Source organism: Microbispora sp. NPDC049125 (genome assembly GCF_040802045.1).
In the GTDB taxonomy this organism is placed as follows: Bacteria; Actinomycetota; Actinomycetes; order Streptosporangiales; family Streptosporangiaceae; genus Microbispora.
In genome coordinates this window covers 1-55,372 of record NZ_JBEZDW010000022.1, presented here as the reverse complement: position 1 = coordinate 55,372, position 55,372 = coordinate 1, and the positions used below count along the sequence as shown (strand labels likewise).

52 protein-coding genes (1 of these 52 cut by a window edge) are annotated in these 55,372 nt (G+C 71.2%); 23 read left to right on the top strand and 29 right to left on the bottom strand.

The genetic code is table 11. The annotated features are described in order from the left end of the window. Positions 1-928, bottom strand: the 5' portion of a protein-coding gene (locus AB0B72_RS24255) for an FAD-dependent monooxygenase (protein ID WP_367741206.1). It extends 752 nt beyond the left edge of the window; the window shows 928 of its 1,680 coding nt (coding positions 1-928); it begins with the start codon at positions 926-928; its stop codon lies beyond the left edge, outside the window. A gap of 73 nt (positions 929-1,001) precedes the next feature. On the opposite strand from AB0B72_RS24255, the gene AB0B72_RS24250 reads away from it, so the two are divergent. Genes AB0B72_RS24250 through AB0B72_RS24240 form a run of 3 tightly spaced genes read left to right on the top strand, consistent with a single transcriptional unit; the run spans position 1,002 to position 3,493 of the window. Beyond that, positions 1,002-1,643 (top strand): TetR/AcrR family transcriptional regulator, encoded by a 642-nt coding sequence (locus AB0B72_RS24250; RefSeq protein ID WP_367741205.1) that lies wholly within the window; start codon positions 1,002-1,004, stop codon positions 1,641-1,643. A gap of 60 nt (positions 1,644-1,703) precedes the next feature. Then, positions 1,704-2,462 carry a beta-ketoacyl-ACP reductase gene (locus tag AB0B72_RS24245; RefSeq protein WP_367741204.1) on the top strand — a complete coding sequence of 253 codons (759 nt, stop codon included), beginning with the start codon at positions 1,704-1,706 and terminating at the stop codon, positions 2,460-2,462. 17 nt (positions 2,463-2,479) lie between these two features. Beyond that, positions 2,480-3,493 carry an LLM class flavin-dependent oxidoreductase gene (locus AB0B72_RS24240; protein ID WP_367741277.1) on the top strand — a complete coding sequence of 338 codons (1,014 nt, stop codon included), beginning with the start codon at positions 2,480-2,482 and terminating at the stop codon, positions 3,491-3,493. 19 nt (positions 3,494-3,512) lie between these two features. On the opposite strand, the gene AB0B72_RS24235 is transcribed toward AB0B72_RS24240, so the two are convergent. The 4 genes from AB0B72_RS24235 to AB0B72_RS24220 form a co-directional block, all read right to left on the bottom strand. Continuing rightward, positions 3,513-4,235: a VOC family protein gene (locus tag AB0B72_RS24235; RefSeq protein WP_367741203.1), complete on the bottom strand. Its 723-nt coding sequence runs from the start codon at positions 4,233-4,235 to the stop codon at positions 3,513-3,515. 207 nt (positions 4,236-4,442) lie between these two features. After that, complete coding sequence (locus tag AB0B72_RS24230) at positions 4,443-4,829, bottom strand: SCO5389 family protein (RefSeq protein ID WP_367741202.1); 387 nt, start codon at positions 4,827-4,829, stop codon at positions 4,443-4,445. A gap of 83 nt (positions 4,830-4,912) precedes the next feature. Continuing rightward, a complete protein-coding gene (locus tag AB0B72_RS24225; RefSeq protein WP_367741201.1) occupies positions 4,913-5,845 on the bottom strand; it encodes an ATP-binding protein in 933 nt (310 codons plus the stop codon). A gap of 155 nt (positions 5,846-6,000) precedes the next feature. After that, entirely contained in the window at positions 6,001-6,891 is an 891-nt protein-coding gene (locus AB0B72_RS24220; RefSeq protein WP_367741200.1) for an SAM-dependent methyltransferase, read from the bottom strand. 85 nt (positions 6,892-6,976) lie between these two features. Here AB0B72_RS24220 and AB0B72_RS24215 point away from each other — a divergent pair, with 85 nt between their 5' ends. Next, positions 6,977-7,387 (top strand): MarR family winged helix-turn-helix transcriptional regulator, encoded by a 411-nt coding sequence (locus tag AB0B72_RS24215; protein WP_367741198.1) that lies wholly within the window; start codon positions 6,977-6,979, stop codon positions 7,385-7,387. Positions 7,388-7,408: 21 nt separating this feature from the next. Here the strand turns inward: AB0B72_RS24215 and AB0B72_RS24210 are convergent, their stop codons facing one another. Genes AB0B72_RS24210 through AB0B72_RS24185 form a run of 6 tightly spaced genes read right to left on the bottom strand, consistent with a single transcriptional unit; the run spans position 7,409 to position 12,967 of the window. Then, the gene (locus tag AB0B72_RS24210) at positions 7,409-8,902 is read right to left on the bottom strand and encodes a serine/threonine-protein kinase (protein ID WP_367741196.1); all 1,494 of its coding nucleotides are present in this window, start codon (positions 8,900-8,902) and stop codon (positions 7,409-7,411) included. A gap of 52 nt (positions 8,903-8,954) precedes the next feature. Beyond that, a complete protein-coding gene (locus AB0B72_RS24205; protein ID WP_367741195.1) occupies positions 8,955-9,347 on the bottom strand; it encodes an Rrf2 family transcriptional regulator in 393 nt (130 codons plus the stop codon). 3 nt (positions 9,348-9,350) lie between these two features. After that, positions 9,351-10,316: a sulfate/molybdate ABC transporter ATP-binding protein gene (locus AB0B72_RS24200; protein WP_367741194.1), complete on the bottom strand. Its 966-nt coding sequence runs from the start codon at positions 10,314-10,316 to the stop codon at positions 9,351-9,353. Positions 10,317-10,321: 5 nt separating this feature from the next. Then, a complete protein-coding gene (locus AB0B72_RS24195; protein ID WP_367741193.1) occupies positions 10,322-11,104 on the bottom strand; it encodes a sulfate ABC transporter permease subunit in 783 nt (260 codons plus the stop codon). Then, entirely contained in the window at positions 11,097-11,951 is an 855-nt protein-coding gene (gene cysT, locus AB0B72_RS24190; protein WP_367741192.1) for a sulfate ABC transporter permease subunit CysT, read from the bottom strand. The genes AB0B72_RS24195 and cysT overlap by 8 nt, the downstream gene beginning before the upstream one ends. 5 nt (positions 11,952-11,956) lie before the next feature. Further along, positions 11,957-12,967, bottom strand: a complete 1,011-nt coding sequence (locus tag AB0B72_RS24185) for a sulfate ABC transporter substrate-binding protein (RefSeq protein WP_367741191.1) — start codon at positions 12,965-12,967, stop codon at positions 11,957-11,959. 213 nt (positions 12,968-13,180) lie between these two features. Between AB0B72_RS24185 and AB0B72_RS24180 the strand changes: the two genes are divergently transcribed. Next, positions 13,181-14,179, top strand: a complete 999-nt coding sequence (locus AB0B72_RS24180) for a hypothetical protein (RefSeq protein ID WP_367741190.1) — start codon at positions 13,181-13,183, stop codon at positions 14,177-14,179. A gap of 33 nt (positions 14,180-14,212) precedes the next feature. On the opposite strand, the gene AB0B72_RS24175 is transcribed toward AB0B72_RS24180, so the two are convergent. Next, on the bottom strand, positions 14,213-15,619 hold the full coding sequence (locus tag AB0B72_RS24175) for an LCP family protein (RefSeq protein WP_367741189.1): 1,407 nt from the start codon (positions 15,617-15,619) through the stop codon (positions 14,213-14,215). 189 nt (positions 15,620-15,808) lie between these two features. On the opposite strand from AB0B72_RS24175, the gene AB0B72_RS24170 reads away from it, so the two are divergent. After that, positions 15,809-16,306 (top strand): hypothetical protein, encoded by a 498-nt coding sequence (locus AB0B72_RS24170; RefSeq protein WP_367741188.1) that lies wholly within the window; start codon positions 15,809-15,811, stop codon positions 16,304-16,306. Between the two features lie 17 nt (positions 16,307-16,323). Here the strand turns inward: AB0B72_RS24170 and AB0B72_RS24165 are convergent, their stop codons facing one another. Next, positions 16,324-17,340, bottom strand: a complete 1,017-nt coding sequence (locus tag AB0B72_RS24165) for a LacI family DNA-binding transcriptional regulator (RefSeq protein ID WP_367741187.1) — start codon at positions 17,338-17,340, stop codon at positions 16,324-16,326. Between the two features lie 278 nt (positions 17,341-17,618). Between AB0B72_RS24165 and AB0B72_RS24160 the strand changes: the two genes are divergently transcribed. After that, complete coding sequence (locus AB0B72_RS24160; RefSeq protein WP_367741186.1) at positions 17,619-19,376, top strand: ABC transporter substrate-binding protein; 1,758 nt, start codon at positions 17,619-17,621, stop codon at positions 19,374-19,376. A 23-nt stretch (positions 19,377-19,399) separates the two neighbouring features. Beyond that, the gene (locus AB0B72_RS24155; protein ID WP_367741185.1) at positions 19,400-21,799 is read left to right on the top strand and encodes a glycoside hydrolase family 2 protein; all 2,400 of its coding nucleotides are present in this window, start codon (positions 19,400-19,402) and stop codon (positions 21,797-21,799) included. 39 nt (positions 21,800-21,838) lie between these two features. Here AB0B72_RS24155 and AB0B72_RS24150 read toward each other — a convergent pair whose 3' ends face one another. Further along, on the bottom strand, positions 21,839-22,282 hold the full coding sequence (locus AB0B72_RS24150; protein WP_367741184.1) for a MarR family winged helix-turn-helix transcriptional regulator: 444 nt from the start codon (positions 22,280-22,282) through the stop codon (positions 21,839-21,841). 130 nt (positions 22,283-22,412) lie between these two features. Here AB0B72_RS24150 and AB0B72_RS24145 point away from each other — a divergent pair, with 130 nt between their 5' ends. The 4 genes from AB0B72_RS24145 (at position 22,413) to AB0B72_RS24130 (ending at position 26,079) form a co-directional block, all read left to right on the top strand. Continuing rightward, complete coding sequence (locus AB0B72_RS24145; protein ID WP_367741183.1) at positions 22,413-22,871, top strand: MarR family winged helix-turn-helix transcriptional regulator; 459 nt, start codon at positions 22,413-22,415, stop codon at positions 22,869-22,871. A 37-nt stretch (positions 22,872-22,908) separates the two neighbouring features. Next, the gene (locus AB0B72_RS24140) at positions 22,909-23,889 is read left to right on the top strand and encodes a hypothetical protein (protein ID WP_367741182.1); all 981 of its coding nucleotides are present in this window, start codon (positions 22,909-22,911) and stop codon (positions 23,887-23,889) included. 199 nt (positions 23,890-24,088) lie between these two features. Next, a complete protein-coding gene (gene manA / locus AB0B72_RS24135; RefSeq protein ID WP_367741181.1) occupies positions 24,089-25,198 on the top strand; it encodes a mannose-6-phosphate isomerase, class I in 1,110 nt (369 codons plus the stop codon). A 143-nt stretch (positions 25,199-25,341) separates the two neighbouring features. Then, on the top strand, positions 25,342-26,079 hold the full coding sequence (locus AB0B72_RS24130) for a MerR family transcriptional regulator (RefSeq protein ID WP_367741180.1): 738 nt from the start codon (positions 25,342-25,344) through the stop codon (positions 26,077-26,079). A gap of 60 nt (positions 26,080-26,139) precedes the next feature. Here AB0B72_RS24130 and crcB read toward each other — a convergent pair whose 3' ends face one another. Genes crcB through AB0B72_RS24115 form a run of 3 tightly spaced genes read right to left on the bottom strand, consistent with a single transcriptional unit; the run spans position 26,140 to position 27,319 of the window. Then, complete coding sequence (gene crcB, locus AB0B72_RS24125; protein ID WP_367741179.1) at positions 26,140-26,511, bottom strand: fluoride efflux transporter CrcB; 372 nt, start codon at positions 26,509-26,511, stop codon at positions 26,140-26,142. Then, complete coding sequence (locus AB0B72_RS24120; protein WP_367741178.1) at positions 26,508-26,858, bottom strand: DUF190 domain-containing protein; 351 nt, start codon at positions 26,856-26,858, stop codon at positions 26,508-26,510. Before AB0B72_RS24120 ends, crcB begins: the two co-directional genes overlap by 4 nt. Further along, on the bottom strand, positions 26,855-27,319 hold the full coding sequence (locus tag AB0B72_RS24115; RefSeq protein ID WP_367741177.1) for a CrcB family protein: 465 nt from the start codon (positions 27,317-27,319) through the stop codon (positions 26,855-26,857). The genes AB0B72_RS24120 and AB0B72_RS24115 overlap by 4 nt, the downstream gene beginning before the upstream one ends. 174 nt (positions 27,320-27,493) lie before the next feature. Between AB0B72_RS24115 and AB0B72_RS24110 the strand changes: the two genes are divergently transcribed. The 3 genes from AB0B72_RS24110 (at position 27,494) to AB0B72_RS24100 (ending at position 32,057) form a co-directional block, all read left to right on the top strand. Beyond that, on the top strand, positions 27,494-28,549 hold the full coding sequence (locus AB0B72_RS24110; RefSeq protein WP_367741176.1) for a polysaccharide deacetylase family protein: 1,056 nt from the start codon (positions 27,494-27,496) through the stop codon (positions 28,547-28,549). A 38-nt stretch (positions 28,550-28,587) separates the two neighbouring features. Beyond that, entirely contained in the window at positions 28,588-29,370 is a 783-nt protein-coding gene (locus tag AB0B72_RS24105; protein ID WP_367741175.1) for a CPBP family intramembrane glutamic endopeptidase, read from the top strand. Between the two features lie 92 nt (positions 29,371-29,462). Further along, positions 29,463-32,057, top strand: coding sequence for a DUF4118 domain-containing protein (locus AB0B72_RS24100; protein ID WP_367741174.1), 2,595 nt, complete (start codon positions 29,463-29,465; stop codon positions 32,055-32,057). A 769-nt stretch (positions 32,058-32,826) separates the two neighbouring features. Here AB0B72_RS24100 and AB0B72_RS24095 read toward each other — a convergent pair. Then, a complete protein-coding gene (locus tag AB0B72_RS24095; RefSeq protein WP_367741173.1) occupies positions 32,827-33,540 on the bottom strand; it encodes a maleylpyruvate isomerase family mycothiol-dependent enzyme in 714 nt (237 codons plus the stop codon). 415 nt (positions 33,541-33,955) lie between these two features. Between AB0B72_RS24095 and AB0B72_RS24090 the strand changes: the two genes are divergently transcribed. From AB0B72_RS24090 to AB0B72_RS24080, 3 genes are all read left to right on the top strand, one after another. Next, the gene (locus AB0B72_RS24090) at positions 33,956-34,402 is read left to right on the top strand and encodes a hypothetical protein (protein WP_367741172.1); all 447 of its coding nucleotides are present in this window, start codon (positions 33,956-33,958) and stop codon (positions 34,400-34,402) included. Between the two features lie 553 nt (positions 34,403-34,955). Further along, positions 34,956-35,636: a hypothetical protein gene (locus AB0B72_RS24085; RefSeq protein ID WP_367741171.1), complete on the top strand. Its 681-nt coding sequence runs from the start codon at positions 34,956-34,958 to the stop codon at positions 35,634-35,636. Between the two features lie 126 nt (positions 35,637-35,762). Next, a complete protein-coding gene (locus AB0B72_RS24080; protein WP_367741170.1) occupies positions 35,763-37,175 on the top strand; it encodes an NAD(P)/FAD-dependent oxidoreductase in 1,413 nt (470 codons plus the stop codon). Between the two features lie 36 nt (positions 37,176-37,211). On the opposite strand, the gene AB0B72_RS24075 is transcribed toward AB0B72_RS24080, so the two are convergent. After that, positions 37,212-37,838, bottom strand: a complete 627-nt coding sequence (locus AB0B72_RS24075) for a TetR/AcrR family transcriptional regulator (protein WP_367741169.1) — start codon at positions 37,836-37,838, stop codon at positions 37,212-37,214. Between the two features lie 102 nt (positions 37,839-37,940). On the opposite strand from AB0B72_RS24075, the gene AB0B72_RS24070 reads away from it, so the two are divergent. Then, the gene (locus AB0B72_RS24070; protein WP_367741168.1) at positions 37,941-38,681 is read left to right on the top strand and encodes an SDR family oxidoreductase; all 741 of its coding nucleotides are present in this window, start codon (positions 37,941-37,943) and stop codon (positions 38,679-38,681) included. A 36-nt stretch (positions 38,682-38,717) separates the two neighbouring features. Here the strand turns inward: AB0B72_RS24070 and AB0B72_RS24065 are convergent, their stop codons facing one another. The 3 genes from AB0B72_RS24065 to AB0B72_RS24055 are packed head-to-tail and all read right to left on the bottom strand — an operon-like array spanning position 38,718 to position 40,505. Next, positions 38,718-39,344, bottom strand: a complete 627-nt coding sequence (locus AB0B72_RS24065; protein ID WP_367741167.1) for a uridine kinase — start codon at positions 39,342-39,344, stop codon at positions 38,718-38,720. A 32-nt stretch (positions 39,345-39,376) separates the two neighbouring features. Further along, positions 39,377-39,811: a pyridoxamine 5'-phosphate oxidase family protein gene (locus AB0B72_RS24060; protein ID WP_367741166.1), complete on the bottom strand. Its 435-nt coding sequence runs from the start codon at positions 39,809-39,811 to the stop codon at positions 39,377-39,379. A 34-nt stretch (positions 39,812-39,845) separates the two neighbouring features. Further along, entirely contained in the window at positions 39,846-40,505 is a 660-nt protein-coding gene (locus AB0B72_RS24055) for a response regulator (protein ID WP_367741165.1), read from the bottom strand. 86 nt (positions 40,506-40,591) lie between these two features. Between AB0B72_RS24055 and AB0B72_RS24050 the strand changes: the two genes are divergently transcribed. After that, the gene (locus tag AB0B72_RS24050; RefSeq protein ID WP_367741164.1) at positions 40,592-42,925 is read left to right on the top strand and encodes a phosphoketolase; all 2,334 of its coding nucleotides are present in this window, start codon (positions 40,592-40,594) and stop codon (positions 42,923-42,925) included. Here the strand turns inward: AB0B72_RS24050 and AB0B72_RS24045 are convergent. Then, positions 42,922-44,328, bottom strand: coding sequence for an NERD domain-containing protein kinase family protein (locus AB0B72_RS24045; RefSeq protein ID WP_367741163.1), 1,407 nt, complete (start codon positions 44,326-44,328; stop codon positions 42,922-42,924). The genes AB0B72_RS24050 and AB0B72_RS24045 overlap by 4 nt on opposite strands. 323 nt (positions 44,329-44,651) lie before the next feature. On the opposite strand from AB0B72_RS24045, the gene AB0B72_RS24040 reads away from it, so the two are divergent. Then, positions 44,652-45,698 carry an NAD-dependent epimerase/dehydratase family protein gene (locus AB0B72_RS24040; RefSeq protein WP_367741162.1) on the top strand — a complete coding sequence of 349 codons (1,047 nt, stop codon included), beginning with the start codon at positions 44,652-44,654 and terminating at the stop codon, positions 45,696-45,698. A gap of 111 nt (positions 45,699-45,809) precedes the next feature. Here the strand turns inward: AB0B72_RS24040 and AB0B72_RS24035 are convergent, their stop codons facing one another. The 3 genes from AB0B72_RS24035 to AB0B72_RS24025 form a co-directional block, all read right to left on the bottom strand. Then, positions 45,810-46,811: an endonuclease/exonuclease/phosphatase family protein gene (locus AB0B72_RS24035; RefSeq protein WP_367741161.1), complete on the bottom strand. Its 1,002-nt coding sequence runs from the start codon at positions 46,809-46,811 to the stop codon at positions 45,810-45,812. A 124-nt stretch (positions 46,812-46,935) separates the two neighbouring features. Then, positions 46,936-47,481: a hypothetical protein gene (locus AB0B72_RS24030; RefSeq protein WP_367741160.1), complete on the bottom strand. Its 546-nt coding sequence runs from the start codon at positions 47,479-47,481 to the stop codon at positions 46,936-46,938. After that, a complete protein-coding gene (locus AB0B72_RS24025) occupies positions 47,478-49,220 on the bottom strand; it encodes a PHP domain-containing protein (protein WP_367741159.1) in 1,743 nt (580 codons plus the stop codon). Before AB0B72_RS24025 ends, AB0B72_RS24030 begins: the two co-directional genes overlap by 4 nt. A 174-nt stretch (positions 49,221-49,394) precedes the next feature. Here AB0B72_RS24025 and AB0B72_RS24020 point away from each other — a divergent pair, with 174 nt between their 5' ends. Beyond that, positions 49,395-49,823 carry a DUF2243 domain-containing protein gene (locus AB0B72_RS24020; protein ID WP_367741158.1) on the top strand — a complete coding sequence of 143 codons (429 nt, stop codon included), beginning with the start codon at positions 49,395-49,397 and terminating at the stop codon, positions 49,821-49,823. 822 nt (positions 49,824-50,645) lie between these two features. Here AB0B72_RS24020 and AB0B72_RS24015 read toward each other — a convergent pair. The 3 genes from AB0B72_RS24015 to AB0B72_RS24005 form a co-directional block, all read right to left on the bottom strand. Continuing rightward, complete coding sequence (locus AB0B72_RS24015; RefSeq protein WP_367741157.1) at positions 50,646-52,088, bottom strand: collagen-binding domain-containing protein; 1,443 nt, start codon at positions 52,086-52,088, stop codon at positions 50,646-50,648. Between the two features lie 241 nt (positions 52,089-52,329). Beyond that, complete coding sequence (locus AB0B72_RS24010) at positions 52,330-52,758, bottom strand: ATP-binding protein (protein WP_367741156.1); 429 nt, start codon at positions 52,756-52,758, stop codon at positions 52,330-52,332. Positions 52,759-52,793: 35 nt separating this feature from the next. Next, positions 52,794-53,183, bottom strand: a complete 390-nt coding sequence (locus AB0B72_RS24005) for an STAS domain-containing protein (RefSeq protein ID WP_367741155.1) — start codon at positions 53,181-53,183, stop codon at positions 52,794-52,796. A 549-nt stretch (positions 53,184-53,732) separates the two neighbouring features. Between AB0B72_RS24005 and AB0B72_RS24000 the strand changes: the two genes are divergently transcribed. After that, on the top strand, positions 53,733-54,929 hold the full coding sequence (locus tag AB0B72_RS24000) for a glutamate--cysteine ligase (protein WP_367741154.1): 1,197 nt from the start codon (positions 53,733-53,735) through the stop codon (positions 54,927-54,929). The last annotated feature ends 443 nt before the right edge of the window (positions 54,930-55,372 follow it).

The window sequence follows — 55,372 nt, the reverse complement described above, 5'->3', positions numbered from 1 at the left end:
CCCCGGTCACGTGCCGCACCGACTCCTGCAGCTCCTCCGGGGTCACCGGCGTGGTCCTGTCGGCCGGGGTGCCGGAGAACTGCACGGTGAGGATCCGTCCGGGCACGGGCCCGTGGGCGTAGACGCCCGTCGGCGTGGCCTGCCAGCCGAGACCCAGCGTCTCCGTCCCCTCCATGTCGGCGATCGCCTGATAGGCCGTGATCTCCGGCTCGGTGCCCGGGAACTCGAAGCCCGCGAGCTTCCTGACCATGCTCCTGCCCCCGTCACAGCCGACCAGCCAGCGGGCGCGGACGGGATCCCCGCCGGTGGTCACGGTGACTCCGTCGTCGTCCGCCGTGAAACCGGTCAGCTCCACCCCGCGGCGCAGTTCGACGCCGAGCTCGGCGGCGCGCTCGGCGAGGATGAGTTCGAGCTGCTGCTGGGCCACCAGGCCGACGGCGTCGGCCGGGCCGTGGCCGGTGAAGTCGGGATCGTCGGCGTCGAGCCGCGCGGCGCTCAGCATGATGCCGGCGAAATGCCCGGCGAACCTCGGGGGCATCCGCGGAGCATCGCCGTCAGGCGCCGTCCCAGGGCCCGCGCCAGGGCCGGCGCCGGGCGTCGGCCGAGGCGCACCGCCGGGCTGCGCACCCGGACCCGCACCCGCACCCGGGGGCCGCGCGGGGGCGCCGCCCGCGGCGCGCTGCCGCATGAAGGCGGCCATGCGCTCCATCGTCTGGTCTTGGGCCTCCTTCAGGGCCGGCAGCATGCCGCGCCGGTAGAGGGCCTCCACGCTGGGCGTGTTCAGCGCCCCCGCCTTGATCGTTGGGTCGACCTCGGTCAGGCGTTCCAGCACCACGACCGAGACGCCCCCCAGCCGCAGCTCGCACGCCAGCATCAGGCCGACCGGCCCGCCGCCCGCCACCACCACGTCGGTGTCGTACGTCTTCATCCCGCCTCCTCGATCACTTACACTCGATAGAAACTTACTGTCACTAAAAGCTTTTAGCAACTATAGTTCTACCGTGACCGATGGCATGGGGCTGCGCGAGCGCAAGAAGCGGCAGACGGCTCAGCTGATCTCCGATGTGGCCTCCGCCCTGTTCATCCAGCGGGGCTTCGACAACGTGACGGTGGCCGAGATCGCGGAGGCGACCGGCGTGTCGACCAAGACGGTCTTCAACTACTTCCCCCGCAAGGAGGATCTCTTCCTCGACCGCTTCCCCGAGGCCGTGGACCTGATGACCAAGGCGGTCCTGGAGCGGCCGGAGGGGGAGGAGCCGGAGGCCGCGCTGCGCCGGCTCTTCCTTGGCCTCCTCGAACGGCGGCATCCGCTGGCGGGCGTCGGGCCGGGATACGAGCGCTTCTGGAGGGTCGTGGCCGAGTCGCCGGCACTGCGCGCCCGGGCGAGGGAGCTGGCCGAGGAGACGGAGGACGTGCTGGCCGGCCTGTTCGCCGAGGCGTGGGGGGCCGCGGCCGCCGACCCCCTCCCCCGTATGGCGGCGGCGCTGGTGGCCGCGGCGTACCGCACCGTCTACCTCACCGGTCTCCGCAGGCTCCTCGCGGGCGATTCTGTGGAGACCGTCCTGAGCGACCACGTGGCCCTGCTGAACCACGCCTTCGACGCTGTGGATCAGGCCCTCGCCTCGCTGAGGAACGCAACCTGAGCCCGCCGCTCGATCCGGGGAGTAAGTTGCTGTGATCGGTTCGGGGGCGAGGAGGCTGCGATGTCCAGGTTCATGGGGAGTTACGCGCTGGTGACCGGCGCCGCGCGGGGCATCGGCGCGGCCACGGCCCGCCGCCTGGCCGCCGAGGGCGCGGCCGTGGCCTGCGTCGACGTCACCGCGGACCGCTGCGCCGCCATCGTCGAAGAGATCACCGTGACCGGCGGCACGGCTGCCGCCTACGGCTGTGACGTGTCCGACGCGGCGCAGGTCGAACGGGCCGTCGCCGATGTGGCGGCCAGGTTCGGGCGGATCGACGTCCTGGTCAACAACGCCGGGATGACCCGCGACAACCTGCTGTTCAAGATGTCGGAGGACGACTGGGACAAGGTGGTCGACGTCAACCTCAAGAGCGTCTTCCTGATGACCCGGGCCGTGCAGAGGCACATGGTCGAGCAGCGGTCGGGAGCGGTCGTCAACCTGTCGAGCCGGTCCGCGCTCGGCAACCGTGGCCAGGCCAACTACGCGGCGGCCAAGGCCGGCATCCAGGGAATCACCGCGGCCCTCGCCGTCGAGCTCGGGCCGTTCGGCGTCCGCGTCAACGCCGTCGCCCCCGGCTACGTCGCCACCGCGATGACCGAGGCCACCGCTGTGCGGACGGGCGCGACGCCCGAGGAGCACCAGGCCGCCGCTGCGCAGTCCATCCCGCTGCGCCGGGTCGGCCAGCCCAACGAGATCGCCTCCGTCGTCGCCTTCCTCGCCTCCGATGACGCGTCGTACGTCACCGGCCAGACCTTGTACGTCACGGGGGGCGCCCGCTGAGCCACTCCGGACAGGGCCTGCGCGTCGGCGTCTTCCTGATCGCGGCGGGCTTCCCCGGCGCCGCCCCCGGCCGGGTGCTGCGTGACACGGTGGAGGTGATCGAGGCCGCCGAGCGTGCGGGGTTCGACGACGCGTGGATCGCGGAGCACCACTTCATGTCGTACGGCGTCTGCCCTTCGGCCGCCACGCTCGCCGCCGTGGCGCTCGGCCGTACGTCGCGGATCATCGTGGGTACGGCGGTCAGCGTCCTGCCGGCCCAGCATCCCGTCGCGCTGGCCGAACAGGCGGCGATCCTCCACCACGTCTCGGGCGGCCGGTTCCGGCTCGGCGTGGGGCGCGGGGGGCCGTGGCTTGAGCTGGAGGTCCTCGGCACCGGGGCGGACCGGTTCGACCGGGGCTTTCCCGAGTCGCTCGACCTGCTGTGCGCGGCGCTCGGCGGTGGGCCGGTGTCGGCCGACGGGGAGTTCTTCCGCTTCCGGGAGGTGCGGCTCGTGCCCGACGCTCGAATGTCGCCGATCGTCGCCTGCACCTCGCCGGCCTCCGCCCGGCTGGCGGCCGAGCGTGGACTGCCCATGCTGCTCGGCATGCATGTGGACGACGACGAGAAGGCCGCGATGATCGCGGAATACGAGGCCCATGCCGTAGCCCACGCCGTACGGCGCGAGAGCGATGCCGGGCACATCGCGGCGGCGGTCGCCCATGTGGCCGGCACCACCGAGCGGGCCGTCAGGGAGCTGACCGAGTCACTGCCGCGCTGGCTCGGGCCGGGGCTGGCCGGCTACGTTCCGGTCGACGGACGCCCTCGTCCCCAGCGTGATATCGCGAAATATGTGGAGCTGTTGTGCCGGATCCATCCGGTGGGGTCGGCTGAGCACTGCGTGGAGAAGATCCTGACGACGGCGGAGCGAACAGGGCTGCGCCACCTCATCCTCATGGTCGAGGGCACCGGTGACCACGCCCGCACTCTGGAGACCGTCGCGCGCCTCGGCTCCGACGTCCTCCCCGCCCTGCGTCGCCACCGCTCGGCCTGACGCTGGGTCTGGCCCGGCGCTATCGCGGGGTCAGCACACAGAACTCATTGCCGTCGGGGTCGGCCATGACCACCCAGCTCACCTCGCCCTGGCCGATGTCGACGCGCGTCGCCCCAAGGGAGACCAGACGCTCGACCTCCGCCTGCTGATCGCCGTCGGCGGGTGGAGCGAGGTCGAAATGCAGCCGGTTCTTCCCGGTCCTCGGCGTCAGCGGCGGACCACCCCACGTGATCTTCGGACCGCCGTGCGGCGAGCGGATCGCGGTCTCCTGGTCCTGGTCCCAGACCAACGGCCAGCCCAGCGCCTTGCTCCAGAAGTACCCGACCTCCTGCGAACCGTCGCACGAAAGCGCTCCGATGAATCCGCAGTCGGCGAGGAACTCGTTGTCCGGGCCGATCACGCAGAACTCGTTGCCCTCGGGGTCCGCGAGCACCACATGGTCTTCCTCCGGGAGCTGGCCGATGTCGATATGCCGGCCGCCGAGCCCGAGCGCCCTCGCAACCGTCTGCTGCTGGTCGTCGAGGGACGTGCTGGTCAGATCGAAGTGGATCTGGTTCTGGCCGGCCTTGCGCTCCCGCGTCGGAAGAAACCGGATCCGGAACCCGGTGTCGTCGCCCGGCAGGAGCGCGATGCCGTCCTCGGGATCGCCGGCCGTCTCCCAGCCCAGCACGCCGGCCCAGAAACGCGACAGGCGGAGCGGGTCGTTCGCGTCGAAGCAGAGCGCATGGAGGTGACAGGTCATTCCGCTCCGCACCTCCGATCTTTCCCTCAAAGCCGCGGACAAGGCACGCCGCGCGCCCATGGAGAAACCAACGCTAGGCACTCGGGGCTCCGCCACGCAAAGGGATTGATCCGGAGGGCGGCACTCGCGCGCACGGTCGCGCGTGTCCGGCCGCGGCTGCCGTTCGGCGGCCGGAGCGGGGAACCGCCCCGCCCCGGCGCCGGGCGGTCAGCAGTCGACGAGGTCCGGCCGCTGGTTGAGGATCTGGGCGCGTGGCGTCACGAACTCCTCGTACGCATCGGTGGCCGCGGGGTGGAACACGGCGACGCGGTGGCAGTTCTGGAAGGCGAGCCGTACGCCGAAGTGCCGTTCGAGCGCGCCGCGCATCGCGTCACTGGCCAGGCAGCGCAGAAGCTGGCCGCGCGCGGCCTCGTCCGGCGGCGGCACCTCGTTGCCGGCGAACTCCGCGCCCGACCGGTCGCGCAGCGCCACCAGCCCGCTGATGGTCTCCCAGGCGTACGGCAGCGAGTCGCGGACACAGGCGAGGAACGCGTCGTCGTCCACGTGACCGGCGCGGGCCTGGTCGAGCAGATCGTTCGGAACGGTCAGCGACATGAGCGGTTCTCCTTCTGGGGAGGGGACGGGTTCGACGGTAGATCGGCCGCGCGGCGCCTCCAATTGGCGCGGAGGCGACACGTTCATGGGGCCGGGACGGCCGGGCCGTACACGAATCCGGGGTCGATCTGGGTGAGCAGGTCCTCGCCGGTGGCGCGGTTGGCCCAGGCGAGCGCGTTCCTGCGGTGGAACTCGGCCGCCTGCCTGCCGAACCTCTCCCAATCCTTGGGCTGCGCGTCGACCAGGCCGAGCATCGTGGCCAGCGCGTCGTGGCCGGCGGGTTCGAGGTCGTCCAGCGTGAACGGCCTGCCCTGCTCCATCGCCCGGACGGCAGGCGAGTGCTCCAGCCAGGTGACCAGGTCGTCGCCCACCTCGGCGCGCAGGTAATCCACGTCGCCCGGCGACTGGATCTTGTTGCCCACCACGGCGACGCGTACGCCGAAGTCCGCGGCGTAGCCGCGATACTGCCGGTAGACGCCGACACCCTGGCGGGTGGGCTCGGCGACGAGGAACGTCAGGTCGAACCGGGTGAACAGGCCGGAGGCGAAGGAGTCGGCTCCGGCGGTCATGTCGACCACCACGTACTCACCCGGGCCGTCGACCAGGTGGTTGAGGTACAGCTCCACCGCGCCGACCTTCGAGTGGTAGCAGGCCACGCCGAGGTCGCCTTCGGAGAACGGCCCGGTGACCATCAGCGAGACCCCGTCGACCGGGCAGGACGGGAAGAAGGGGTCGGCCATGTCGATCAGGCGCGACCCGCTGCCCGGCGGGGTCGTCTTCACCATCGACGCGGCGTCGCGGATCCGCGGGTTGCCGCCGCGCAGGTAGTCCTTGATCTCGGTGAGCATGCCGCCCAGCGGGCGGGGGCTCTCCCGGGCCCCGAGGGCGAGGCCGAGATGCTGGTTGATGTCGGCGTCGACCGCCACGACCCGCCCGCGCCGCGCCGCGTACCTGGCGAACAGCGATGACAGCGTCGTCTTGCCGCTTCCGCCCTTGCCGACGAACGCCACCCGCACGAGGCCACCCCCGAATTAGCAATGAAAACCGTTGTCACTTTCGATGACGGCATCATTACACGGCGGAGCCATGGGCGACGAGCGTTTCCGGCGTGTCTCGCGCCGCCGGTCTCGCGAGGCCGGTTTCACGAGGCGGGTCCGACGTGGCGGGGACGTCAGCCGGTGCGTACGGCGGTGACGAACCCTCCTCCGTCCGGGCCGGGGAGCGGGCGCCCCAGGGAGGCGGCGATCGAGGTCAGGTCGTGGCGTCGTGGCCGCCAGCCGTGCCCGCCGAGCCAGTCGGCCACGTCGGCGTCCAGCCCGCCCTTCCACAGCGAGACGTACTCCTCCATGGCGGGCAGGTCCCGGACCGAGGCGAGCGATGTGCCGTGCCCGTGACCCGTGGCCCCTTGCTCCACGGCGATCCGGCTGCCGGGGGCGGACAACTCGCCGGCCCCGGACAGCAGGGCCGCCGCCTCGCCGGCCGTGAGGTAGAGCAACAGCCCTTCGGCGAGCCACGCCGTGGGGACGGCGTGGTCGAACCCCGCCTCGGTCAGTGCGCCGGGCCAGTCGTCGCGCAGGTCGACCGGCAGGGCGGCGCGCTCGCACCGGGGAGCGGCGCCGCACCCGGCCAGGACCGTGTCCTTGAAGGCCAGGACCTCGGGCAGGTCGATCTCGAAAAGCCGCACCCCCATGGGCCAGTCAAGCCGGAAGGCGCGGGTGTCCAGGCCGGCGGCGAGCAGCACGACCTGCCGGCACCCGGCTGCGGCTGCCGCGGTCAGGTGGTCGTCGAAGAACCGTGTCCGGATCACGACGTGGGAAGCGAACATCGCCCCCAGTGCCGCCCCGGGCCCACCGGCGGGGCGCGCCGTGCCCGCCCCGGCCTCCGCGGGTGTTGTGCATGCCGTGTACGCCATCGACTCGCCGGCGAACGCCTCGGGAGCGGCGTCCGCGAACGCCTGGGCGTACGGGTCGTCGAACAGCCTGTCCGCGCGCCGGCTCTCGTGCCCCCTCACCATCGCGACGCCCAAGGCCGTCTTCCCGACGCCTCGCAACGGTCCGCTCATCTCCCGCCTCCGTCTGCCGCAATCGTAAGTACATCGCCAACGATACATCTCTGGCGATGCTTCGGTGGCGATGTACCATCGCGGCATGGACGGCGGACAGCTGCACCGGCTCGGGAGACGCCTGATCGACCTGTCGGCCGCGGTCACCGGCGAGGCCGGGGATCTGGAGCTGACGCCGGGAGAGGCGGCGGTCCTCGAAGACGTGATCAAACACCCCGATGGCTCGGTCACGGAGGTCCACCAGCGAACAGGGTTCGCGCAGAGTCACGTCTCCGCGTCGGTGGCCCGGCTCAAGGAGCGCGGGCTGATCGAGACCGTCTCCGACCCGCTGGACGGACGGCGCACCCGCCTGCGCGTCACGGACGAGGCGCTGAAGGCGATCACCCGCCGGGCGTCCCGCCGCGTCGACGAGGTCATCGGCCGTACGGTGACCGAGCCCGCGGAGGCCGGCCGCGTGATCGCCCTGCTGGACGAGCTGGCCGCGCTCCTGCTGTGAGCGGCAGGCGACCGCGGCGGGTCAGGGAGTGGCGGGCGGCTGGAAGAGTGCGAACACCCGGACGAGGGTGGGCCGCAGCCGCTCCCAGTCATCTGCCATGGTGGTCCAGGTCAGCACGCTCGTCCCGGTGTCCGTCGAGATCACCCGGCGGAACTGGTGGTAGGCCACGCCCTTGGCCAGATGGTCCTCGGCGGACGCCTTGCGCTGCGTCCAGGTGAACTCCCAGTCCGCGGCGGGGCCGTGGCCGCCGGTCACCGTCTTGAGCCGCAGCTTCCGGTAGGCCTTGACGGACGGGCGGGTGATCGCCTCCGCCTCGCGGAGCGCGCCAAGCGGGTCGGTGCCGCTCTGGCCGGTGACCTCCACGGTGAGCTGTGCCCGGCCCTCGGGGTCGAGCCACCGGGTGGCGTATTCCTCCTGCTTCAGCGTCCAGCCCTTCGGCACGCCGGCCCGCCAGCCGGCGTCGGAGTCGTACCACTTGAGCTTGAGCCGCTTCGCCGGCGGGGGAGTGGGGGATCCGGCAGGCGACGCCGTGAGGGTGGGGGCCGGGGTGCTCGCCGCGAGCGGGACCTGCGCCTCGGTGGCGTCCGGCCGCAGCACGGCCCACCCTCCCACCGCCACGGCCACCAGCGCGGCCGCCGCGATGCCGGAGATCAGCCTGGTACGGCTCCCGCCCCGCTGCCGCACGGGCGGTGCCGGGGCCGCCGGCTCCAGCTCCGCGAGTATCCGGTCGGCGGCCTGCGCGTCCGTCCGCTTGCGGGGATCGCGGGCGAGCAGTCCCTCCACCAGGCCGCGCAGCTCCTCGGGGACCCCGGCGAGGGACCGGGACGGCGAGGCGCCCGGCGGTCTGCCGGTGACGGCCATGTGCAGCGTGACGCCGAGCGACCAAAGGTCGGAGGAGACGGTGAGCGGCCCGCCGTCGGCCCGTTCCGGCGCGAGGAACGCGGCCGCGCCCCGGCTGGCGCTGACCGGCTCGCCGTGGGCGGGGGAGCGCCTCGGGACGGGACGGGTGAAGGCCGGATCGGTGGCGAGCGTCGCCGTGCCGAAGTCGGCCAGCAGCACGCGCCCGTCATGTCCGATCAGCACGTTCGAGGGCCGTACGTCGCCGTGCCTGGCCCCTTCGGCGTGCGCGTGGGTGAGCGCGGAGAGGATCTTGCGCGCGATCGGCACGGCCCGCTCGACGGGGAGCGGGCCGTCGCTCGCGACGATGCCGTCGAGCGAGCGGGAGCGGACCAGCTCCATCACGATGTACGGCGTGCCGTCCTCGTCGGCGACGTCGTGGACGGCGGCGATGTGCGGGTGGCGCAGCCGCTCGGCCCGCCGCGCCTCACGCGAGACGCGCTGGGCGAGCTGGAGCCGCTGGGTCTCCGGCAGCTCAGGCGGCAGCAGCACCTCCCGGACGGCGACAGGCCGGTCGAGAAGGGTGTCGTGGCCCTCCCAGACGATGCCCGTGGCCCCCTGACCGAGGGCCCGCACCAGCCGGTATCGCTTGACGATGAGCTGCCCAGCAGTACCCATCCCGCCTGCCTCTACGCCTGGCACATATCACTGACAGCGGAGTCTTCCACAACTAAAGGGGCGGAAGGGAACCACTGGCGATATGGGCCAGGGTGATCTCCGTCAGCGTCGCGTGTTCGTACTCCCGCAGGGCGGTCCAGACGTTCGCGAGCGGCTCGGCGACCCCGGGGAACCGTTCGCTCTCCTGGGACACGCCCTCGACGACGACGATGACGTCGGCCAGCGTGATCTTCTCGGCGGGCCGGGCCAGCCAGTAGCCGCCGTCGGGCCCGCGCTGACTGTGGATCAGGCCGGCGCGGCGGAGCTGCAGCAGGATGTTGTCCAGGAACCTTCGCGGGATGTCCTGGGCCGCCGCGATCTTCTCGGCGGCCACCGGTCCCTCCGGCGCCGCCGCCAGTTCGGCGACGGCCCGCAGGGCGTACTGCGTCCTGGCCGATAGGCGCATCTGTCACACGGCGCTGAGGGCCAGGGATCGGGCGCCGGACTTCGGCCGGACGGAGATGGTGTCACCGGCGGCGAGCTGTAGCCGGTCGGCGATGTCGCGGGTGACCTGGACCCACGCCTCCCTCCCCTCGACCTCGACCTCGACGCGGACCTCGAAGCCCAGCCGTACGACGCGGGTGACGGTGGCGGGAGTCCCTCCGCCGTCCTGTGTCGTGTTGATCTCCAGGTCGTGCGGGCGCACCAGGTTGCCGCCGATTTCGGTGACCGGGCCGAGGAAGCGCATCACGAACGGGTTGGCGGGGTTGTCGTAGACCTCCGCCGGGCTGCCGACCTGCTCGACCCCGCCGTTGGCGAGCACGACGATCCGGTCGGCGACCTCGATGGCCTCCTCCTGGTCGTGGGTGACGAACACGGTCGTGACGTGGACCTCGTCGTGGAGGCGGCGCAGCCAGGCGCGCAGCTCCTTGCGCACCTGCGCGTCGAGGGCGCCGAACGGCTCGTCGAGCAGCAGCACCTCGGGCTCGACGGCGAGCGCCCTGGCGAGCGCCATCCGCTGGCGCTGTCCGCCGGACAGCTGGGAGGGGTAGCGGTCGGCCATCTTCTCCAGGTGGACGAGCTCCAGCAGCTCCATGACCCGCTTGCGGATCTCGTCCTTGGGCCGCTTGCGGATCTCCAGCCCGAACGCCACGTTCCGGAAGACCGTCAGGTGCTTGAACGCGGCGTAGTGCTGGAACACGAAGCCCACGTTGCGCCGCTGGGGGGACAGCCGGGTGGCGTCCACCCCGGAGATGCACACGGTGCCGGTGTCGGGCTCCTCAAGCCCGGCGATGACCCGCAGCAGCGTGGACTTGCCGCCGCCGCTGGGGCCGAGCAGGGCCGTGAGCGATCCCGACTCGACGTCGATGGAGACGTCCCGCAGCACGGGGGTCGCCCCGAACGACTTGTTCACGTCGCGTACTTCGATGGCCATGGGACTCAATCCTTCGGACGCAGGAGCTTGGTCAGAAGCAGGGTGACCACCGCGATCAGCGCGAGGGCGGTCGCGGCCGCGAACGCAGCGGGCTGGTCGAAGTTCTGGAAGCGCTCCTCGACGAAGAGCGTCAGCGTCTGGGTCTGGTCGACCAGGCGGCCGGAGACGACCGCGACCGCGCCGTACTCGCCGAGCGACCGGGCCAGGCAGAGCACGATGCCGTAGCCCAGGGCCCAGCGGATGCCGGGAAGCGTGATCCGGCCGAACGTCTGGAGAGGGCTCGCCCCCAGCGTGTGCGCCGCCTGCTCCTGCTCCTCGCCGAGCTCCTCCAGCACCGGCACGATCGCGCGTACGACCAGCGGCAGGGAGACGAACACCGTGGCCAGCACCATGCCGGGGGTGGAGAAGATGACCTGGATGCCCCAGCTCTCCAGCAGACCGCCGGCGGGGGCGAACCTGCCGTAGACCAGGATCAGCGCGAGCCCGACGACCACGGGGGAGACGGCCATCGGCAGGTCGATGAGCGCGTTGAGCACCCGCTTGCCCGGGAAGGAGTGCCGGACGAGCAGCAGGGAGACGCCGACGCCGAAGATCGTGTTCGCGACGACGGCCCAGATCGCGACGACCAGAGTGACCTGGAAGGCGTGGACGGCCGAGGGTGAGGTGAGCGCCTCGAAGAACGGCCCCAGGCCGTCGCCGAACGTCCGCCAGATGATCAGGATCACCGGCAGGATCAGCAGGAAGAGCAGGTAGACGAGGGCGAGCGTGCGAAGCCCGAGCTTAGCCACGGCGACTCCCCCAGCGCTGGAGGAGGTCGAGGGAGACCAGCGCGACCAGAGCCACGACGAGCAGGACGGTCGAGATGGCCGCCGCTCCCGTCAAGTTGTCGCTCTCGATCTGGCCGAAGAGGTTCACGGCGGCCACCTGGGTCTTGAAGGGGAGGTTGCCCGAGATCAGCACGGTGGACCCGAACTCGGCGATCGCCCTGGTGAACGCCAGGGCCGTCCCGGAGAGCATCGCGGGCATCAGGTTCGGCAGGATGATCCGCCGGAAGATCGCCAGGGGGCGCGCGCCGAGCGAGGCGGCGGCCTCCTCCATGTCCCTGTCCAGCTCCAGCAGCACCGGCTGGACCGTGCGGACGACGAACGGCAGCGTGACGAACAGCAACGCCAGGACAACACCGATCCTGGTGTACGCGAAGTTGATCCCGATCGGGCTCTCCGGGCCGTACAGGGCGAGCAGGACGAGACCGGCGACGATGGTCGGCAGCGCGAACGGCAGGTCGATGATCGTGTCGACGACCGCCTTGCCGGGGAAGCGGTCACGGACCAGCACCCAGGCGATGAGCGTGCCCATCACCAGGTTGACGACCGCGACGATCAGCGAGGCGCCCACGGTGAGCTTGAGCGCGGCCCACGCGTCGGGCGTCGTGATCGCCTGCCAGAAGGCGTTGGGCCCGTCCTCGGTGGAGCGCCAGACGACCGCGGCCAGCGGGATGAGCACGATCAGGCTCAGGTAGAGGACGGCGGAGCCGAGGCCGAGGGCGGTCCCCGGCCGTAAGGGGGCGCGGCGGGACGACCCCGTCTCCGGGCCCGGAGCACCGGGCCCGGAGACGGGCGTCATGACGGTCGTCAAGAGTCCTACTTCTCGGTCGCGACGCCGAGCTTGCGCTCGATGTCGGCCACCAGGCCGGTCTTGGCGTCGAAGAACTTGGTCGTGACGTCCGGCCAGCCGCCCAGGTCGTCGATGGTGAACAGCTGGGGCGGAGTCGGGAAGGTCACGCCGGTGGCGTCCTGGGTGACCGGGCGGTACCCGTTCTTCGCGAAGATCGTCTGGGCGTCCTTGGTGTACAGGAAGTCGAGGAAGGCCTTGGCCTCCTTCGCGTGGGCCGAGTTCTTGGTGACCGCGATGGGGTTCTCGATCAGGAGGGTCGCGTCGGGCACCGTGTAGTCGATCGCCTGGCCGTTCTGCTGGGCGAAGATCGCCTCGTTCTCGTACGTCAGGATGGCGTCGCCCTTGCCGCCGGTGAAGGTCTGCAGCGACTTGCGACCGCTGTCGTCCTGGACGGGCACGTTCTTGAACAGCGAGTCGAGGTAGGTCATCCCGGCGTTCTGGTCGGCGCCCTTGTTCGACTTGGCGCCGTAGGCCGCCATGATGTTCCAGCGGGCGCCGCCGGAGGTGAACGGGTTGGGCGTGATGACCTCGACCCCGGGCTTGACCAGGTCGTCCCAGGTCTTGATGCCCTTCGGGTTCCCCTTGCGGGTGCCGATGACGACGATGGAGTCGGTGACCATCCCCTTGGTCGGGCCGCTGTTCCAGTCGCCGGCGACCAGACCGGCCTTGACGAGACGGGTCATGTCGGTTTCGAGCGAGAACGCGACGACGTCGGCCTTCAGGCCGTTGCCGACGGCGCGGCTCTGGTCGCCGGACGCGCCGAACGACTGGGTGAACGTGACGTTCTTGCCGGCAGTGGTCTTCTGGAACGCCGCGATGATGTCCTTGTAGGCGGCCTGCGGTGTGGAATAGGCGACGAGCGCCAGCTGGACCTTGCCGTCCCCCCCGGCAGAGCCGTTCCCTCCCCCGCAGGCGGTGACCAGGGCGGTGGTCGCCACGGCAGCGGCCGCGATACCCCTGAGCCTGCGTACTGTCATGCCCGTCTCCTTGATTCCTACTAAATGAGTCGGTTTCGTCGTTATTAAAGGCCCCGGATGGATTCCCGTCAAGCCCGGTGGGTTTTATGGCATGGGAACGGTCCCGTTCGCGGAGGTGAGCCGGATTCCAGGGCTTGTAGTGAAATTTCCGGACAGAGGGTGTCGGACGTGCTAAGAACGTTCGCTAGCGATCCCCCGCGAGGAAGGACCTTCATGCACGACCCGGCTCCCGAGGACGCCTACGAGCAGACCGGTCCGCTTGTCCGGCCCTACATCACGACGGGCGCCCGCTTCGGCTCCGAGGAGGACCGGTTCTGGTCCGAGGAGAGGGACGTCGCGCCACGGAACGCCGCCCCCGCGAACGGCGCGCCACGGGACGCGAGGGCTGGGGAGGCGGCCGTCCCGCGCGTGCCCGACGGCGACCTGCTGTCGGACGGGTGGCGAGACCGCGTCGACGAGCCGGAGGCGTACGACCAGCGGGAGGCGTACGGCGACCCGGAGGAGCGCGACGTGCACGGCCGGGACGGAGGAGCGGCCCTCGACGACCCCGATGACGAGCGGGAGCCGTACGGCGAAGAGCGGGGCGGGTGGGACGACCGCGGCCCGGACGAGCCCGCGACAGACCCGGGCGGGTTCCCCGGCGCGGCCCGGTGGGCCGAGCTGTACCAGGAGGACGACGGGGACCGGACCGGCCGGTCCCGCCGCAACGGGATCCTGCTGCGGACCGGAGCGGCGGCGGTGGCGGTGGCCGGGGTGATCTGGGCCCTCACGGCCTGGGTCGGCCAGCCGTCCGGCTCGTCCTGCCCGTCAGGCGCGGAATGCGCGGCGGGGGCGGCCGTGACGTCCCCCGCGGCCCCGTCCGGCGGCCCGGAGGGGACGGATCCCGGCCCCAGCCTGCCGGCCACCACCGAGCCGGCCGATCCGGAGCCGGACGAGGGGCCCACCTCGGAACCGACCGCCACCTCGGGGGCGAGCCGGCATCGGAACGCCGCGCCCTCCCCGCGGGCGACGGCCCGTCACTCGGCCACCGCGCCGAGGCCGCCGGCGACGTCGGCGCCGCCGCTGCCGGCCACCGAGCCCACCGACCCCACCCAGCCCACCGAGGCGCCGTCGCAGCCGCCGACCTCCGCGCCCGCGCAGCCGACGTCCGCCCCGGCTCCGACCCAGGAGTCCCCGCGGCACGGCGGCGGCCTGTTCGGCTGGCTCTTCTGAGCCGTCCCCGGGTCGGGGACGGCTCGGGACGGCTCAGGACGCGGTGCAGCTGTCCTGGGTGGCGTCGAAGCCCTCCACGTCCTCAAGGCTCTTGGGGGGCTTCATGCCCTGCCAGTCGGCGCCCAGGATGAGCACGAGCGTCTGGGTCTGGGCCTTCTGGACGACGAAGGTCTTCGTCTTCACGAGCTCACGGAACAGGCGCGGCGCCCGGCTCTCGCCGTTGGGTGAGTACTTGATCACCGTGTTCGCGTACGGCTTGGGCGCCACCTCGACCTTGGCGATGTGGTAGCCCCGCTGCTCCAGGTCGGCGGCGACCTGGCCGCCCAGGCCCTGCCTGCCCGAGCCGTTCTGCACGACGACGTGGATCTGCGACTTGGGGATCTTCTGCTCGCCGCTGTTGACGTTCTTGCTGATCTCGTCGGCGGCGATCATCTTGAACAGCCGGTTCGCCTGCGGCTGTACCCACTCCACCCGGCCGGGGCTGGTCACGGAGTAGCGCCAGGGCGTCGTGACGAACCGGATCTGCCCGGCCGTGAGGCCCTTCGCGCTCATCGCGAGGTCCTTCATGACCCCGAGGGTGAGGTCCGGGTCGGTGGTGATCGACTTGGTGACCGCGTCGAGGAAGCCGAACAGCGCCGAGGGGTTGGTCAGCGTCTCGCCGCTCATGGCCTTCTTGGCCATCGAGGCGAGGAACATCTGCTGCCGCTGGATGCGGCCGATGTCGGAGCCGTCACCCAGGCTGTACCGCGCCCGGACGTAGCCGAGGGCCTGCTCGCCCTGGAGGGTCTGCCGTCCGGCGGGCAGGCGAAGCAGGGCCTTCTTGTCGTCGATCGCCTCGGGCAGGCAGACCTGCACGCCGTGCAGGGCGTTCACCATGGACTTGAACCCGGTGAAGTCGACCTTCACGAAATGGTCGATGTGGATGCCGGTGAGGCCCTCGATCGTCCGCCAGGTGCAGACGATGCCACCCGAGTTGAACGACTCGTTGATCATCCCGATGTGTGCCCGCTGTCCCGGCACGGTCTTCTTGGCCGGGCAGTTCGGGAGCTGGACCAGCGAGTCGCGCGGGAAGCTGATCAGGACCGCGCCGTCCCGCTTGGGGGAGATGTGCGCGAGGATGATCGTGTCGGTCCGCTCCCCGGGGAACTTGCCGTATTTCGCGTTGGCGCCGTCACGCTGGTCGGACCCGACGATCAGCACGTTGAGCGCCTTGCTGATCTTCGCGGGGCGGGCGCCGAGCTCCTGCTTGGTCACCTGCTCGTGCCGGACGTTCCCGCTCAGCTTCACATAGCCGCCGACCGCGAAGGTCGCGCCGCCCGTCATGACGCCCAAAGCGGCCGACACGGCCACCCAGAGCCATGCCCGCCACTTGCGCAGTATCCGGGGGGGTGCGGGGGTGTCCTCCGCGGGCGGCACGGGACGGACGTCGACCAGACCCAAGTGTCTTGCTCCTGAGGGTCGGACCTGGGCTTTCACACCAGGTCAAGAGCCAGTAGCGGCAAACCGGGCCAAGTGTAGCCATCCCTCCTGAACATCTGCTTTCAAACGCCCGTAAGCAGGCTGCAAGGCCGAGTCAAGCCCGCCCGCCTAAACCTTTGGACGTACGAAGAATCCGAAAGGTTGTGAAGAATGCCGCGCAACGCGTTGGCCGTCGGCGCCAGTGCCGGGCTGGTCCTGCTGGTGGCCGGGATCTACGGGATGAGCTCCTTCGTGACGATGTCCTGGGGTGTGCCCCTGTTCGTCACCGGGATGATCACGGTGGTCTCCTGCTCGATCGTGCTCACGACGAGACTCGTGAACGGCCGGGGCCCCTCGACGGGCGTCCTGGGCCAGATGAAGAGCTTCCTGGGGACGGGCAACCAGGACCTCGTCGGCGCCGGCGTCCCCGCCCAGGCCGTGATCACCGGGATGCGGGACACGGGAACCTCGGTGAACGACCAGGTGGTCGTCGCCTTCGACCTCCAGGTCCAGCCCCGGGACGGGCAGCCGTACCCGGTGAGTCACCGGCAGATCCTGCCCCGGCTCCTGATGGGCGGCGTGCTCCCCGGCCGGACGGTCCAGGTCTGGGCCGACCCCGCCGACCCCGCGCGGGTGGCCATCGACTGGTCGGTCCTCCCCGCCGTGTGATCCGGGCGCGCGGGCGTTCAGGCGTCCGGGGGCGCGGTGCTGCCCCGGGCGGTGAGCCGGGGCGCCTCGTCCTCGAGCGGGCCGGTGTCCCCGCCGTCGATCAGCGCGAGCAGCCGCTGCGCCGCGTGCGCGCCGTACGCCGGTATGTCCCGGGTGAGCCCGGTCAGCGGCGGCCGCACGACCTGGCAGAGCGGGGAGTCGTCCCAGGCGACGATGGACAGGTCGGCCGGCACCCGGACCCGCAGCTCCTGGGCCACCGACAGCCCGGCGACGGCCATGATGTCGTTGTCGTACACGATGGCGGTGGGCCGCTCCGGCGAGCTGAGCAGCCTGCGGGTGGCCCGCGCGCCCTCCTCGCCGGTGTAGTCGGTGTGGATGATCTGGTGGCCGGTCACCCCCATCTGGGTGCAGGCGTCGCTGAACGCGCGGTCGCGGATGGCGGTGTGGACGAGCCTCGGCATCCCCGCGACCCGGCAGACGCGCCGGTGGCCGAGAGCGACGAGATACTCCACGGTCTCCCGCACGGCGGCTCCGTCGTCGGACCACACCGGCACGAGCGAGCCGGCGGCCGAGGGATGCCCCATCACGACGACGGGCATCCCCATCGCCTCGACCTGGGGCACCCGGGGGTCGTCGAGGTGGAGGTCGACGAGGATCGCGCCGTCCACCCGGTGCTCTCCCCACCAGCGCCGGTAGATGCTCATCTCGGCTTCGTGGTCGGCGACCACCTGCAGCAGCAGCGCGTACGACCGGGCGGCGAGCTCCGCCTCGATGCCGCTGATGACCTCCATGAAGAAGGGCTCGACGCCGAGGAACCGGGCGGGCCGGCACAGGGCGAGACCCACGGCGTGCGCACGCGCCCCGTTGAGCGCGCGCGCGGCGAAGTTGGGACGCCATCCGATCTCGTCCGCGATCGCGAGGATGCGGGCCCTGGTGGCCTCCGACACTCCTCGCTGGCCGTTCAGGGCGTACGAGACAGCACCCTTGGACACGCCTGCCTGGCGGGCGATGTCCGCTATGGTCGGTCTTCTCACGGGTCCCCTTACTGAACCGGTCCAGTACTGGCCACTTTACTACCGAACCGCCCCCATCCATCTCACCTATTGACACCGTGGACACCTGGAATTTACGGTCTCGGTACTTATCCGGTTCAGCGCTGGTTGTGCGGTGAAGACGGGATGTCCGGCGCCCGTGCGGAAGCGCGAAGCCCGATCCTGCCGGCACGGCGCGGCGGCGCACCCGGCTGTTCGATCATCGGGGCCCCGGCAATAGCACGACCCCGCGCGTTCCACGCGTGGGAAGGAGAGTCACGATGCGGAACCGACCACGGTTTCTGATCCCATTGCTGGCCGCCGGCCTCGCGGCGGCCTGTTCGAGCGGCGGGGCGGCGCCGTCCCAGGCCCCCGCCACGGAGGCCGGGGACGCGGCCCCGGGCGGATCGGCGGGCGGGGCCCTCCCCCGCGCCGAGACCCTCTACACCAGCGGCACCCAGTGGGGCCCGCCCGCGAACTGGAACCCGCTCCGTGAGTGGGACTTCGCCACCGGGACCAAGGGCCTGGTCTACGAGAGCCTGTTCATCTACGACCCCAACGCCGACAAGTTCACCCCCTGGCTGGCGGAGGGCGGCAGCTGGACGGGCGACAAGGAGTACACCCTCAAGCTGCGGCGGGGAATCACCTGGTCGGACGGCGAGCCCCTGACGGCGCGGGACGTCGTCTTCACGTTCGAGCTCGGCAAGATGGAGACCGTGCCGTACCACAACGTGTGGGAGTGGCTGCGCAGCGCCGAGGCGGTCGACGACCTCACCGTACGGTTCACCTTCTCCAAGGCCAACTACCAGGAGTGGGCCAACACCCTCTACACCCGGGCCATCCTGCCCGAGCACGTGTGGGCCGACCGGTCCGAGGACGAGGTCGTGAACGGCGTCAACGAAAAGCCGGTCGGCACCGGTCCGTACGTCTACAAGTCCCACGACCAGGGCCGCATGGTCTGGGTCAAGCGTGACGACTGGTGGGCGACGAAGGCGCTGAAGAAGGACGTCAAGCCCAAGTACATCGTCGACATCGTCAACTCCAGCAACGAGGTCGCGATGGGCCTGCTGCTGCAGAAGGGCCTCGACCTCAGCAACAACTTCCTCCCCGGCGTCGCCAACCTGGTCAAGGGCGACTTCGGCATCCGGACCTACTACGACGAGCCGCCGTACATGCTGTCGGCCACCACGACGTGGCTCGTGCTCAACACGAAGAAGAAGCCGATGGACGACCCGGCGTTCCGCAAGGCCGTGGCGTTCTCGGTGGACACGAAGAAGATCGTCGAGGGCGTTTACGGCAACCTGGTCAAGGCGTCCAGCCCGACCGGGCTGCTGCCGCAGTGGGGCAAGTACGACGACCAGGCCGTCATCGACCAGATGGGCTTCTCCCACAACGTCGGCAAGGCCAAGCAGCTGCTCGCCGACGCCGGCTACAAGGACCGGGACGGCGACGGGATGGTCGAGTCGCCGAGCGGGTCCAAGATCTCCTTGAAGCTGATGGTCCCCGCAGGGTGGACCGACTGGATGGAGGCGGCCCGGGTCATCGGCGCGAGCGCCAAGGCGGCCGGGATCTCCGTCGAGCCCGACTTCCCCGACTACAACGCGCTGGTCGACACCCGCAACGCCGGCAAGTTCGACATGGTGCTCAACAACGACCGTCCTCTGTCGAACACGCCGTGGATGTACTACGACTACCTCTTCGGGCTGCCGGTGCGGAAGCTCCAGACCGTGACCAACTTCGGCCGGTACGAGAACAAGCAGGCCTGGAGTCTCACCCAGCAGCTCGACCGGGTCAGGCCCGAGGACGTCGAGGGCATGAAGAGGATCACCTCCGAGCTGCAGAAGATCCAGCTGGAGGACATGCCCGTCATCCCGCTCTGGTACAACGGCCTGTGGTCGCAGACCACTGACGGGGCGTGGAAGAACTGGCCGTCGAGCAGCGCGGGTGCCCCCAAGTATCCGCCGACGATGTGGCGCACGTGGCTGGAGATGGGCGGCGTCCTCACGCTGACCGAGATCCAGCCCGTTTCCGGAGGCTGATCTTCTCGGGATAAGGAGAAAGCGTGACCTCGTACCGTCCTCTGCACGACGGGTGGACCGTCACCGCCGTGTCGTCGACAGGGCAGTTGCGGCCGGTCGTGGCCGGGCTCCCGGCACAGGTGCCCGGCTGCGTCCACACCGACCTCCTCGCCGGAGGGCTCATCGAGGATCCCTATCTCGACGACAACGAGGAGCGGCTGACCTGGGTCGGCCGTACGGCGTGGGCTTACGAGACCACCTTCACCTGGGAGGGCACCGAGGACGAGCGGGCCGACCTGGTGTGCGAGGGGCTGGACACGGTCGCGTCCGTGCTGTTCAACGGAGTGGAGCTGGGCGGCACCGCCAACATGCACCGGTCGTACCGCTTCCCGGTGCGGCACCTGCTCCGTGAGGGCGCGAACACCCTGCGGGTGCTCTTCGACCCGCCGTACGGCTACGCCGAGGAGCAGCGGGTCGCGCTCGGCGGCCGCCCGGGGGCGTACGCCGAGCCGTACCAGTTCATCAGGAAGATGGCGTGCAACTTCGGCTGGGACTGGGGGCCGACCCTGGTCACCTCCGGCATCTGGCGGCCCATCGGCATCCAGACCTGGAGCGGCGCCCGCCTGGCTGAAGTGCGGCCGCTGGTCACCCTCGACGGCACGGACGGCCGGGTCGAGGTGCACGTGGCGGTCGAACGCGCCGCCGAGGAGCCGCTCGACCTGACGGTCGCCGTGGCCGGGGTCACCGTGACGGAACGCGTTCCGCCGGGTGAGCGCAGGGCCGTGGTGAGCCTCACCGTGCCGGACGCCGAGCCCTGGTGGCCGCGCGGCCACGGCGGGCAGGCCCTCCACGAGCTGACGGTCCGGCTGGGCGACGTGGACTCCTGGACCGGGCGGATCGGGTTCCGGTCCGTCCGGCTCGACCAGACCGGCGGCGCGTTCACGCTGGTGGTCAATGAGCGGCCGGTGTTCGTGAAGGGCTTCAACTGGATCCCCGAGGACACCTTCCCCTCTCGCCTGACGAGGGAGCGCCTGGCCGAGCGGTTGACCCAGGCCGCCGACGCCGGGGCCAACTGCCTGCGCGTATGGGGTGGCGGGCTCTACGAGAGCGACGACTTCTACGACCTGGCCGACGAGCTGGGCCTGCTGGTCTGGCAGGATTTCCCGTTCGCCTGCGCCGCCTACCCCGAGGAGGGCCCCTTCCGCCGGGAGGTGGAGGCCGAGGCCCGCGAGCACGTGACGCGGCTGGCCCGCCACGCCGGCCTCGCCCTGTGGTGCGGCAACAACGAGAACATCGAGGGCCACGCCGAGTGGGGCTGGCAGGACAAGCTCGGGGACCGCAGCTGGGGCGGCGGCTTCTACTACGACCTGCTGCCCCGGGTCGTCGCCGAGCTCGACCCGACCCGTCCCTACTGGCCGGGCACCCCTTACTCCGGCGCCCCCGACCTGCCGCCCAACGACCCGTCCAAGGGCACGACCCACATCTGGACGGTGTGGAACACCCACGACTACACGCACTACGCGACCTACGAGCCGCGCTTCGTCGCGGAGTTCGGCTTCCAGGGCCCGCCGACGTACGCGACGCTGCGGACGTCGGTGAGCGACGAGCCGCTCACCCCGGACTCGCCCGGCGTGATGCACCACCAGAAGGCGATCGACGGCCACCTGAAGCTGCTGCGCGGCCTCGGCGACCACCTGCCCGAGCCACGCGACTTCGACGACTGGCATTACTACACGCAGCTCAACCAGGCCAGGGCGATGACGTTCGGGGTCGAGCGGTTCCGGGCGCAGGCGCCCCACTGCATGGGCACGATCATCTGGCAGCTCAACGACTGCTGGCCGGTCACGTCCTGGGCGGCGGTCGACGGCGGCGGCCGGCGCAAGCCCCTGTGGTACGCCGTGCGCCGGGCCTTCGCCGACCGGATGCTGGCGTTCGTCGGCGACACCGTCGCGGTGGTCAACGACACCGGGGAGCGCTGGACCGGCGAGCTGGCCGTCGTGCGGTCCTCCCTGTCGGGAAAGCCCCTGGCGGAGCAGTCGTTCCCGGTCGACGTCGCCCCGCGCGCGACGGCGGCGGTCACGCTGCCCGTGGCGCTGCTGCGGCCCGACGACCCCACGGGCGAGGTGCTGGTGGCCACCCTCGACGGGGCACGGACGCTGCGGATGTCCGCCGAGGACCCGGCCATGGCCTATCCGGAGGCGGAGATGGACACGGCCGTGGAGGAGATCGACGGCGGTCTGCGGGTGAGCGTGACGGCCCGCACGATCGTGCGGGAGCTGGCGCTCTTCCCCGACCGGCTCGACCCGCGGGCGACCGTCGACGACCAGCTCGTCACGTTGCTGCCGGGGGAGACGGCCGTCTTCCACGTCACCGGCGGGCGGCCGGATCCGCGGGCGCTCGTGCGGCACCCCGTGCTGCGCTGCCTCAACGAGCCCCGCCGATGACTCCGTGCGGGGCGTGGCGGACCTGCTCCTGGCGGATGGTCAGCGGCTGTCGAGGACTCGCGTGAGCAGTTCGACGATCGTTCTCGATTCCACAGGGGAAAGGGCGCGCAGGAGTTCGTTCTGAGCGTCGTCGAGGAGGGCGCTGAGGCTCTCCAGGTGGTCCTTCCCCGCGGGGGTGAGCGTGACGATGTTGCGCCGGCCGTCGGCCGGGTCGGGGCTCCGCTGGAGGAAGCCTCGCTCGACCATCGCGTTGACCGCCGCCACGACGTCACTGCGATCGATTCCGGTGCATCTGCCCAGATCGGCCTGGCTGGACGGGCCGAACTCGTCGAGGGCCGACAACATCGCGAAGTGATACCGGCGGGTGCCTGTGCCGGCCAGCGCCCCGTCGGTCAGCCGGTTGGCCGCGATCGCCGCCTGATTGATCACCCAGCTCGGAAGGGCGCGCAGCCGGGCGGGAGTCGGGTTCGCAGTGTTGCCCACCCCGCCAGAGTAACCGTTTGTTGGCGTGGCCATCAATTCTGTGTATCGTTGGTTACACCAACAATCTGGTGGGCGGGCGCGCTGCCGTCCAGCCCCTCCCGCCCGCCCGACAGTCACAAGAAGGACTCAGATGACCGTGAACCCAGCGAACCCCGCGTCTCGCCCCAGCCTCGGCCGCGCGCTCGGCGAGATGTCGCGCCTGGTCGGCAAGCTGCATCGTCGCGCCCTCGCCGACTTCGACTCGGATTTCCCGACCTGGATGCTCCTGACCCTGCTGACGGAGAAGGGCGTTCCCCTGCCCGTGGACGAGGTGGCGAAGGAACTCGGCCGGCGCCTGGACCTGGCCGAGCCGGACACCCTCCGGGTGCTCGAGCGCGCCGCGGCGGCCGGGCATGTCACGTACCGACCCGGAAACACCCCCGCCACAGCGGAGCTGACAGAAGAGGGCGCGGACCACTTCGGGGCCCTGTACGCGCATGCGCGCGAGGCCACCGACGCCGCCTTCGAGGGCATCGGCCCCGCCGACCTGGACACCGCTCTCACAGTGATGCTGGCGGCCAAAGAACGCGCCGCCATCCTGCTCGGCTGACCAGCGGACCATCCAAACGCAAGGAGGGAACGCTCTCATGTCTGCTTTTTCTCGGTTCGCACGAGCATGCGCGATCGCTGCGCGAACCCTCCTCGCCCTGTCGGCGGCCGCCATCGCGTTCCTCGCCGTCGCGACGGCGCCGTCCGGGGCGACCGCGGCATCGGCCGACACTGGCACGAACGCGGCGAAGTACTACGGCACATGGAATTACGACCAGCCCGACAGCGCGACGCTGAACAACGTCACTGTGCTGGCCTGTCCCGACGGCGGCGGCCGATGCGACCCGCAACTGCCGCTGCCGCTGAAAATACCCCAGGTCGGCTGGGTGGTGTTCTCTCCCGGCCCCCACGGGACGGTCAACGGGCTCACCGATGGAGGCTGCACCTGGAACTTCAGGGTTGAGCCCGCCAGCCTGGAGCTGTCGTCCACCACCCAGCAGTGCGTCAACAAGGCGGTCGGTCACCTCAGCAACATCACGAAATGGTCCGTCCAGGTGAAGGGCGGCCGTGAGACGGAATCGATCACCGCCGTCAGCCATCAGCCCAACGGGGTGGACCTCATCGCCACCATGAATTCCGGCTCCCGCACCAAGGTGGTCGGCGGTCAGAACACCGCCAAGTTCGTCCGGCCGTTCCTCGGCGACTACCGCTACGACCCGGCCGACTTCCACACCCTCACCAACATCGTCTCCACCGACCAGGGCACGATCTACCCGGAACAGGGCACGGTCCGCATCAGCGCCGAAGACAAGCATGGCAAGATCAACGCGCATACGCCGGACGGCTGTGACTGGACGCTCGCCGTACGTGGCAACACCGCCGAACTCGATCCCGCCACGCAAACCTGCCACACCGCCCATGGCGACAGCTCACTGCACTACTGGGCACTGGTCACCGACGACGGACAGCACATGAACGGCTTCCTCGCCGGATCCACCACCGCACCGGGCCAACCGCCGGCCAGCACCTTCCTGTACGTCGGCGCGCTCACCAGATCCGCCGCCGTTCCGCACAAATAGCCACGCTCGCGGTGATGGTTCACCACTGCCGTGCGTGAACCATCAGCGAGCTTTGCGCCCGTCAGCCGCAGTCCCATGGCTGGTGTCGAACCACCGCCCGCCGCCACGGCCTCTGCGCCGTCCAGCGTCGCTTGTTACGCTCGGACACCGGCGCGCTGTCTCCTCGGCGCCCGCCGGTCGCCTACCCGCGAGGACACACGTGGATCTGCTCACCAACCCGATCAAGGATTACGCCTGGGGCTCACGCACGGCGATCGCCGCGCTGACCGGCCGGCCCGCCTCGGGACCGCAGGCCGAGATGTGGCTGGGGGCTCACCCGTCGGGACCGTCGAGGCTGGCCAGGAACGGGACGGAGCTGACGCTCGCCGAGGCCATCGAGGCCGACCCGCGCGGCGCCCTCGGCGACTCCGTGATCGAGCGGTTCGGCGAGCGCCTGCCGTACCTGATGAAGCTGATCGCGGTGGACCGCCCGCTGTCGCTCCAGGTCCACCCCGACGCCGCGCAGGCGGCGGACGGCCACGCCCGGGGAGACGCCAACTACGCCGACGACCGGCACAAGCCCGAGTTGATCTGCGCGCTCACGCCGTTCACCGGTCTGGCCGGGTTCCGCCCCACCGACCAGGCGGCGATGCTGGTCGAGCGTCTCGGGATCGACGCGCTCCGGCCGGTGGTCTCCACGCTGCGGCGGGGCGACGTGCTCGGCGCGCTGCGCCTGCTGCTCGAATGGCCGGGGTCACGACGTGAGCTCGTCGAGTCGGTGGTGTGGGCGGCGTCGGCCGTCCACCAGCCCGACTACGCGCTGATCGGGCGGCTGGCCCGCCGCTATCCCGAGGACCCGGCCGTGCTGGCGCCGCTGTTGATGCGCCGCCACCAGCTCGCCCCCGGCGAGGCGCTCTTCCTGGGGGCCGGGGTGCTGCACTGCTACCTCGACGGCTTCGGGGTGGAGATCATGGCCGCCTCGGACAACGTCCTGCGGGCCGGCCTCACCACCAAGCCGATCGACGTGGAGGAGCTGCTGCGGATCACGGCGGCGGACGCCCAGCCGGTGGCCGTCGAGCCGGTGGACGGCGCGTACGTCCCGCCGGTCCCGGAGTTCACACTCCGCCGGGTGACGCCACAGGGCGGGAGGGTGCTGGAGGGGGCGCTGCCGAGGATCGTGGTCTGCGTCGAGGGCACGGTCGGGGTCAGGGGCGAGGCCGGTTCCGACGTGACCCTGCGGCCCGGCGACTCCGTGTTCGTCCCCGCGTCGGAGGGATCGGTGGAGCTGACCGGCGAGGGCGTCGCCTTCAGCGCCGAGCCCCAGGTCTGAGAGCCGGGTCCGCCGGCCCGCGCAGCGGACCCGCGAGGGATGGTGCCGCCTGACGTCGCGTCAGGTGCAAGCAGGAGAAACGGCCGATGCCGGGCCTTGTGCCTGACGTCGCGTCAGGCAATAGCGTCCATCCGGGTGATTACATGGACGAGCGATCTTGGAAGATCGGTGACCTGGCCGCGGCGACGGGCCTCACCGTCCGCGCTCTGCATCATTTCGATCGGATCGGGCTGCTGGTGCCCGTGCTGCGCACGTCCGCCGGGCACCGGCTGTACACGGACGGCGACGTCCGCCGGTTGTACCGGATCCTCGCGTTACGCCAGCTGGGGATGCCGCTGGCCCATATCGCCGATTCGCTCGACGGCGACCTTCAGGACTTCGGCTCGGCCGTACGCGCCCAGCTCGCCCACGTCGAGCGAACCATCGAGACGCACCGGCACCTGCGTACCCGGCTCACGGCCTTGCTCCAAGCCACCCTGCGGGCCGCCGAGCCTTCCATCGACCAACTCATCCAAGCCATGGAGGCACTGGTGCAGGCGAACGACTTCACGCCCGAGCAATTGGCGCAGGCGAAACGGCGACACCTTGAGCCCGGATTCCCCGACAGGTTCGCCGGATGGCAGCGGCAGGGAACGGAGATCGTCGCCGAGCTCCAGGCCCACATCGACGGCGGAACGGACCCGGCCGATCCCGCCGTACAGGAGCTGGCACGGCGATGGACCGCGGTGATCCGGGACATGGCGGCCGGGGAACCGGCCATGATGTCGTCGATCTATGCCCGCATCGAGCGTAAAGGGCCCGAGGTCGCCACCCGCGGCGTACTGACCGCGCAGGTCTGGGACTACCTCCAGCGGGCGTTCGCGGTCGGCTTCGGCACCTGACCCGCTCCGGCGAGTGACGCACCTGCCAGGGCGGGAATTACCGCAGCTCAAGCCCAGGGGTCAGCTCAGACCGGCGACGAGCGCGTGCCCGGCCAGGGCCATGATCACTCCGAGCGCCAGGCCGCCGAGGGCGTTGACCGCCGCCGCCCGCGCCGAGCCCTCCTCCAGCAGCCGCACGGTCTCGTACCCGAACGTGCTGAACGTCGTCAGGGCGCCGCAGAAGCCGGTGCCCAGCAGGGCGCGGGCCACCCCGGCGGGGTCGGTGGCCGACAGCAGGCCCAGCACGAACGAGCCAAGCAGGTTCACCGTGAGCGTCCCCCAGGGGAAGGCGCCGTCGTGCCACCGCTGCACGAGCCGGTCGAGCAGGTAGCGGACGGGCGCGCCGACGGCCCCTCCCACGAAGACGAGCACAGGGACGAGAGGCGCCGTCATGACGCCTCGGCGGGGGGCCGGCCCACGTAGCGGTACACCTCGACCGGCTCCACCATCACCAGGCCCTCACCGACCAGCTCGTCGAGCTCCGCCAGGAAAGCGGTGATCCGCTCCTCGGCGTCCACGATGACGATCGACACCGGCAGGTCCTCGCTCAGCGACAGCAGCCGGGTGGTGTGGATCAGCGAGGACGCCCCGAAGCCCTCGATGCCCCGGAACACGCTCGCCCCGGCGAGGCCGCCGGCCCGCGCCCGGTGCACGATCTCGGAGTAGAGCGGCCGGTGCCGGTACTGGTCGGTCTCCCCGACCAGGATCGTCAGCCGGACCGCCGCGCCGTGCAGCCTCATCCCGCCTCCTCCGTCCGGCGCCGCCGCGCGGCGGAGGCCGCCAGCCGCGCGAGGGTCATCCCCGCCCACACCGCCGCGAGCCCCGCCGCCAGGCTGCCCAGCGCGTACGCGACCGCCCCGGCGGGCGGCAGCCCGAGGAGCTCGGCCGTGACGGTGGAGAACGTCGTGTACCCGCCGAGGAAGCCGACCCCCAGGAACGGCCGGACGTACCGGCGCGGCGGCCACACCTCCAGGACGAGCACCATCAGCAGGCCCAGCGCGAGAGACCCGGACACGTTGATCACGAACGTGCCCCAGGGAAGGCGCCCGGGGGAGGAGGGGATCGCGACGCCGACCAGGTAGCGGGCCACGCTGCCCAGCCCGCCGCCGAGCGCGACGGCGCACAGCACGCCGTACCGGCGGGCCGGCCGGGCCGCCGCCCGGCCGCGGAAGACGTCCCGCCCGGTCTCGGTGCATCCCATGCCCTCCATCCTCCCGCACCGCCCGGGCACCCCGCCGTACGGCCGGGGACACGAGGAACAGTAAGGGCGAAGGAGATTCACAGAGCGTGGTGTTTGTCCTACTCTCCGTGAAAGGCGGGAGGTTGCCGGGTAGGAGTCGCCTATCGGTCGACCGCGGCCCGCCGAGGGGGATCCATGGGACGCTTCAAGGTTGCCGGCATCGCAGTCGCGTCGTTGAGCGTGGTCACGCTCTCCGCGTGCGGGTCGGGGCACAGCACACAAGCGGCGAAGCCGGGACATCCGGGGGCCACGCCGAGCAAGGCCGCGGCCGAGGCCACGATGCGCAAGGCCGCGGTGGAGGCGGCGGCCCGGGTGAAGGCCAACGAGCTCGGCCAGGTCCCCGTGCTCATGTACCACCGGGTCGTCAAGAACCCGCCGCCCGGCGACGACCGCAGCCCCGCGCAGTTCCGCGCCGAGCTGGAACGGCTGGCCGCGGAGAAGTACGTCCCCGTCACCGCGGCCGAGTACGTCACCGGGAAGATCGACATCCCGGCCGGGACCCACCCGGTGGTGCTGACCTTCGACGACTCCTCGCCCTCGCAGCTCACGCTCGACGGCACGGGCGTGCCCCTGCCCGACACCGCGGTGGGCATCCTGATGGACGTCGCGCGCAAGCACCCCGGGTTCCGCCCGGTCGCGACGTTCTACGTGATCAAGGATCTGTTCGGCAAGTCGAAGACCGAGGAGCAGGTGCAGGTCCTGGAGTGGCTGAAGGACCACGGGTTCGACATCGGCAACCACACCCGCGACCACCTCAACCTCATGGGCAAGTCGCAGGAGCAGGTCGCCGGCCAGATCGCCGCCGGGCAGACCCTGATCACCAAGCTGATCAAGACCCCGCCCGTCACCTTGGCCCTGCCGTACGGCAACCAGCCGCACAAGAAGGACTGGGCGTTGCGGGGCTCGGCCTCCGGGGTGCGCTACGACTACCGGGGAGTGTTCCTGGCCGGGTACACGCCCGCGCCCTCGCCGTACACCAAGGACTTCGACCCCGTCGGCATCCCGCGGATCCGGTCGAAGGAGAAGGTCGGCGACTGCGTGAAGTTCTGCTCCGCGGCGTGGCTGGACTGGCTGGGCACCAACCCCAACGACCGCTACACCTCGGACGGCAACGCGAAAACCGTGGCGTTCCCGAAGTTCAAGGCGCCCTTCGTGGCCGCGTCGTACAAGTCGCGCGTGCTGCCGTACTGACGGCGGAGGCGTGGCGGGGGGCCGCTACCCTGCGGGGCATGGACGACGACGCCGCACTCCGTGACCTCAGGGGCCTGACCCCCCGGCTCATCGGGCCCGAGCTGGTCGCGGTGTTCGCGGTCTCCCTGGGCGCCAGCGCGCTGATGTCGCTCATCCAGCTGATCGGCGCGCTGACCGCCCCCAAGGCGCTCAGCGGGCAGCATGCCGTGCTCGTCGGCTCGATGGCTCCCGGCCGTCCCTGGCTGGACCTGTCGCTCCACCTGGCCGGGATCGCCGTGAACGTCGCCCCGGTCGGGCTGGTCGCGTACCTGCTCGCCCGGTCCGGGGAGTCGACGCGCACGATCGGCGTGGATCTGCGCGAGCCCGGCCGGGACCTGGGGCGGGGCGTGGCGCTCGCCGCGCTGATCGGCGGCACCGGCCTGGCGTTCTACCTCGTGGCCTACCAGTCGGGGATCAACCTCAACGTCGTCCCCGACGACCTGCCCGCCGTGTGGTGGCGGGTGCCCGTCCTGGTGGTGGAGGCCGCCCAGAACGGCGTGCTGGAGGAGGTGCTGGTCGCCGGCTACCTGCTGCACCGGCTGGGGCAGCTCGGGTGGTCGCCCTGGCGGTCGGTGGCCGTGTCGGCCCTGCTGCGCGGCTCCTACCACCTCTACCAGGGCTTCGGCGGCTTCGTCGGCAACGTGGCGATGGGTGTGGTCTTCGGGCGCCTCTACCAGCGCTGGGGCCGGGCGATGCCGCTGGTCGTCGCCCACACGATCATCGACGTGGTGGCATTCGTGGGTTACGGCCTGCTGCGCGGCCGCGTCAGCTGGCTCCCCTGACCCGTGCCGGGTGGTCACGCGCCGCCCGCCGTACGGTGGAGTACATGGCGACGTGCTGGATCCCGGCACGGTCCTCGGCCGGGAGCGGGTAGATGACACACGGGCGGCTGCGGATCTACCTGGGGGCCGCGCCGGGCGTCGGCAAGACGTTCGCGATGCTCTGCGAGGGCCGCCGGGCGGTGCGGCGCGGGCGCGACGTGGTCGTGGGCTTCGTCGAGACGCACGGCCGCCCTCTGACGGAGGAGCTGCTCGCCGGCCTGGAGACGGTTCCGCGCCGCATGATCCACTACCGGGGCTCGGCGTTCGGCGAGCTCGACGTCGCGGCCGTGCTCGCCCGGCGGCCGAAGACCGTGCTCGTGGACGAGATGGCGCACACCAACGCGCCGGGCTCGCGCCACGCCAAGCGCTGGGAGGACATCGAGGAGCTGCTGGACGCCGGGATCGATGTGATCTCCACGGTGAACGTCCAGCACCTGGAGTCGGTCAACGACGTGGTGCGGGAGATCACCGGCGTGCCGCAGAGGGAGACCGTGCCCGACGAGGTCGTACGGCGGGCCGACCAGATCGAGCTGGTCGACATGTCGCCGGAGGCGCTGCGGCGCCGGATGGCGCACGGCAACGTCTACCCGCCGGAGAAGGTGGACGCGGCGCTGTCGAACTACTTCCGCGTCGGCAATCTCACCGCGCTGCGGGAGCTGGCGCTGCTGTGGGTGGCCGACAAGGTGGACGAGCAGCTCGACCGCTATCGGGCCGAGCACGGCATCGCCGGGACCTGGGAGACCCGCGAGCGGGTCGTGGTCGCCCTGTCCGGCGGCCCGGAGGGCGACACGCTGATCCGCCGGGCCGTACGCATCGCGGCCAGGACCAAGGGCGCCGACCTGCTCGCCGTCCACGTCACCCGGGCGGACGGGCTCGCCGGCGCCGACCCGGTGACCCTCACCGGCCAGCGGGCGCTGGTGGAGAGCATGGGCGGCACCTACCATCAGGTCGTCGGCGACGACGTTTCCCAGGCGCTGCTCGACTTCGCCCGCGGCGTCAACGCCACCCAGCTCGTGCTGGGGGCCTCCCGCCGTGGCCGCCTGGCACAGCTGCTCACCCGGGGAGTGGGTGTGACGGCGACGGCGCTGTCGGGGCCCATCGACGTCCATCTCGTCACCCACGAGCGCGTCACCAAGGGCCGTGGATCCCCGCCGTCGCGTGCAGCGCTGACGCGGGGGCGGCGGATCGCCGGATGGGTCATGGCCGTTCTGGGAGTTCCCGCGCTGGCGGCTGCCCTGGTCCCCCTGCGGGGGACGCTCGCGCTGACGAGCCCGATCCTGCTGTTCCTCGCGGCCGTCGTCGGGGTGGCGCTCGTGGGCGGCATGTGGCCGGCGCTGACGGCCGCCGTCGGCGGGTTCCTGCTGCTCACCTGGTTCTTCACCCCGCCCGTGCACGCCTGGGCGGTCGACAGGCCGGAGAACGTGCTGGCCCTGCTGGTCTTCGTACTCGTCGCGGGGGCGGTGAGCGCGATCGTCGACCGCGCGGCCCGGCGCGCCAGGGAGGCGGCGCGGGCGAGCGCCGACGCCGAGATCATGTCCATGCTCGCGGGGCACGTGCTGCGGGGCGGGGCCGCCGTGCCCTCGCTGCTGTCGCGGCTGCGCGAGATCTTCTCCCTGACCTCGGTGACCCTGCTCGAACGGCGGCCGGACACCGGGCCGGTCCCCCGCGACGCCTCCGATCCGGGGGCGTGGCGGATCGTCGCGACGAGCGGAGGGCCGCCCTGCACGTGCCCGGGGACGGCCGACACGGAGCTGCCGGTCGCGGAGGGGCGGGTGCTCGCCCTGCGAGGCAGGTTGCTGGACGCCTCCGACCGCCGGGTGCTGGAGGCGTTCGCCGCCGAGGTCGCCGTCGCCCTGAGGCAGCGGCGGCTGGAGGAGCGGGCCGAGCAGGTGCGGCCGCTGGAGGAGGCGGACAAGATGCGTACGGCCCTGCTGGCGGCGGTCAGCCATGACCTCCGCAACCCGCTGGCCTCGGCGAGGGCCGCCGTGGAGAGCCTGCGGAGCGGCGACGTCGCCTGGTCGCGGGAGGAGCGGGCCGAGCTGCTCGCCACGGCCGAGGAGTCGCTGGCCAGGCTGGGCAGGCTCGTCGCGAACCTGCTCGACATGAGCAGGCTCCAGGCCGGAGTGCTCGGGCTCTCGCTCCAGCCGGTCGCGATCGAGGAGATCGTTCCCCGGGCGCTGGACGATCTCGACGTCCTCGCGGACGCCGGCGGCGCCGTCACCGTGGACATCCCGGCCGGTCTCCCCGACGTGGAGGCCGACCCCGCCCTGCTTGAGCGGATCCTGGTGAACGTCGTCTCCAACGCCGTGCGGTACAGCCCTCCCGGCGTGCCCGCTCTGGTCACCGCCGGCCGCCTCGGCGACCGCGCCGAGATCCGCGTCGTCGACCGGGGCCCCGGCATCCCGGCCGATGCGCACGAGCAGGTGTTCCTGCCGTTCCGGCGCCTCGGCGACTCCGGCGACCACACCGGCGTCGGTCTCGGGCTCGCGCTGTCGCGGGGGCTCGCGGAGGCGATGGGGGGCTCGCTGGCGCCCGAGGAGACGCCGGGCGGCGGGCTCACAATGATCATCACGCTGCCCGTACGGCCGTTCGAGGGAGCCGTGCCGGCGGGACAGGCCGCGGACGGGCGCGAGCCGCCGGCAGGGTAGCCGCCATTCCGGCGAAACCGCTTGTCAGGGGTGGAACGGCGCCTGCTGGCGCGCCTGATTGCGATTGGGGCGGATCCCGGTGCATGGTTGACGTGCCGCCGCCAATCGCCTGCACGATTGGATGAGCGACACGTCTGGATTCCCCCCGGCAAATCGGCCTTTGAGGGCCGTATCGATACGGGGATTGCGAATGAGGCGTTTATCAGCGCGGGTTTCACCGCGTGGTGCATACACGAGTACGCCCGCCACGGCGCGTGCCGGCACGCGTCCGCCCGGCGTCCGTCCGGTCTCGGGAGGGGCCGGACGGATCGGGCGGGCCGCCGGGCAGCCGGGACAGGCCGGCGGCCGCCCGGCGCCGATGTCGCGACGCTCTGACAGGTCGCCCGGATCACGGCGACGGCCCGCTTCAGGGGTGCCTGGTCCGGGCCGACGACGGACCGGGTGGAGGGCATGCCGGCTCGTACGGCACCTGTGGGCGTCCTGCCGGCTCGTGCGCGGCACGGGTGCGGCGGGTGGCCCACTGGGGCGCCTCTGGGGCGCCGGTGCGGCGCGTACGCCCGGGCTGAGGGTCGCGGTCGCGTCCCGGCCCTGGCGGCCGCCCGCACCTTCAGCCGTCCGGGACACCGTCCGGACGGCGCAGGACCCGCCGGTACGGCGTACGCCGCGCGCGGGCGGCATCCGGGTCTTATTACCCGGGTGCCCCGGGCCCCGGGCCGGCCCTTCGGCCGCCGGGGCCCGGGCCTCGTGCCGCGTTCCCGGCTGATCGGCGTCAGGCGAGGCAGCGCAGGGCGCTCCTGACCCGGGGGTCGAGCGGCGAGGAAGCCGGCAGCCTCCCCACGGTGGCCTGGACGAAGTCGGCGGCCGGCATCTCGACGGTCAGGCCGTCCACCCGCACCCGGACATCCCCGTCCGCCCTCTCGGCGCGGGCCTTCGCCCCCTGCTCCTCCAGGACGAACATCCCGACGGCGACCCTCCACCCGAGGCGTCCGCGCGTGTCCTCCTCGGCCACGGGAGCCCCGACGTCGTCGGCGTGCGTGGCGTACTCGGAGTCGTAGTGAAAGGCCTGGAGGCCCGCGGAGTAGGGCCCGGCCGACGTCTGCAGCGTGCCGTCACGCCCTAGCTCGCGCATCCTGCGGCGGGTCTCGGCGTTCTTGGCGCGCCAGTCGTCCAGCACCTGCTCCACCGGCCGGCCCCGGTGCTTGCGCACGGACCACTCGTTGAACTCGTCGAAACCCCCGCGTACGCCCTCGCGTTCGAGCAGCTCGAAGAACCCCTCGATGTCGCCGTCGAGACAGGCGTGGTTGTAGAGCTCCTCACCGGCGAGATGGGCGAGCACGTCACGCACCGTCCATCCCTCGCACCGGGACGGCCGCTCCCAGCCGGCCTCGTCCAGGGTGGAGAAGAAGCGGTCGAGCCGCCCGGTCTCGATGTCGAGGATCTCGAAGGGATCGAGCCCGGCCAGCGGATCCTGTCCAGAGGTCATGGTGTGAGCGGTACCCGGCCAGGGCCTTCCTTCACCCCTCCCGCGCGGCCCCCTCTCGCGCCGAACGCTCCCGTGCCGAGCTTCCCGTGGCCTACATCTCCCGCGCCGAGCGTTTCCGTCAACGTCCCGATTCTCCGCGTTTCGGCGCCGGGTGGCACTCCTCATGTCCGCGGAAGTCCGATGCCGTCGACCGCTGCGCGTCTTTCCGGATAAAGCGTATTTAATCCGTCTGGCGATGTCAGCAAATGATAGAAGGAGGGAAAGAGGTGTCGTGTGCTGTTTGTGAGTGCGGCTCCACGGACAGCATGGCGCTGGGGAGATGAATCGCGACACGGAACGTGTCCCGCATATCTCCTAATCACCGCACATATCGGGCCTTCTCGGCTCAAGTCTTTCTAGGGGAAATGAGATGTCCATGCGCACCAATTTCGTCAAGGTCCTCGCGATCAGCGCCGCCGTCGCCGGCGGCGCCCTCGTCGCGGGGCCGGCGGCGATGGCCGCCACGGCGGGCCAGAGCCGGTCGATGCCGGCGAACGAGGTCGCCGTCGCGTGCCCGACGAGCGGGGTGACATTGGACGTCAACGTGTCGCTGCAGCTCGGGGGCTGCGCAGCGATCCCGACCGTCACTCCGACCGCGAGCCCCACCCTGACCATCGCTCCGCCGCCGATCCCGACCCCGACCGCGACCCTGATCCCGGCGCCCACGGTGACCCTGATCCCGGCGCCCACGGTGACCCTGATCCCGGCGCCCACGGTGACCCTGGTCCCCGTGACGCCGACTGTCCCGTGGTACGTCACCCACCCGTGCGCCAAGCGCCACCTGCTCAGCCTCCTGCTCGACCTCGGGCTGGTCATCGGCTGACAGAGGGAAGGCTGAGCGGGGGACACATGGCCGACGGCGCCACCGGGCAGTGATCCGGCTCGGTGGGCCGTCGGCCGCTCCGGCCGGACATCGCGTCCCGCCCGGCTCACAGCCGGGCGGGACACCCGCAGCCAGTTCGGCCGGCGGCTCCCATCGGCTCGGGAGGATCTTCCGGCCGGTGCGCCCGGAGTGCCCGCGTCATCGCCGGTCTATCCCTCATGTGCCGGCATTCTGCCTCACGCCGCAGAGCGGCAAATCATGCCAGAACGGTTGGCGCCGGACGCCGCTGAGTCGTGAGCGAGGCACGGTCTTGCGGATCGCGTGGTTGCCAAAAACGATGAATGCGGCAAATGGCGTGCTAGCCGTTCAACGTCGTCAATAAAGCGATTGGTGTAGGGAAAAAGGAGCCGATCGCCGTTTGTGCTCCCGGGCGGGCGGAAAACACGACACCGGCAGGGATGATTCGCCAACGATGCCCGAATTCCACATCTCAACCATTGTAGTGAAATGTCGGAATTGATGGCTAGTGGTCTGTTCAAGGGGGAAATGAAAAATGCGTACGTGTACCGATATCGTCAGGGTCCTGGTGGTCGGCGCGGCACTGACCGGCGGCGCGGTCACCCTGGGTGCCTCTGTCGCGGCCGCTTCCACCCAAGCTGCCGCGGCCGCCCAGACCGCCGGGGCCGCCGGGATCGCCGTCCGCTCCGACGACCCCGCTCTCCATCGCTATTACTCCGGCCACGGGCGCCGGCACGCCGGGAAGCGGGGCAGGCAGCACCAGCACGACCGTCAGCATCAGCGCCAGCACCAGTTCCTGCTGCGGGACTTCACCCTCGTCCTCACGCCGTTCCAGAAGGCGGAGACGGATTCGCGCTCGTTGCCGTACAACTGGCAGAACTCGGACAGCAAGGCGGTGCCGTCGAGCGATCAGGACTCCTTCTCGGAGACGACGGCCACTCCGCAGCAGAGCCAGGACGCCAAGCAGGATGACGAGGCGGGCACGGTCCTCGGGACGTACCCGAGCGTCACGCCCACGGTGCAGGCCAGCCCGTCGGCCACCCCCACGCCGACGGTCACTGTGACCGCGACTGCCCCGGCCCCCGTGGTCCTGTCCACGCCGGACCCCGGCACGACGCTCGTCACGCCCGTGGCGGACTGCGTCACCCTTCCGATCCGGCTGGACATCGGTCTGGGGCTGCTCCTGGGGCCGATCGGCCTGAATCTCGGGGTCTGATCGCCCGGGCCTGACCGCCGGTGCTGGAGCCCCAGGCTCGTCGCAGCGGCATCCGGGGGGCGTGGCAGGCTGGGACGGCGGCCGCGCGCCCGCCCGGGTGACGGGCCGCACGAGCTGGAGGGGATCATGCCGAGGGAATTCGATGTGGTCGTGATCGGTGCCGGTCCCGCCGGGGAGAACGTGGCGGGGCGGGTGGCGGACGCCGGGATGACCGTCGCGGTCGTCGAGAAGGAGCTGGTGGGCGGGGAGTGCTCCTACTGGGCGTGCATCCCCAGCAAGGCCCTGCTCCGCCCGGTCGACCTGGCGGGCGAGGTGAGCCGGGTGCCCGGCCTGGACATCGGCCCCATCGACACCAAGGCCGTGCTCGACTGGCGCGACTACATGGTCTCCAACCTCGACGACAGCGGCCAGGTCGGCTGGCTGGACTCGGTCGGCGCCGTCCTGGTGCGCGGCACCGGCCGGCTCACCGGGCCCCGCGAGGTCGAGGTGGACACCGTGGACGGCGGCACGGAGACGCTGACCGCCCGGCACGCCGTGGTGCTGGCGACCGGCAGCCGGGCCGTGATCCCCCGGACGCCGGGGCTGGCCGAGGCCGCCCCATGGACGAACAGGGAGGCCACCGGGGCCCGCGCCGTACCCCGCCGGCTGCTGATCATCGGCGGCGGGGTGGTGGCGTGCGAGATGGCGCAGGCCATGCACGGGCTCGGCGCGGCGGAGACGACCATCCTCGTGCGCGGCGGCGGCGTCCTCGAGCGGATGGAGCCGTTCGCCGGGGAGATGGTGGCCAAGTCGCTGGAGCGTCAGGGCATCCAGGTCCTCACGGGCGAGGAGGCCGCCGCGGTCGAGCGGCCGGTTCCGGGCGGCGAGGTGACGGTACGCCTCGCGAGCGGGCGGACGATCGTGGCCGACGAGATCCTGGTGGCCACCGGCCGGCGTCCCGCGACCGGCGGCATCGGCCTGCCCACGGTGGGCCTTGAGGAGTCCGGCCCCGTACGGGTCGACGGGAGCATGCGCGCGACCGGGGTCGCCGAGGGCTGGCTCTACGCGGTCGGGGACGTGAACGGCCTCAACGCGCTCACGCACATGGGCAAGTACCAGGGCCGGTTGTGCGGGGACGTCATCGTCGCACGCGCCAAGGGCACGGCTGACGACCTGCCGTCCATGCGCGACCGCGCGGACGGGCTCGGCGCCCCTCAGGTGATCTTCACCGATCCCCAGGTCTGCGCGGTCGGCAAGACGGAGTCGCAGGCGCGGGCGGACGGCGCGGCGATACGCGTCGTGGAGTACGACATGGGCCGGGTGTCGGGCGGCTACCTGCTCGGCGACGGCTACGAGGGCCGGGCCAAGGCGGTCGTGGACGAACGACGCCGGGTGCTGCTCGGGGTGACCTTCGTGGCCCCCGGCGCCGCCGAGCTTCTGCACGCCGCGACGATCGCGGTCACGGCGGGGGTGACCCTCGACGACCTCTGGCACGCCGTGCCCGCCTTCCCCACGGTCAGCGAGGTGTGGCTGCGGCTGCTGGAGGAGTACGGCCTGTGAGCCGTCCCCGGACGGCTGCCGGAGTCGTCCGGGCGGCTACCGGAGCGCGGGCCGCTCCGGCCCGCGGGCCAGCGAGTCCCACGCCGCCGCGGCGCAGGCGATGACGGCCTCCAGCCGCGCCCTGGTGGCTCCGTCGCGGGACTGGATGGCCATGCCCTGCAGGACGGTGGCGTAGAAGCCGGCGACGGCGTCGACGTCCGTGCCGTCCTGCACGTCGCCCTCGCCGATCCCTCGTTCCAGTCGCTCCCGGAAGGACTGCTGCACGAGCGCACGCCGTCCGGCGAGGAAGTCGCGCAACTCGGGGTTGTCGGTCGTGCCGGTCAACGCTGACAAAGCCACCATGCAGCCCGGCGGCGTGGCCGGGTCGGCGAACCTGTCGGCGTTGACCTGGAGCGCCCCGATGATGCCTTCCCGCGCGGTCAGCGAGGTCTCCAGGCAGCGCAGCGCCTTGTCGCCCTCCATCGCTCCGTACAGCTCGACGGCCTCCCGGAACAGCTCCTCCTTCGAACCGAAGCAGGCGTAGACGCTGGCCGAGGCGATGCCCATCGCCGTCGTGAGGTCGGTCATCGAGGTGCCCTCGTAACCCCGCTCCCAGAACGTCACCATGGCCTGGCGCAACGCCGTGTCCCGGTCGAAGCCGCGCGGCCTGCCCCGTCCGGCCATGCCCACCGCCTTTCTTTGTCGAATGACCAATATATCTCTTGACCGGCCCGGACGCACCCTGGTAGATATTTCTTTGTCGATCAACAAAGAAATGAGGCGGCAATGGGAGAGCTCTCGGGCAAGGTGGCGCTGGTGACAGGGGGCGGCCGGGGCATCGGGGCGGCGATCGCCCGGCGGCTGGCCGCGGACGGGGCGGCCGTGGCGGTCACCTACGTCAACGCCGCCGACGGGGCGCAGGCGGTGGGCCGGCGGATCGAGGCCGACGGCGGCCGGGCACTGGTGATCAAGGCGGACCTCGCCGACGCGCACGCGGCCGCCGCGGTGGTCGAGCAGACCATGGGGGAGCTGGGCCGGATCGACATCCTCGTCAACAACGCGGCCGCGTTCGCCAGCGGCGATCTGGGACAGGTGACGCCGCAGGAGGTGGATCACGTGCTGGCGGTCAACGTGCGGGCGGTGTTCCTGGCCTGCCAGGCGGCGGCGCGCCACATGAACCCGGGCGGCCGCATCGTCAACGTCGGCACCTGCGTGACCGAGCACGTCCCGGGGCCGGGGATGACCTTGTTCGCGATGAGCAAGTCCGCGCTGACCGGCCTCACCAAGGGCCTGGCCCGTGATCTCGGCCCGCGTGGCATCACCGCCACCGTCATCCATCCCGGTCCGATCGACACCCATGCGAATCCGGCCGACGGCCCGCAGGCCCCCATGTTCAGCGGCTTGACGGCGCTGGGTCGCTACGGCACCGCCGACGACGTCGCTTCCACCGTCGCGCATCTCGCCGGCGAGGGCGGCCGTTACATCACCGGATCAGCCATCAGTGTGGACGGAGGCTTCGCCGCCTGACCAGGAGCGGCACCAGGCCGTACGGGCTCCCGCCGGTCAGAGCGCGATCAGAGCGGGGTGGCGCGGGTCCTCGACGCGTACGGCGACGTCGGCGGCCCGTGCCGGGTCCACTTCGCGTTCGTACCGGTCGTAGGCGGGCAGCGTCCACCGCTCCTCCGGCGGCGTGCGACGGGCCAGCGCCGCCGCCGAGAGCGCCAGGTGCACCGTCAGGTCGAACGGCAGGCCGCGCCCGAGCAGCAGCGCCCCGTCCACCAGCACGACCCCGCCGGGCCGCAGCGTCACGTAGGAGGCCCGGGTCGCCCGGTCCCTGGCGCTGTCCCACAACGAGGGCAGCACCCGGCCCGTACGGCCGGGCTCCAGCGGCCCGAGGACCTCACGGACCAGGCCGCCCACGTCCAGCCACTCGTCGTAGAGAGTGTCGGGGTCGGTCCTGCCGAACTCCAGCCGCAGCGAGGCGGGCCGCAGGAACCCGGCGGCGGGGGCCCGCAACACCTCACGCCCGCGCAGGCGTAGGGCCGCCACGAGATCGCCGGCCAGCCGTCCCGGCTCGGCCGGGGGCGCCCCGTCGACGGCGACCCGCACCCAGGAGTCGCGGGGCGCGGCGGCGACACGGTCGGCGAGCTCCTCCACCAGCAGTGACGGGGAGACGGGTCGGGCGCGCACCCGACCATAATCCCCGACGGCCGGACAGGACCCTACGGACGCCTCGGCTGCGCGGGCACGCCGGTCCGGATGCGGCGGCCGGAGATCTGCTCGGGAGTCATGACGATGAAGTGGTCGTGGCTGCCCGGCGCCCACGGGACCAGCGGGAGGCACGACAGCCGGGCGATCTCCGCGGGCTCGGACACCGCGCGGGCGTGCCCGACGGCGGTCACCGACCATCCCGTCTGCAGGGACGCGTCGAACTCGTCGGCCTCGAACGCCACGACGGCGTCGCGGGCGGCGGCGGCGAGCTTCGAGCCGATCCCCGTACGGATGACGACGTCCCCGCGGGAAAGGCAGAAGTTCACCGGCTGGACGGCGGGCAGCGCGCGATCGGTGAACACGATCCTCCCGAGGGGCGTGGACGCGAGCAGGTCCAGGCACTCCTGTCCGGTGAGGATCTCCAGGCCGGCCGAATCGAGCTTCATGCAGACAAGCCTGCGCGCCCCCGGTCCCGGAAATTCAGGGACGAAGGTCCCTTGATTGCCGTCGATCGGCCTTGAGTCGTGCGGCCAGGGCCGCCGCCTGGGTGCGGCGCTGCATGCTGAGCTTGCCGAGCAGGTTGGACACGTAGTTCTTGACGGTCTTCTCGGCCAGGAAGAGCCGCTCGCCGATCTGCCGGTTGGTCAGCCCCTCGCCGATCAGTTCGAGAATCTGCCGCTCCTGGTCGGTCAGCGCGGCCAGCGGGTCCTTGCGGCCGGCCTGCTCGCGCAGCCGGTTCAGCATCGCCGCCGTGGTCTGCGGGTCGAGCAGCGACTGGCCGGCGGCCACGGTGCGCACCGCCCCCACCAGGTCGGAGCCGTGGATCTGCTTGAGCACGTATCCGGAGGCCCCCGCCATGACCGCGTCGAACAGCGCCTCGTCGTCGGTGAAGGACGTCAGCATCAGGCAGGCCAGGCCGGGCATCTTCGAGCGGACGTCGCGGCAGACGTCCACCCCGGTGCCGTCGGGCAGGCGCACGTCGAGCACCGCCACGTCGGGCTTCAGCGCGGGGATGCGCGCCATGGCGGCCTCGGCGGTGCCGGCCTCGCCGATGACCTCGATGTCGTCTTCCGCGTCCAGCAGCGCGGCCACGCCCCGCCGTACCACCTCGTGATCGTCCACGAGAAACACCCGAATCATGGTGTGGACGTTAGTCGCTGTCCAGGCGGCGCGGGTAGGGACCGACATCCCCACATGAGTGAGCCGCGACGGGAGAGTGTGTAGGTATGGAGGAATTCGAGCGCATCGACGCCTACTGGCGCGCCGCCAACTACCTGTCGGTCGGGCAGATCTACCTTCTCGACAACCCGTTGCTGGCCGAGCCGCTGAAGCCCGAGCACATCAAGCCGCGCCTGCTGGGCCACTGGGGGACGACGCCCGGGCTCAACTTCTGCTTCGCGCATCTCAACCGGATCATCCGCGAGCGGGCCCAGGACGTCATGTACATCGCGGGCCCGGGCCACGGGGGCCCGGCCGCCGTCGCGCACTCCTGGCTGGAGGGGTCCTACTCGGAGACGTACCCGGCGATCTCGCAGGACGCGGAGGGCATGCGGCGGCTGTTCCGCCAGTTCTCCTTCCCCGGCGGCATTCCCAGCCACGTGGCGCCGGAGACTCCCGGGTCGATCCACGAGGGCGGCGAGCTCGGCTACGCGCTCGCCCACGCGTACGGCGCCGCGTTCGACAACCCTGATCTCGTCGTGGCCTGCGTCATCGGCGACGGCGAGGCGGAGACGGGCCCGCTGGCCGCGAGCTGGCACTCGAACAAGTTCCTGGACCGCGAGCGCGACGGCGCCGTCCTGCCGATCCTGCACCTGAACGGCTACAAGATCGCCGGCCCGACCGTGCTCGCCCGGATCCCCGAGGAGGAGCTGATCAAGCTCTTCGAAGGCTACGGCTACCGGCCGCACATCGTGTCCGGCGACGACCCGGCGGTGATGCACCCGCTGATGGCCGAGACGCTGGACACGGCCTTCGAGGAGATCGCGGAGTTCCGGTCCGGCGACTGTCACCGCCTGCCGATGATCATCTTGCGCACGCCGAAGGGCTGGACGGGCCCGCGCGAGGTCGACGGGCTCCCGGTCGAGGGCACCTGGCGCGCACACCAGGTGCCGCTGGCCGGTGTGCGGGACGACGCCGCGCACCGGGCCATGCTGGAGGAGTGGATGCGGTCCTACCGGCCCGAAGAGCTGTTCGACGCCGACGGCCGCCCGCGGGAGGACATCCTGGCGACCGTGCCGGAGGGGACGTCGCGCATGAGCGCCACCCCGCACGCCAACGGCGGGGAGCTGCTGCGCCCGCTGGCCCTGCCTGACTTCCGCGACTACGCGGTGGAGGTCAAGGCCCCCGCCACCGGCTCAAGCGAGCCGACCCGCGTCCTGGGCCGCCTGCTGCGCGACGTGATCGCCGCCAACCCGGAGAACTTCCGGCTGATGGGCCCGGACGAGACGGCCTCCAACCGTCTGTCGTCGGTCTTCGAGGTCACCGACAGGGCATGGGCGGCCGAGATCCTGCCGACCGACGAGAACCTCGGCCGTCAAGGCCGGGTCATGGAGGTGCTGAGCGAGCACCTGTGCCAGGGCTGGCTGGAGGGCTACCTGCTGACCGGCCGGCACGGACTGTTCAACTGCTACGAGGCGTTCATCCACATCGTCGACGCGATGTTCAACCAGCACGCCAAGTGGCTGGAGGCGTCGAAGAAGATCCCGTGGCGGCGGCCGGTGGCCTCGCTGAACTACCTGCTGTCCTCGCACGTGTGGCGGCAGGACCACAACGGCTTCAGCCACCAGGACCCGGGCTTCCTGGACGTGGTGGTCAACAAGAAGGCCTCCGTCGTACGGGTCTACCTGCCGCCGGACGCCAACACCCTGCTGTCGGTGGCCGACCACTGCCTGCGCTCCCGCGACTACGTCAACGTCGTCGTCGCCGGCAAGCAGCCCGTGCTCGACCTGATGGGCATGGAGGAGGCGATCAGCCACTGCAGCCGCGGGCTGGGCATCCTGGAATGGGCCTCCAACGACGCCGGCGTCCAGCCTGACGTGGTGATGGCCTGCGCGGGGGACGTGCCGACGCTGGAGACCCTGGCCGCCGCCGCCCTGCTGCGCGAGCACATGCCCGAGCTCAAGGTGCGCGTGGTCAACGTGGTCGACCTGATGCGGTTGCAGCCGGCCACCGAGCACCCGCACGGGATGTCCGACGCCGAGTTCGACGCGCTGTTCACCGCCGACCGGCCGATCATCTTCAACTTCCACGGCTATCCGTGGCTGATCCACCGGCTCACCTACCGCCGCAACGGCCACGAGAACATCCATGTCCGGGGGTACAAGGAGGAGGGCACCACGACCACGCCGTTCGACATGTGCATGCTGAACGACATCGACCGCTACCACCTGGTCATGGACGTCGTCGACCGCGTCCCGGGCCTGGCGATCAAGGCGGCCCACCTGCGGCAGGCCATGGTGGACGCCCGGCTGCGGGCCCGCGCCCACACCCGCGAGTTCGGCGAGGACCCGGCCGAGATCCGCGACTGGACCTGGCCCCAGGACGTCCCGGGAGAACGCTAGTCCCGGGAGAAGCGGCGCAGGGCGCTCCTGAACCGGCCGAGGAAGGCGCGTTCGGCCTGCCGAGGGCGGGCTGAGCGGGCCTGGCGCAGCTCGGCGAGGGCGGTGGCCGCGTCCGGGCGCTTGGCCGGCGTGGGGTCGCGCATCCGCCGCACCAGGTCCATCACGTCGGGGGAGACGCCCGCGGCGTCCGGCTCGCCGTCGGCGCCGGGGACGGGCAGCTCGCCCGTCAGGAGCTGGAAGGCGATCACGCCCGCCGAGTAGACGTCGGCGGCCGAGGTCATCCGGTCGGACCTCGCCCGGCATTCCGGCGCCACGTAGTGGACGTCGAGGATGTTCGGCAGCTCGTTGGCCACCGTGTGCTTGCGCGGGCCCGGCTTGGCGTAGTCGAAGCCGGTCAGCATCGCGTTGCCGGTGTCGCTGACCAGCACGCATGCCGGGGTGAGCGCCCGGTGGACGACGTTGTTCGCGTGGACGTGGGCCAGGCCGTCCAGCATGTCCTCCATCACGCCGAGCTTCGCCTCTGTGCCCAGCCGCCGCCCGGTCAGGTGCAGGTGCAGAGCCTGCCCGTGCACGTCGTCGAGCACCAGGACGAACCTGCTCTCGTCGTCCATCGCGAAGAAGTCGCGTGAGCGTACGACGCACGGGTGCGGCGGGATCTTGGCGAGGGACTGGTAGGCGTTGGCGATCCGCCGCTGCTCCGCCACCCGGCGCTGCTGCTCGGCCAGCGGATCGGCCCGGTAGACCCGCAGCAGCACGGTCTCGCCGGCCGCCGCCGTGGCGTTCACCGCGCGATACTCGGTGACCCGGCTGTCGCCGCCGAGCTGCTCCTCGACCTCCCAGTTGCCGAACCTCGGCGCCGCCGTCGAGCGGCGCACGGTCCCGTTCAGCGCCTCGATGATGGCCGTCCGGTACGGCGTGGCGTCGCGGCTGCAGCCGTGCCTGACCCGGGACACGTCGCTGAGCGTCGAGATGAGGCCCGAGACCGTGGTCACGTGCCGGGCGTCCCGGCCGCTCGGGTCGATGAGGACGGCGCCCGGCGCGGTGAGCACCACGATGTTGTCGACGTAGAGCCGCTCCAGCTCCCGGTGCTCGTCGATCAGCAGGCCCTTGAGCGCCCGGGCCGTGCCCCGCAGTTTCGCCACGGGCGACCCGAAGGCCTCCCGGTGCTGGGGGAACCATCGCGTCCCCGCCACCTCGAACCGGCCCCGGGCTCCCTTGACGTCGATGACGCAGAGCGAGTGGCCGGTGAGCACCACCACGTCGACCTCGAACAGGTCGGCGCCGCGGGGCACCTCGATGTTGTGAAGCAGCAGCCAGTCGTCTGGGGCGTTGTCCCGCAGGTGCGCGATGACCCTTCGTTCGGCGTCATTGACGGGGCGTCCGCCACCGACGATCTGAGCCATCTCTCCTGTTCCGCCTTTCTGCCCCGATTGAGACTTTCATCCTCCTAGGAACCGGTATTCCCGCGCCACCACTGAATTCCCCGTCCTTGCCCAAAGGCAGACCTACCGGTCGTTCCCGGGTCTCCCACCTGGGCGACGGCGCCCGTGCTCGCGGTGTGCCGAATTTCCGGCGAGACCGTACGGCGGGGGCGCGCGCCCGGTTCTCCCCGGTCACCCGCGGCCGTGGAGCCGCGTGACATCCCCAGCATGGCGGTTCCCCACGCCTACGGTCGCATGGCGCCCTGCCAGTTTGCACCCACCTTCGTCGGGAAACGGGGGTAATTATGCGAGTTGTCGTGGTTGGTGCCACCGGAAACGTCGGGACGAGCGTCGTTCAGGCCCTCGAATCCGAGCCGAGCGTCACCTCGATCGTGGGGGTGGCCCGCCGGATGCCCGGCTGGCGTACGGGGAAGACGGAGTGGCGCACGGCCGACGTGAGCCGCGACGACCTGGCGGACGTCTTCGCCGGGGCGGACGCCGTCATCCACCTCGCCTGGCTGTTCCAGCCGACCCACGATCCCGTCGTGACGTGGAAGGCCAACGCGCTGGGCAGCATTCGGGTCTTCCGTGCGGCTGCCGCCGCGGGCGTGTCCGCACTCGTCCACAGCTCGTCGGTCGGCGCCTACTCCCCGGGCCCGAAGGACAGGGCGGTCGACGAGAGCTGGCCCACCCACGGCTGGCCCCGGGCGGCGTACTCGCGGGAGAAGTCGTACGTCGAGCGGGTGCTCGACACCTTCGAGTTGCGGCACGAAGGCATGCGGGTGGTCCGCATGCGACCGGGCTTCATCTTCAAGGAGGAGGCGGCGAGCGAGCAGCGACGGCTGTTCGGCGGCCCCTTCCTGCCGCAGCGCCTGATCAGGCCGAACCTGATCCCCTTCGTGCCGGACATGCCGCGCCTGCGGTTCCAGGCCCTGCACACGGCGGACGCGGCCGAGGCGTTCCGGCTGGCGCTCACGCGGCCGGTCACCGGGGCGTTCAACCTGGCCGCCGATCCCGTCATCGACCCGTCCGTGCTGGCCGAGCTGCTCGGGGCGCGTAAGGTGCCGGTGCCGTCCACGTTCGTCAAGACGGCGGTGGCGGCGGGGTGGCACCTCCGGCTGATCCCCGCCTCGCCCGGCCTGGTGGAGATGGCCCTGCAGATCCCGATCATGGATGTGAGCCGCGCCCGCGACGAACTGGGCTGGACGCCGCGCCACAGCGGGACCGACGCCCTCCGCGCGGTGATCGAGGGCATGGGGAAGCGGAGCGGAATGGACACGCCTCCGCTGACGCCCGACAGCGTGCGGGGACGCCTCAGGGAGCTGGTCGGCGGCGTGGGCGAGCGCCCCTGACCGGGCCGGCCCTGAGCGCAGGGTCAGCTCACCGTCACCGGGGTGAGGCCACGGGGGTCGCGGCCGTCTCCAGGGCGAACGCCGACTCGCCGTCCGTACGTGACGCGGGCGTCACCGTCCCGGCGCGATGCGCAGCTCGGCGAAGACCGCGCGGTGGTCGGAGCCCGGCAGGTCCTGGACGGACGCCGACACCGGGAACGACCGCCGGTCCACGAGCACGTGGTCGATCGCGACCATCGGGAACAGGCGGTGCGACGCGGGCCAGGTCATGCTCAGGCCGTTGCCGGTCTCGGCCGCCGAGTCGACGTAGCCGGTGCCGAGCAGGTTCCGCAGCACCGCGTGGTCGAGCGTGGAGTTGAAGTCGCCGGACAGGACCCGTGTCACGCCGGACGTGGGCGCGGGCGGCAGCGTCTTCACGCCCAGCTCCCATTCGCCGACCGTCTCGGGCACAGGGGCGACCGGATGGACGGCGACGATCTCGAAGGGCGTGCCGTCGGGCGTCGTGGCCTCGGCCACCGGCATGTGGTGGCCCACCGGCTGGAACAGGCCCGTACGCTCCTTGAGCGGCCGGGTGGAGAAGATGCCGGTCCCGGTGGGCCCGTCCCCCGTCTGCGCCACCCGGTACGGCAGCAGCCTGCTGAGGCCGTCGGCGTCCAGGCTCTCCTCCAGCCAGGGGGTCAGCTCCTCCAGCGTGACCACATCGGGCCGCAGCCGCTTGATGAGGTCGATGACCCCCCACGGGTCGGCCCGTCCCTCGTTGAGGTTGGCGGTGAGGACGCGCAGCGGATGGCCGCCCGCCTCCTGCCGGCCGCCGACCGCGCGCGGCACGACCCACCACGCGAACAGCAGCGCGATGACGGTGGTCACGGCGATCGTCACCCTGCTCCGCGAGGCCGCGCCGAGTAGGGCGGCGGCCACCGCGACCCCGGCGGCGAACGGCGTCAGCGCCACGAGCCCGACCGGCAGGGTCGACGCCTCCCAGCCCGCCACCCTGAGGAGGGCCAGGCCCGCCAGCGGCACGGCGGCCATCCAGGCCGGCACGGCCGCCGGCATCCGCACCGGCCGTCGCGGCCGGGACGCCGTGAGATCCGGCAGGACTTCGTCCGTGAGCACGAGCACACCCCCGCGGTGACCCTAGCAACGGGACCGCCCGCGAGGCGGACGACGGCCGTCGCAAAGTGCCGGTTTTCAGGTGATTCTCAGGTTTCTCACATCCCTCCCGCAGCCGCAGCCGGCGTCAGGCGTGGTCGGCGCAGCAGGGCGTGGGATTGGGCACCTCGGCCGGGGTCAGCCGCCCGCCCGCCATCGGCATGGTGAGCAGCGTCATCAGCCCCTCCCGCCAGACCGGGCGCACGTGGTCGTTCGTCACCACGACGGCCGCGGCGGAGGGAGGCTCCGGCTGCGCCAGGACGAGGACCTGGTCGAGTGCCGAGCGCGCGAGCAGCTCCGCGACGGTGAGCGAGCCCACCAGCTCGGCCCGCCCCGGGAAGAGCACCACCCGTCCCCCCTCACCCGACGCGTGCTCGGCCGCCGCCCGCGCGGCGCCCTCCCCGTCCGGTCCCGTACGGCTCTCGCCGACGGCGGCCGACACTCCGGTGGGGAGCAGGGACGGGTCGACCGGCTCGGGCACCGCCAGGGAGCACGCCACATGAGGCACACCCGTACGGACGAAATGGGTGCAGCCGATGAGCCCGGGCGGCGTGCCGAGCGCCTCCGCCACCATGTGGAGAAGGTGCTCGGCCTCGGCGACCGTACGGGATCCGGCGTCGATACCGATGATCATCGGCGGGGCAGGATCCAGATCGGGTTGGTGTAGAACCACAGGTCCTTCCACGGGTCGGCGTCGCCGAACACGTCGATCTGCGGGCCGTGCGGGTCCACGGCGGCACCGAGCAGGCCGGGGGCGCTGCGGTTGCCGTCGGTGCCGCGCAGCCGCACGTACACGGGCCGGTCGACGGCTCCGAGCTTGAACGTGAACGTGACGGTGCCGGTGTTCTTGCCCACCTCGAAGGACTGGGTGACCTTCGTCGAAGGGGTGGTGAAGGCGTCCTTGTCCGACACCGGTCCGGTGACGTCGCCCTGGATCAGGTCGACGCGGGCCAGGGTCGGCACGAACTGCGCCCAGTTGGGCCGGTTCGCCAGCGTGATCTCGACCGCGACCTCCACCTGCGCGCCCTGGCGGACGTGGAGGGTGTCGCCGAGGGTCACGCCCCGCTTGTCCGAGGTGCGGGCGCGGACGACCAGGCCGCTGATGAGACCGCCGTGGTCCACCCACACCCGGCCCTGCCGCAGCCCCTCCATCACGGCGCCGTAGGAGAACCCGGCCGCACCGACGTGGGTACGGCTGTAGTAGCCCGGCCAGAAGTCGCTGTTCGCGAGGTTCGGCACGCCCTTGTAGATCGGGTCGTTGTAACGGCCGTTGGCGTCGAAGTCGCTGCCCGGCCCCCGGTCGCTGGCGTCTCCGTACACCGTGTGGGAGTCGGAGTTCGCGGTGATCCACCAGGCCTTGCCCTCGGCGAGGAGGCTGTCCCACAGGCCGCCGACGGTGGCGGTCATCCAGTCGAAGCCGCCGAAGGTCTTGTAGCTCTCCGGCGGGTAGCCGGACCAGGAGTCGGCGCTCGGGCTGTTGTCGTAGAGGCCGCGGCCGGAGCCGGGGCCGTTCGGCTTGGGGATGCCGGCGGCCTGGTGGCCGGGCGCGCCCTCCATGCCGATGGCGATCCCCGGCTGGGCGTCCCGCCAGGCCCTGATCTCGTGCGGGGTGTCGAGACCCTTGCGCGCGGGGTGGTTGGCCAGGAACAGCACGTCCGGCACCCGGCGCTTCTTGACGGCGTCGGCGAGGAAGTTGAGGCCCGCGATGGCCAGCGCCTCGTTCTGCGGGGTGCTCGCGGTGGCGTTCTTGACGCTGCCGTCGAAGGAGTTCTCGAACTCCTTGAGCGTGGCGACCTCGTTCCGCCCGGGAGCGACGAACACCGTTCCGTGCTCGGCGGCGGGGATGTTCCACTCCAGGCCCTGGAAGACCAGCGTGTCCTTGACCGCCTCGCGGGCGGCGAGGATGTCGGGGTTGACCTTCTCCACGCCGATCTTCGCGTGCGCCACGCTGCCGTGGTCGGTGATGACCATCCAGCCCAGCCCGTACGCGTTGGCGTGCTGGACGTGGTCGATCACCCGGTACATGCCGTCGGAGCTGTGCTGCGTGTGGATGTGGTGGTCGCCGGCGAGCCACAGGTAGCCGTCGCGCGGTTCTCCGGGGGTCGACCGGGTCAGGCCGGCGGTGTCGGCGGTGTCGGCGGTGTCGGCGGCGGCCCGGCCGGAGGCGCCGAGAACGCCGGCGGCGGTGACGCCCGCGCCGAGGAGGCCGGCACGCCGGAACATCTGGCGCCGCGACAGCTCGGCCGGCGAGAGGTCCTTGTCCGCCACCGACATGTCGACGACCGCTGCCATCTCGCCCTGGCCCGGCGCGGCGCCGTCATCGTGGGAGTGATCGTGAGGGTGGGGGTGAGGGTGGGGGTGCCCGTGACTCATGGTGCGCTGCTCCTTCGTCCGCCGGAACGGTCGTCCTCCGGCTCCGCACGCACCCTGACGACACCGGGTTAACCGTGCGTGAACGCGGGGCGCTTCCGGCGGGGCGGCCGCCTGTACGGATCACGCCCGTCGCGCCGGCCGTTACCGAAGGTGCGGGCCGGGTAACTGTTCGCCATGGCCTCGACACGCTCCGCCGGACTGGTCCTCGGCCTCGGCATCGGCGGCTTCATCGACGGGATCGTGCTGCACCAGCTCCTCGGCTGGCACCACATGCTGAGCGGCTGGTATCCCCACGACGAGCGGATCAACATGATCGGTGACGGGTCGTTCCACCTCGGATGCCTCGTGCTCGTCTGCGTCGGCATTGGCCTGCTGTCGCGCACCGGCCCGAATCCGGGCCGGGAGCTGTTCGGCTGGATCGTCGCGGGCTGGGGCGCGTTCAACCTGGTCGAAGGCCTGATCGACCACCAGATCCTCGGCGTGCACCACGTGCGGCAGGGGCCGGGCCGGCTCGGCTGGGACCTGTCGTTTCTCGCGCTGGGGGCGATCCTGGTCGCCGTCGGAGTGCTCCTCGCCCGCCGCCGGGTTCCCGTTCCCGCCTGACTCGCACGGCTCGGCCGGCCGTGACCGCGGAGCGCGGAGGCCGTGGCGTGGCCCGCCTGATGCCTACGTCGCAGGAAAATAGCGGCGTGTCGCACGCTGACCCAAAATTCCGGAAAGGCCGGGGGACAAAACGGTCGGGAAAGCTCGCTTATCGGGACATAAACGGGCGAAAGTATATAGCCAGCTGTGATACGGCGGTCACTCTTCGTGTGCTCCCTAGAATGCCGCTCGCATTCGTTGCGTCCATGGCGTGTCACCTGTGACCATGCATTCACAGGTCCGACAGTCCCCTCCAGCCGGGTCGCCGCGACGACGCTCGCCGGGGATCACCCGCGCGGCGCGGGACGGGACCATCTGGAGAAAAGGATTCGGGCTGACCACCATATTTGAGGCCAAAACCCTCAAATAGCAAAAATGGGGAAGGGGGCCACGATGACTGCTATCAGGCCCCGCGGGAGCGGGGGACGCCGTCACCAAGAGCGGTTTTACGACCCGGAGCCGGGTTCCTGGATCGGAGAGGTGGCGAGAGCGGTCCGGGACGTGGTTGACAGCACACCCCGGACCATCCGCCTGTGTCTGTTGATCGCGGTTGCCGCCGCGTCGTGGACGTACCTCAGGTAGCGCTGAGGGGCGTCGTTGTGGTCGCGGACCCAGGTTAAGCCGGGTGGAGACTCCGGACGGCCCGATTTACGGGATCGGGACGGTACGGAGGGTCAATGCCAACGCTCTACCTGGGTCCGCGTGTGACGCTCATGCCTACGGGTGGCTCACGGCGCGTTCTCGGTAGGCCAACCGCGGCGGCCGGTCAACCGCGGCGGCCGGTCATCCGCGGTGGCCGGGAGAGCGGGTCCTGCCCTTCGCCTGCGACCGTGACCCCGGTCCGTGCCGCCGGCCCCGCTCTTGATCCGCCCCGGAGTCCGCGTGGTGGGGCACGACTACGGCGAACTTCGTGTCCTCGTGGCGGTGCCAGCCCGCCCCGGCCGAGGTGTGGAACTGGGTCCTGTCGTGGCGGCTCTCCTCGTTCTTTGAGACCTGACGGTCGTGGGTCCGCGGGCTCGCGGGCCGCGCCGCGGCGGCGGTCTGGGTGACCGTGACAGCAGGCCTGGGTGTGGAGCCGCCCGACGATGTGGGCGACCCTGTGGGCGTTGATGTGGGCGACCCTGTGGGCGTCGGTGTGGGTGTGGGTGTGGGTGTGGGTGTGGGGCCTGCCGCGCAGTCGAGGGAGGCGGCGAACTGGAAGTTGTGGATCTCGCCGCCGTTGTTGGCGGCTGTCCCGTGGGTCAGCTCCCGGACGATCACGTTGCCCTCGATGTTGGACGAGTTCTCGTCGATCAGCGAGGCGCGGGGAGCGTAGATCGTCCCCTCCACGGTGGCTCCCATGCCGGGGGGCAGGGTGATCTTGGTGGCGTCCGGGAAGTTCAGCAGGATGAAGCGCGCCTGGGGGCCGCCGATTCCGGCGAAGTTCGGCGGCGCCCACGTGTAGTCGCCGCCGACGTCCGTCGTGTGCACGTTGATGAGCAGCGGGCTCGTCGCCGTCGGCTGGTTGTCGAAGATGAGGTTCGCGATGTTGCTCAGGTTGGTCGAGCTGATGTCGATGACGTTGGTGACCCCCGGAGCGAGGGCGATCCGGACCGTCGAGCCCGGCGGGATGACTCCGCCCGGGTAGGGCTGCCCGTTCCCGTCGCGCAGCACCACGTTGTTGGCGCAGGTGGCCAGAGCGGTGGACCGGGCGCGGTAGGTGTCGAACAGGTCGGGGAAGTTGAAGATCATGGCGGGGCCGACGGAGGAGACGGGCTGGCGCACGGTCAGCTCCACCCGCTTCGGGTCCTCGTAGTCGTTGGTCGAGTTCAGCCGCGTGTTGGCTGGCGCCATGTTGTTGTCGAAGTCCATGACGAACGTGCCACTCAGGTCCATGACCTTGACGTAGCCGTTCTGGAGGACCGAGACGCGGCCCGTCGGGACGCTCTGGGCGAAGTCGATCCGGCCTCCGATGACCAGGGCGGTGGGCTGCGCGTCACCGGGGGCGACGTACGTGCCGGCGCTGTTGGTGGCGACGCGGTAGTCGCCGGTCATGATGAGGTTGCCGCCGAGCGCGAGGGTGCCGTCGTTCTCGTTACCGGACAGCCGGGTGTCGGTCTCGACGACGACGGTGAACCCCTTGTTGCCGCTGATGGGGTCGATCGGCACCCGCACGGACCGGGAGGACGCCGAGGTGGCGGCCCCGAATCCGAAGACGGCCGACCCCAGCACCACGGACAGACCCAAGCTGCGGGCGCACCTTGTGACACGCGATTTCTTCACCGCGCAAGCGTAGGCGGATGGGGCCGCTCTACCTGTCCTGACGTGCGCAAACGCACGCTGTGGTGTCGGTCAAGGCTTCACCGGCGAAGGACGCCGTATGGCGCAGCCGCACGGCGCAGGTTACGAGGACGCCACACGGCAGAGGCTGGACGGCGCCGCTGCACGGTGTAGGTCGCATGTGCGAGCCCTACGCCTGATCGGGCGCCTACCGGTGGAGCGACGCCCCGTCGTGGCCGTTCGCCGGCTCGATCTCGGCTGTCAGGCGTACGGACAGGCGGATCATCGAGCGCCCGGGGGCCTGGTCGACGCTCACCGAGTCGCAGAGCCGGCACATCAGCCACAGGCCGTACCCTCGGTCGCGCTTGCCGCTGGGGCGCCCTTTGGGGACGTCCTCCGGGCGCAGCACGCCGGCGTGATCGGTCACGTCCACGCTGAGCGAGGTGTCGTCGTGCCACATCGCGAGTGTGCCGACGCCGCCCCCGTGCTCCAGCACGTTGATGGCGGCCTCGTTCGCCGCGATGACCAGATCGTCCAGCCGGAGGCCGGTGAGACCGGCCTGAACGGCATACCGCTGGATGTGCTCGCGCAGCACGGCGAGATCATCTGTGATCGGCCACTGCTGGATTTCGGCCACCGCCTGTCCTCCTCGACGCCGTCCAGTTCCGTACGTCAACCGTGCCGCCCTGGGTTGGAGGGTAGCCGGACGCGCGCCGTGCTCAGCGCCTCCGCGATCCCCGGGCACACGGTGAACGCGTGGATGAGCCCCGTGACCCTGAAGATCCTGACCAGCCTCGTGTTCAGGCCGGTGAGCGTGACGGCCCCGCCGCGCACCCCGAGGAGCGTGCGAACGCTGAGCAGCACTCTGATACCGGTGGAGTCGCAGAAGTCCACCCCGGTCATGTCCAGCACGAGCTCCCGGTGGTCGTCGGAGAGCGCGCTCTCCAGATCGGCCCGCAGCTCCTCGGCGTTGGAGAAGTCCAAGGAGCCGTTCAGGGCGATCGCCAGGACCTGCCCCGCGACGTCGTGAGGAATCGGGGTCAGCACGACGGCGGCGGTCATATGCACACCTCGGGGGACTTGGCGGGCACGGTCAGGGCCAGTACGGCGGTGTCGTCGGCGAGCCACGGGCCGAACCGTTCAGCAGCTCGCTGATCGCGCCGAATCTGCCATAAGCGCCCGCGTCTGGGAGGACGGCAGACAACAGCGCCGGAATGACCGCATCATCCTAGCGAACGGTCCCTTCGCGTCGTCCCCGCCGATCCCTGTCGTGGGTTCCGCACGTGGGCGTGTTCGTCAAGCTCGTACTCCTGTCGCGAGAGCGGGCCCCGGCACACCGGCAACGTGGCAATGGGGAACGCGGAATCTCGGCACCCACCAATGCGGCAACGTGGAACGGGGGAAACGGCGGAACTGGTGGAACTGGTGGAACTGGGGCGCTGTTTGGCGCCGCGCAACCGGCACCAGGAAACCTCGTCGCTCGAAAACTTGGGCAAGAAAACGTCAAAACGGTTTTTGCCGACACGGTCCTGGGGAGCGTGGGGGTGATCGGCCGGTCCGGTCCCTGGCCCGGTCGACGGCGTCTCCCGACAAGAACGGATGGAGACCGCCATGCCAGAGGTGACAGAGGCGGTCGTGGCCGGCAGGGGTCAGGGGACCTCCGTCGTCGCGACGGTCACGGGCCGGCCCGCGACGAGGGCGCTCACGCTGGGGGTGGAGGAGGAGTTCCTGCTCCTCGACCCAACGACCGGGCGCGTGGTACCCGCCGCCGAGGAGGTCCGTCGGCGAGTGGCCGGTCCGGTGGAAGCCTGGCTGGTGCCCGAGATGACCCGGTTTCAGCTGGAGACCAACAGCGCCGTCCACACCGACCTGCGCGACCTGCGACGCGATCTGCTGGAGATGCGGATCGTCGTCGCGGCCGCCGCTCAGAGTGCCGGAGTACGGCTGGCCGCGTGCGGCACCCCGCTGCGTGGCAACCCGGGCCTGCCGCCGCTGTCCCGTTGCCCCCGGTACCACGCGATCCGGCGGGAGTTCCGCGGCCTGACCCGCGGCCAGGGGGTGTGCGGCTGCCATGTGCATGTGGGAATCGGCGACCGAGAGGAAGCCGTCCAGGTCAGCAACCACATCCGCCCATGGCTGCCCGTACTGCAGGCGCTGACGTGCAACTCGCCGATCTGTGACGCACTGGACACCGGCTACGCGAGCTGGCGGGCGATGGTGATGTCGCGGTGGCCCAGCGCCGAGCCGCCGCCGTTCTTCCGGTCGGCCCCGCACTACGACCAGATCGTCTCGGGACTCCAGGCCAGCGGTGCCGTGCTCGACCGGGGGATGATCTACTGGCTGGTCCGCCTCTCCGATCACGTGCCGACCCTTGAGTTCCGCGCCGCGGATGTCTGCGCGACCGTGGGAGAGACCGCCGTGCTCGCCGGCCTGGTGCGTGCCCTGGCCGCGACAGCGCTGAGCAGCGTGCGCGCTGGGGTGCCCGCCCCAGCGGTCGATCACTCGGTGCTACGGGCGGCGTATTGGCGGGCCGCCCGCGACAGCCTGGAGGGCGAGGGTCTCGATCTCTTGTCCGGCGTCCGGATGCCCGCCTGGCGTCTCGTCCGGATGCTGGTGGATCATGTCCGGTCCAGCTTGGAGGACACCGGAGACTGGACGCTGGTCGCCTCCGGCCTGGCCCGGTTGCGGCGGCGCGGGTCGGGGGCGGCCCGTCAGCGTGCCGCCTTCGAGCGCCGCGGGCACCTGCCCGACGTCGTCGACCTGCTCGTCCGCCAGACCCTTGCTTCCCCTCGCGAGCTTCCTTGCTGATCGCTTGATGTTCGGCACGATGATCGTGGCGGCAGGTGACGGTGAGCTTGTCTTCGTGGGTGGGCCGTTGGCCGACCTCCCATAGGGCGCTTTCCGGAGATCCGTCGGCTGGATCAGAACGGGGGGACGTCAAGGTCGTGTCCCATCGTCGGGTGGTGATCTGGGGGTGGGGGGTCGTGTTTGGTTGGGGTTTCCTCCTGGGCGGTCGGGGGTGGGTTGGGCATGATCGTTTGTTGGGTGAGTCGGTCTTCGGTCGTGTTGCTTGCCGGGGGTGTTTCTGGGGTGGGGCGGGGTCGGGGTTGGGGGAGTGGGGTGATGATCTTGGGTGGTCGGGTGGGGTAGGTGTGGCCGAGTGGGCTGGTCCAGATGGTCAGGTGGGGTTGGGGCATGGTGACGTGCCAGCCGCCTTGGTGTTTGGCGCGGTGGTCGTGGCGGCAGACCAG

Excerpts from the sequence above, each read along its gene's own strand:
- AB0B72_RS24245 (WP_367741204.1), top strand. The coding sequence starts at position 1,704 with ATGTCCAGGTTCATGGGGAGTTACGCGCTGGTGACCGGCGCCGCGCGG.
- AB0B72_RS24235 (WP_367741203.1), bottom strand. The coding sequence starts at position 4,235 with ATGACCTGTCACCTCCATGCGCTCTGCTTCGACGCGAACGACCCGCTC.
- AB0B72_RS24230 (WP_367741202.1), bottom strand. The coding sequence starts at position 4,829 with ATGTCGCTGACCGTTCCGAACGATCTGCTCGACCAGGCCCGCGCCGGT.
- AB0B72_RS24220 (WP_367741200.1), bottom strand. The coding sequence starts at position 6,891 with ATGAGCGGACCGTTGCGAGGCGTCGGGAAGACGGCCTTGGGCGTCGCG.
- AB0B72_RS24215 (WP_367741198.1), top strand. The coding sequence starts at position 6,977 with ATGGACGGCGGACAGCTGCACCGGCTCGGGAGACGCCTGATCGACCTG.
- AB0B72_RS24210 (WP_367741196.1), bottom strand. The coding sequence starts at position 8,902 with ATGGGTACTGCTGGGCAGCTCATCGTCAAGCGATACCGGCTGGTGCGG.
- AB0B72_RS24205 (WP_367741195.1), bottom strand. The coding sequence starts at position 9,347 with ATGCGCCTATCGGCCAGGACGCAGTACGCCCTGCGGGCCGTCGCCGAA.
- AB0B72_RS24200 (WP_367741194.1), bottom strand. The coding sequence starts at position 10,316 with ATGGCCATCGAAGTACGCGACGTGAACAAGTCGTTCGGGGCGACCCCC.
- AB0B72_RS24185 (WP_367741191.1), bottom strand. The coding sequence starts at position 12,967 with ATGACAGTACGCAGGCTCAGGGGTATCGCGGCCGCTGCCGTGGCGACC.
- AB0B72_RS24180 (WP_367741190.1), top strand. The coding sequence starts at position 13,181 with ATGCACGACCCGGCTCCCGAGGACGCCTACGAGCAGACCGGTCCGCTT.
- AB0B72_RS24170 (WP_367741188.1), top strand. The coding sequence starts at position 15,809 with ATGCCGCGCAACGCGTTGGCCGTCGGCGCCAGTGCCGGGCTGGTCCTG.
- AB0B72_RS24160 (WP_367741186.1), top strand. The coding sequence starts at position 17,619 with ATGCGGAACCGACCACGGTTTCTGATCCCATTGCTGGCCGCCGGCCTC.
- AB0B72_RS24145 (WP_367741183.1), top strand. The coding sequence starts at position 22,413 with ATGACCGTGAACCCAGCGAACCCCGCGTCTCGCCCCAGCCTCGGCCGC.
- AB0B72_RS24140 (WP_367741182.1), top strand. The coding sequence starts at position 22,909 with ATGTCTGCTTTTTCTCGGTTCGCACGAGCATGCGCGATCGCTGCGCGA.
- AB0B72_RS24130 (WP_367741180.1), top strand. The coding sequence starts at position 25,342 with ATGGACGAGCGATCTTGGAAGATCGGTGACCTGGCCGCGGCGACGGGC.
- crcB (WP_367741179.1), bottom strand. The coding sequence starts at position 26,511 with ATGACGGCGCCTCTCGTCCCTGTGCTCGTCTTCGTGGGAGGGGCCGTC.
- AB0B72_RS24120 (WP_367741178.1), bottom strand. The coding sequence starts at position 26,858 with ATGAGGCTGCACGGCGCGGCGGTCCGGCTGACGATCCTGGTCGGGGAG.
- AB0B72_RS24115 (WP_367741177.1), bottom strand. The coding sequence starts at position 27,319 with ATGGGATGCACCGAGACCGGGCGGGACGTCTTCCGCGGCCGGGCGGCG.
- AB0B72_RS24110 (WP_367741176.1), top strand. The coding sequence starts at position 27,494 with ATGGGACGCTTCAAGGTTGCCGGCATCGCAGTCGCGTCGTTGAGCGTG.
- AB0B72_RS24105 (WP_367741175.1), top strand. The coding sequence starts at position 28,588 with ATGGACGACGACGCCGCACTCCGTGACCTCAGGGGCCTGACCCCCCGG.
- AB0B72_RS24100 (WP_367741174.1), top strand. The coding sequence starts at position 29,463 with ATGACACACGGGCGGCTGCGGATCTACCTGGGGGCCGCGCCGGGCGTC.
- AB0B72_RS24095 (WP_367741173.1), bottom strand. The coding sequence starts at position 33,540 with ATGACCTCTGGACAGGATCCGCTGGCCGGGCTCGATCCCTTCGAGATC.
- AB0B72_RS24090 (WP_367741172.1), top strand. The coding sequence starts at position 33,956 with ATGCGCACCAATTTCGTCAAGGTCCTCGCGATCAGCGCCGCCGTCGCC.
- AB0B72_RS24085 (WP_367741171.1), top strand. The coding sequence starts at position 34,956 with ATGCGTACGTGTACCGATATCGTCAGGGTCCTGGTGGTCGGCGCGGCA.
- AB0B72_RS24080 (WP_367741170.1), top strand. The coding sequence starts at position 35,763 with ATGCCGAGGGAATTCGATGTGGTCGTGATCGGTGCCGGTCCCGCCGGG.
- AB0B72_RS24075 (WP_367741169.1), bottom strand. The coding sequence starts at position 37,838 with ATGGCCGGACGGGGCAGGCCGCGCGGCTTCGACCGGGACACGGCGTTG.
- AB0B72_RS24070 (WP_367741168.1), top strand. The coding sequence starts at position 37,941 with ATGGGAGAGCTCTCGGGCAAGGTGGCGCTGGTGACAGGGGGCGGCCGG.
- AB0B72_RS24060 (WP_367741166.1), bottom strand. The coding sequence starts at position 39,811 with ATGAAGCTCGATTCGGCCGGCCTGGAGATCCTCACCGGACAGGAGTGC.
- AB0B72_RS24055 (WP_367741165.1), bottom strand. The coding sequence starts at position 40,505 with ATGATTCGGGTGTTTCTCGTGGACGATCACGAGGTGGTACGGCGGGGC.
- AB0B72_RS24050 (WP_367741164.1), top strand. The coding sequence starts at position 40,592 with ATGGAGGAATTCGAGCGCATCGACGCCTACTGGCGCGCCGCCAACTAC.
- AB0B72_RS24045 (WP_367741163.1), bottom strand. The coding sequence starts at position 44,328 with ATGGCTCAGATCGTCGGTGGCGGACGCCCCGTCAATGACGCCGAACGA.
- AB0B72_RS24040 (WP_367741162.1), top strand. The coding sequence starts at position 44,652 with ATGCGAGTTGTCGTGGTTGGTGCCACCGGAAACGTCGGGACGAGCGTC.
- AB0B72_RS24030 (WP_367741160.1), bottom strand. The coding sequence starts at position 47,481 with ATGATCATCGGTATCGACGCCGGATCCCGTACGGTCGCCGAGGCCGAG.
- AB0B72_RS24025 (WP_367741159.1), bottom strand. The coding sequence starts at position 49,220 with ATGAGTCACGGGCACCCCCACCCTCACCCCCACCCTCACGATCACTCC.
- AB0B72_RS24020 (WP_367741158.1), top strand. The coding sequence starts at position 49,395 with ATGGCCTCGACACGCTCCGCCGGACTGGTCCTCGGCCTCGGCATCGGC.
- AB0B72_RS24005 (WP_367741155.1), bottom strand. The coding sequence starts at position 53,183 with ATGACCGCCGCCGTCGTGCTGACCCCGATTCCTCACGACGTCGCGGGG.
- AB0B72_RS24000 (WP_367741154.1), top strand. The coding sequence starts at position 53,733 with ATGCCAGAGGTGACAGAGGCGGTCGTGGCCGGCAGGGGTCAGGGGACC.